The sequence below is a fragment of the Glaciecola sp. HA4-3 genome (assembly GCF_055693685.1).
The window spans coordinates 2,742,844-2,800,514 of record NZ_CM146340.1; the positions used below are offsets into that span (position 1 = coordinate 2,742,844).

Sequence of the window (57,671 nt, forward strand, 5' to 3'; positions counted from 1 at the left end):
GGGATATCAACAGCCATAGATGTGCTTTTATTGTCATCATCAATATTTGCACTGACACGGGGAATCAATACGGCACATAGTAATACTAAGATTAAAGACTGATACTTCATATAAACTCCTTTTTCATAAGACTACCACTTGATGTGATACGGTTTGTTTACTAATTACTTATTTTCGGCACCCGTGTCAGACGATTCTGTCGTATGCTCAGCAGCCTCTTCTTGCGACTTTTTCTCGTATAATCCACCAATTAACACACCAATTTCGAACAAAATCAACATTGGAACAGCAAGAAGTGTCTGCGAAATAATATCAGGTGGTGTTAATAGCATCCCAATAACGAATGCTCCTACAATTACATACGGGCGTTTTTTACTGAGTTTTTTTGCACTGGTGATGCCTGTCCAACACATTAGTATTACCGCGATGGGAATTTCAAATGCAACACCAAATGCAAAGAATAACTTTAAAACAAAATTAAGATAACTAGAAATATCAGTGCTGACCAAGACGCCTTCAGGCGCGACACTGTTAAAAAACAAAAAAGCTAAAGGAAACACCACATAGTAGGCAAACGCCATCCCAGCATAAAAAAGCAAGGTACTACTAATCAATAAAGGAGCTACTAGCTTTTTTTCTTTTTTATATAATGCAGGTGCAATAAATGCCCAAGCTTGATAAAGCACAAACGGAATGGCAACAAAAAAAGACAATACTAAGGTGAGCTTAAACGGCGCCAAAAAAGGTGAAGCGACATCAGTTGCTATCATGCTTGCGCCTTCAGGTAAGCTGGCAACTAAAGGCATTGCAATATACTTATAAAGATCTTGTGCAAAATATACTAAACAAACAAAGACAATTAACACTGAGGACAAAGCACGCAAGATCCTAGAGCGCAGTTCAATTAGGTGGCTTATTATTCCGCTAGGTTCACTCATTTTTTTCTGATATTGATGTCGTATTGGGCGACGATTGATTTTCGATTAAAGCATCTGGTTTATCGTACTCAGAAACCCAAGTATCGCCATGATTGTCATTAGGCAAAAGTGCTTCATCAGGATCTATATGCCCAATGGAATTTTCATTTGAATCGGGACAATGCGTATTATTTGATTGCTCAGAAGACTCACTGCGTTTTTCGATGGTTTTATCTGCATATGGTCGCTGAACACTTTCAGCCGCTGCTTTTAGCTCATCAACTGAGGCCTGAATATCTTTAGATATGTTCTGCATACCAAGTTCTTCGGCTTTTTTTAGATGGCTATGTAGCTCGTGGGCATCTAATTGAGCGGCCACCTCTTGTTTAAAACCATTCGCGGCTCGCTTTACGCTTTGGATAGTATTCATCATTGAGCGCAACGCACTGGGCAAGCGTTCTGGTCCTAAGACAATGAGTGCAAGGACGCTGACAAATAATATTTCCCAAAAGCCTATATCAAACATGGCTAGTCTTTGTTAGTTGTTTTTTCGTTAACTGATGTCTTTTCAGTCGCTGGTGATTCGGGCTTTTCAAGTGACTCAAAATCCGCGTCTTCACCATTTTTAGTTGAGCTTGGTTCGTCATCTTCTTTCACCGCTTTTTTAAATCCTTTAAGCGCTGCACCTAAATCTGTACCAACGTTTCTCAGTTTAGACGTCCCAAAAAGCAAAACGACCAAAACCAAAACAATTAAAATTTGCCAAACACTAATACCACCCATAAAAACTCCTTATTTTGTATTGGTGTATTGAACAAAAACACCGCAACGTATATCTTAATATTATCATTATACGCATAAAAAGATGAATATCACTGCGTTTCCTTATACTTAAGAAAAAGTATTTATACTTGTACGGACACATTGTGAATGCGCCTATTGCAAAGGCTTAAAACAAATAGCGTCAAAATTGCTCATGTTATAGCGATATCTTTCCTTTTCTTTGGGCAGATTTCACAAGTGTGGGCCAGCGAAAAAGAACCTTTAACAGACCCTCTTATCCAAGCTCCGCCTTACGAGTTCTGCGGACAATTAGGCTGGTTAGATGATACTCACTGCTATATCAGTAATGGGGTCGACTATGGTTTAGAGCATATTAATAGCTGGTTTGAACACGATGCAGGGAAAATGGCCGAAGCTCCCAGTAGCAAAGGGAGAGTTCGTTTTGGTTGGGAACCACGCTCTGGTGATTTTTCTGAACTTGACTTTAGATTTCGTATACGAGCCAAACTACCTGATCTTGAGAATCGCGTCGAGCTACTTTTATCTGATGAAGAAGACGATGCAAATAATGAAGCGGTTAAAGCAGCCCGTCGAGAAGATTTGGGTAATAGCGACCGAACCGTTATCGCACTTCAATTTATACCTACTGAAAACAAAAAGATTTCGTATAGGCTTGGTTTTGGACGAGGCAGCCAACTATATACACGAGCAAGATATAAAGACCGAATATTGCTTGGCGACGATACCGCATTCAATTATTTTACTGAGCTTAATTATTATTCTAGTGATCAACTTGGTACTGAAATAAACGGTTCTGTAGTGCATAACCTCAGTACGAGTTCTGCATATTCATTTAATAATAGTTTTAGATATCGAAGTGTAGATCACCTATGGTTGTGGCGACATGAAGCACAATATTTATTGTTAGGCGATAACAACACTAGCTACTTGCTGTCAGCTTCAATTAATGGACGCTCGGAGCCTTCGTACCGCAAAGAACAAATGCTGCTTAGCTTTCGTTATAAACAAAAAGTATTGCGTGAGTGGCTGTTTGTAGAAGTCGAACCTTTTGTTTTATGGCTCAGAAAAGAAGATTTCAGAGCATCGTTTGGTATTGCACTGCGTGCCGAAATCCACTTCTCTACTTAAATATTATTGTTGCCGAGGATTAGTCTTATGACTAATAGCTAACTGATCCCATTGCTGGTGCAACGATAACAAGGTGGTGTATGAACTCAAATCATGTAAATTGCGGAACATTACCCAATCAAGTAGGCAAAATAAGCTGATGGATAAGTAGTTCCATGAATCAAACACGCCTTGCTGCGCCTTTTGATCTAAATGCGTAAACACAACATCCATTCTTTCGCGCTGGATTCTGAAGAACATTTTGTCAGCACTAGTGTCTATTTCTGAACGAGACAATATAAGAAACTGTACTAAAGATTCATTCGCAGCATCAATGCTGGTCAGTAGATTCTGTTGATCCCATGTCAACGATTGAATATCGTGTTTTTGAGATAAATATTGATAAATCATCCTAGAATCTAAAACGACTTGCTCGCCATCTTTTAGCATAGGAATTTTTAAAGTAGGGTTAAAAGAAGCAATAGCAGCTCTGTCTCGGCTATTAAAGATGTCTATTTGTTCGAAATCATAAGGAATATCCTGCATAAACATACGCAGACGACGAACATAAGGGGACGTTACAGAGCCATAAAGTTGCATAGTGTTCCTTAGCCTTAAATGCTAAAACTGGCACCACAACCACAGGTTGTTGATGCATTAGGGTTATTAACAAAAAATCTAGAGCCTTCTAACCCTTCAGTGTAGTCTACCACACCGCCCACTAAATATTGGAGACTCATAGGATCAATAACAAGTGTCACAGTTTGATTTTCGATAGTCATATCACCTTCATTGACCTTTTCATCAAACGTGAAACCATATTGAAAACCAGAACAGCCACCGCCCGTAACATAGACTCGTAGCTTCAATTCAGGATTTTCTTCTTCTGCAATCAATGTTTTGACTTTATTTGCTGCCGCATCCGAAAATTCTATTGGCAAAGCCGCTTCTGTAGACATTGTTTACTCCATAAATGTGACAATGCAGTTTCTATTCAGTGCATTGTATATCTGGCTTTTCACCAAAATATCAAGGCGCGCAATTATCCAATACCCGAGTTTTTTAGTCAAGTATTCAAATGTTAGTCAACTAAGGCATCATTCCAAGTTACTGACGTACTATAATCACCGCGCTTACGATTAAATTTATAAATTTCTGTATCCATTACAAAACTTTCAGGGACAAAGCCTTCAGGTAAAATAAAGCTAACTTCAATTACTTGAAAATATCTAAACGCATATTTAAATACACTTTGAGTATCCTCGTCTTCCTTGTGTGACATTAAATAACTAAGATCAAGCTGAGAAGGCTCACCGCTTTGCATACCAGTAAGAATCACCTGTAATTCACCTTTGAGAATATCGCGCACGCGCTCTTGCTGTATCAAGACCAGCTCCAAAGTATATTTGTTAGGTGAGTTTGCATTTCTTAACTCTACCGAGTCAACTAAGAACCCTGACTCGGCAAGCTCTGGTGCAACTACTCGTTGATAAAATAATATTTGTTCTTTTAACTCTTGTTCACTTGTTAAAGCCTGCGCCAAAGTCTCTTGCAAGCTTTCGCTCGCCAAACTATTTATTTCATGTTCAACTTTAAGCATATTAAGTTCGGACTTTGTTAATTCATGGCTATGCGTAAGGTTTGCAAGACTCTTTTGCATCGCTCTATTTTCATTTATCAGCGCTTTGTTTTCGTTTTCAGCAAATATCATCCCCAAATAAAACGCAGTTGCAATGACAATGCCCGCAATTGCGTAATACCTGATAAACCCAATATCACTTCTTAATTGTCGCAAGCCCAAAATTTCTCCCAAGCAATTGTTTGATGATGGTATTATACCGAATCAATTGTTAATAATACTGTTAGTAATAACATGCAATCGCCAAAAGAAGCGCACACAACAGATCATAGTCGCACCAAAAGTACATCCAAATGGCGTGGCTATCTCCAAAGGCTACGAGTCTCTTTATCATTCCCGTCAACCTCATTGCAATTATGCCTTGTAGGTCTAACTGGTGGGATCATTTCTGCTTTTGTTATCGTTCTTTTTCGCTTTAGCATTGAATTAATACATATAAGCTTACTCGGCGATGTTGGTAATTATACTTCATTAGCTCCGTATCAACTATTGCTAATGCCAATTCTAGCTATGTTAGTTGTGATTATTATTGCAAAACGAACTGGCTACAAACACTATCGAATGGGGATACCGTTTGTAATTCATCGTTTTAAGCTGTTTTATGGCCACATCCCTTTCAAAACCAGTATTAATCAATTCTTTGGAGGTATTTTAGCCTTAGCTAGTGGTTTTGTAGTAGGAAAAGAAGGTCCCACTGTACATCTTGCCGCAGCGGCAAGTCACTACATTGGTCAGTGGTTCAAACTACCTTTTAATAGTTTGCGTGTCTTAGCCGGTTGCGGCATTGCTGCTGGTATTGCCGCAGCCTTTAATACACCTTTTGCTGCCGTCATTTTTGTGATGGAAGTTGTTATGCGTGAATATAAACTTCACATATTCGTGCCCGTTATGTTGGCGGCAGCGGCAGGTTCAGTTATAACACGCTGGGTATTTGGTGATGTAACTGGCCTCTCATTCTTACAATTTGATGCCATTGAAACACAACAATTACCCATTCTCATATTACTGGGGATATTTTTAGGTGTATTAGGAAGTGTATTTAATCGCCAACTAATGTCCTTAATGAAGATTGCTCGACCATTGAGTATGGGCACGCGATTAATTATTGCTGCATTGATCACAGGTGTCGTGGCCTTTTTCTTGCCTAACACAATCGGTTCAGAATTTTCTAACCTTGAAAGCTTTTTACAAAGCAAACCAGAGTTAACCGCCATTGGCCTTATGTTCGCTATAAAGTTTTTACTTGCCATCACTGCGATTTCGCTTGGTGTGCCCGGCGGAATAGTCGGTGCTGTTATGGTTATTGGGATTTTAGCTGGCGCATTGTTTCTTCAAGTCCTAAATATCATGTTTTTTGAAACTACCGTCACAATGGAAAGCTATGCATTGCTAGGCTTGGCGGGATTATTAACGGCGGTGCTGCATGCCCCTATGGCTGCCCTTTCAGCGGCGATGGAACTTAGCTCAACTCAGCAAGTCATTTTACCTGCTATTATTACTATCGTTAGCGCTTATGTCACTTCAAAACAATTTGGCAAGAATCGTTCAATATTTGTCCAGCAACTTGATTATCAAGGGCTTGAATATACAACTACGTCGATAAGAGATATGTTGCAAGATACTGGCGTATTAGCGCTAATGAAACAAGAGATAACGATATTTGAGCAAGGTCATGATGCGCAAATGTATGCTCACCTTAAAGAATTGCCACATGACATTATCATCAATCATTGTGTGTTAGCTGACAAGACTGCTCGTTGGCAATTAGTAAGTTTAGATCTTAGCTTACAGCTCAATGCATATCCTATAACAATTCAAGATATGCATGCTTTGTCAGATCAAAACACCTTAGCTGAAGTCTATGAATTGTTACACAAAAAAAGGCAAGGAGGTGTAGTGATTTATAGACAAGATACAGCGTTTGAACATATATCGCGTACTACGCTTGGCGAGGTTAACCTGAACCTTAATAAGTTACCTCAAGATATCTGTGGGGTGATAACATGGGATATGTTACATACCTATCTGTTGAGGCAAAAACATTAATTTCATCTGACACAAAGGAGAAAGTACACTCGTGTTATTGTTATGGTTTAAGGCACTTCACATCTTTTTCATGATTGCATGGATGGCTGGTATTTTTTACCTACCAAGGCTATTTGTGTATAACGCTGAATCGAATATTGCTGAAGTAAAAAGTCAATTAAATGTCATGCAAAGGCGCTTGTGGTTTTTTGTTACACCATTTGCCATTTTGACCTTGGTGTTTGGCGTCTTGATCATATATCAATACGGATGGCATTGGTTCACGCATAGTTACTGGTTGCATCTAAAACTAGCACTAGTTGCGTTATTCTATGTCTACCATGTGTATCTATTTATTTTGCTTAGGCGCTTTATCGCTGGAAGCAACACTCATAGCCCCAAATTTTATCGTTTTTTAAATGAAGTACCTGTTTTGGCGCTACTGGCAATTGTTGTCTTAGTCGTTCTAAAGCCGATTTAGTGTTTCGGGGCTTGGACGAAGGTTTCAAATTGATTGGGTAAGTATTGGGCAAGATGACCAGAAATCTCAACATATTTTTTAAGTGTTTGAGTCATGTTTTGGCTAATTAACGCTAATTTATGTGGCATCTGCTCATCGCCTTGAGAAGCCGCTTGTTTGATAGTTAAACTGGCTTGTGCAAAACATGAAAACACATGTAACACATGCTTTAAGTCTTTGCCTAAACCTGGCGCACGCTCTGGCGCGGCATCTTGCATTTTATCCCATGCGCCTTGCCATATCTTTTCACGCGCCCCATGTGCCATTAATAAGCCTTCACACCATTGCTGAATCGCTTGGTTATTTTTACTTAAGGGCGATTGTTTTTCATCATAAACTGCGTAATGCGGCGCATGTATAGTTTCATTGTGCATGCTCTTTAGACAATCCTTGACGTATCCAAAAAGCTTATCGGTGATCTGATCAGCTTGATCAATTCCACTAATCTGATTATGTTGTTTGATAACCCATGGCAACCACACATCAGGTAAGGGTATCTCCGGACAAGCACATGCACCAACAAGGCAACCTTCAACGTAATGTTGTGAATGCAAAAATGAAACAGATTCGTCACCGGCGTATAAGTCGTGTAAAGTCATGTATCTACAAGGGCTTGTAGTAGTAAATTAGACTTAATCATACTCTTTAGAGTAAAGGATTCAAGCAAAGTCTACATTAACAATAATAAAAAAAGATAGGCGAATATAGTTATGAGAACTGGCATAAAAGGACTAATAATAACCGCTGCCTTCATCGGTCCAGGCACTGTTACTACTGCTACCTTAGTTGGTGCTCAAACGGGCTATGCATTCATTTGGCTCTTGGGGTTTGCGGTAATAGCCACCTATATTTTGCAAGAACATGCTTCAAGAGTAGGCAGTGCCGCAAAAATGGGGCTATCAGAAGCAATTATGGTATGTATCAAGCACCCCTTTGCAAAGATTATTATCGGACTTCTTATTGTCTTAGCTATCGGTATTGGAAACGCCGCATATGAGGGCGGTAACATAACAGGCGCTGCACTTGGCTTATCGGCAAGCTTTGGCGGAACGATTACTCATTGGGCTTTGGGTCTTGGGGCAACGGCCTTTATATTATTGGCAAGTGGACACTATAAAATAGTCGAAAAGTGTTTAGTCGCTTTGGTTGTATTAATGAGTATTGTTTTCATTAGTTTGATGCTAATGGTGGGGATTAACGTTAACCTTCTTAGCCAAGGACTCTTATTTGACGGTGAATTTGTTTCTAGCATGTTAAGTAACAACATGGGCTTAGCGCTAGCCATAATTGGCACCACCATTGTGCCTTATAATTTGTTTTTGCATGCAGGCTTAAGTGCAGCTGATGCAAAAAAGAGCAGTGGGTTTGAAGAACCTAATCAACGACGGCATTTAATGCTTACAATCGGGCTAGGAGGTTTAGTTACTCTTGCCATTTTATCGAGCTCAGTGACTACTTTTTTTGTGTCTCAAACACCCGTAGAAACAGCCAATATTGCTAATCAATTACAGCCTATTTTCGGCGATAGCGCGACTTTGTTCTTTGGGATTGGCTTATTTGCTGCTGGTTTAACTAGTGCTATCACCGCGCCGCTTGCAGCTTCATATGCCATTAGTGGATTATTTGGATGGCGTCAAACACTCAGCGACTTGCGTTTTAAATTAGCAGCTTTGCTTGTCGTGATCGCCGGCACTGCAACTGCAAGTCTTGGCATCAAACCTTTAAACCTTATTTTGTTAGCACAAACAGCAAATGCATTGCTATTACCAATATCCGCAGTGTTGTTAGTTTGGGTGTGTAACAATAAAATGCTGATGAAATATCATGTGAATGGATGGGCTAATAACCTTGCGGCATCGATAGTGGTGTTATTAGTCATCGTTTTGGCGTTTTATAAACTGATATAGTTTACCGCATAAGCCATTGGCTAGGATTAAGGGCTTTACCTTTGTGACGAATTTCAAAATAAAGCCCAGAACGACTTTGCCCGCCACTAGTGCCGGCAAGACTGATACTTTGACCAGCTAAAACGGGCTCTCCAACATTCTTTAATAGTGCTTGATTTCGACCATACACCGACATATAACCATCTCCATGGTCAATAATGGTTACTAAGCCAAACCCTTTTAGCCAATCTGCATATAAGATGACTCCATCGGCAACAGCAGTGACAGGAGAACCCGCTCTTGCATCTATAATAATGCCATTCCATCTTACTTGACCTTGACGCCGCTTTCCAAACAAACGCTGCACTCTTCCCGATGCTGGTACTGTCAATTTCCCTTTTAGCCCACTAAGTCCCGCTAATTCAACACTCTCAATTTGTGCAGTCTCTCGGGCCGCTTGTGCAGTAATTTCTGCTCGTTCAATCGCTTCGCTAAGATTCAACTCTTGCTGTTCAAGTTGTTCGACTCTAGCTTGATCCGTTTTTATTTGTTGTTCAATTTTTTGTAATGCAGCAAACCGACTTTGTTGCTGCTGACCAAGTTGCCTAGCTTGAGTTGCTTGCTTATCAATGAGTACCGTTAATTCCGCTTCTTTATTACTCAACTCATTTTTCACATTCGTTAACGCTGTGATTAAGCTTCGAAATGATTCAATTTGTGCCTGTCTTGCTTTATTTAGGTAATAATAATAGGTAACTACTCGTTCAAATTTATTGGCTTCGTTTTGGTTAAAAATCATTTTTGCAAAATCGTAGTCACCTGCCATGTAAGCGCTTTTAACTTGACTAGCAAGTGCCGATTGCTGATCTTCAATAGCCCCTTCTAAACGGACCCTGTCTTTGTTCAGATTTTCTAAGCCCACTCTAGTTTCAGCAAGCTCATTGTCAGTATTGTTTAGCTTGGTAGCTGTTTCGGCAATCTCCAACTCTGCAAGTTTCAATTCTTGTTGCAAGCGTTCAGAATCTGCTAAGTTTTGATCAAGCTGCTGTTTGGTCTGAATGATCAGCGCTTGAATCGTTTCTAACTCTTTGGTTTGGGATTGTGAAAAGGCATCATTAGCGTATAAGACACACCAAGCTATGCACACAAAGGTGAAGCTTAGCAATCCTTGGCTCTTTTGTAGTCTCTTAGTAGTCAATGCATTTCACTTAGTTAGTCTGTCGCTTTTAGGCTTTAGAGCAAACGCAGAATTGATTTTCCAGTCATTTCACTTGGCTGCTCCATTCCCATTAAATATAACATAGTTGGCGCAACATCACTTAACGTACCGTCTGTTCTGGCTTGTGCTTGACGCCCATAATAAATAAAAGGCACCGGTTCACAGGTGTGTGCGGTATGTGCGGCGCCTGTGTTCGGGTCGAGCATTTGCTCAGCGTTACCGTGATCAGCGGTAATAAGACACTCGCCATTGTTGCGCTCCAAAGCATCCACCAGTCGTCCAATGCAATGATCTACCGCTTCACATGCTTTTACTGCTGCATCAAACTTACCAGTATGACCGACCATATCGCCATTTGGGAAATTACAAATAATCACATCATATTCACCTGAATCAATCGACTCAATCAACGCATCGGTTAATTGTTCTGAGTTCATTTCAGGTTGTAAATCATAGGTCGCTACATCTGGTGAAGGAATCAAAATGCGTTTTTCACCATCATACTCATCTTCTTTGCCACCACTAAAGAAAAAGGTAACATGGGCGAACTTCTCTGTTTCACTGATTCTAAGTTGCGTTTTATTGTGTTTTGCCAACCACTCGCCCATCACGTTCACCAAATTCTCAGTGGGATAGGCAACTGGTGCATCAATATTGGACTCAAATTCAGTTAACATCACAAAATTTGTTTTAGGTCTGGCATTTCGCGTAAAACCAGTAAAGGTATCAGTGACAAATGCATGAGACAGCTCGCGCGCTCTATCTGCTCTGAAATTCATAAACAGCACAGTGTCTGAATCTTTTATCCCTGTAAATTCACCTACTACAGTAGCTTTTACAAACTCATCCGTTATGTCATTTTGATATGAGCTTTCAATTGCGTCACCCGCAGTGGCAGCATTCACTTCACCTTTACCTTGGGTGAGCAAGTTGTAAGCAAGTTCTACTCTTTCCCAACGATTGTCCCTATCCATTGCGTAGTAGCGTCCAATAAGTGAGCTTATGCTCGCATTGCCTAACTTGTCACATTCTTGTTGTGCTTGGCTAATATATCTTGCTGCACTTTGTGGTGGAGTATCTCGGCCATCTAAAAACCCATGAAGATGGATGTGCTTAACTCCTCGTTTGTGCGCGAGTTTCATTGCTGCAAACAGATGGCTTTGATGAGAGTGGACGCCTCCGTCTGACAACAAGCCCATAATGTGAACATCACCATCATCTGCAATCGCTTTATCAATGGCCTCTAATAGCGCAGGGTTACTCTGAAACTCACCATCATCGATGGCTTTGGTAATTTTTGTAAAATCTTGGTAAACCACTCGCCCGGCACCTAAATTAACATGTCCAACCTCAGAATTGCCCATTTGCCCATCCGGTAAACCAACATCCAAACCCGAACCTGAAATGAGCGTACTGGCATAATTATGCGAGAGTCTATCTAAATTAGGTGTATTAGCAGCAGCAATGGCATTGTTGGTTGGGTCTTCACGATATCCCCAACCGTCTAAAATAAATAAAGCAAGAGTGTGTTTTTTAGGATTTGCTACTGTGACAGACATTGACCTTCCATTTGCTGATGAAAATTTGAGTAGGTGTGTAATTTACCAGTTATTTCAACAAGCTCAAATAAAAGTGATAGATAATATATGGTTCTTAACGACTATTACTGTTTTTTGTTGTACGTTTCGCTATAATCGCGCATCAAATTTATAAACTATTATCAAACGAGAGCAATACACATGGACCAATTGATAGAATTTGCCGGCGATAACTTTATTCTATCCGGAATTTGGGCAGCACTTATGCTCATGCTGATATATTCATTTATATCACCTTTACTATCCAAGTCTTCGCGTGTCGACAACCATCAAGCAACATTGTTAATGAATAAAGAAGACGCGATTGTCTTAGATATTCGTCCAGCGAAAGATTTCAAAACAGGCCATATCATAGGCTCACGTCAGCTGAAGCCTGAGGAAATTAGAGAAGGTAACTTCAGCAAACTTGAAAAACACAAAGATCACCCCATTATTGTAGTATGCGCCATGGGTAACCTTGCGGCAGGAACCGCTGATAAAATGGTTAAACAAGGCTTTACTAAAGTGAATGTATTAGCGGGTGGAATCAATGCATGGCAAGGTGCAAGCCTCCCCTTAAGCAAATAAAAAATCGAGATTACAATGCAAAAAGTTGAATTATATACAAAAGGTTATTGCCCGTATTGCAAAAGAGCAAAGTCGCTTTTAGCGTCCAAAGGGGTTGAATTTACCGATTTTGAAATAGATAAAAATCCAGAATTGCGTGACCCAATGATTGAGCGCGCTGGCGGCCGCACAACGGTACCTCAAATCTTTGTGGGTGATACGCATGTAGGTGGTTGCGACGACTTGTTTGCACTAGAATCTGCAGGCAAATTAGACACACTTTTACAAGGGTAACTAGTTTACCCCATATATTTATATTAACACTCTTAAAGAAAGTAGAAATAATAGGAAACACTAATGGCTGAAGAAGCACAAGGCGCACAACAAGGCAAAGAAGTACAATTTAATATGCAACGTATTTATACAAAAGACATCTCTTTTGAATCTCCAAATACACCTGCTGTGTTCCAAAATGAATGGAAACCTGAAATTAAATTAGACATTGATACACGTACAACGGAAGTTGAGCCGAATATTTACGAAGTTGTGTTGACCGTCACAGTCACTGCAACTAATGCAGGTGATACCGCGTTTTTATGTGAAGTGCAGCAGGCTGGTATTTTTGCAATTGGTGATGTTCCAGATCAAAATAAAGCGCACATGCTGGGTTCTTATTGCCCTAACTTGCTATTCCCGTATGCGCGTGAAGCAGTTTCTAACTTAGTTAATCGTGGTACATTCCCTGCTTTAAACTTAGCGCCAGTGAACTTTGATGCCATTTTTAACGCATATGTTGAAAAACAAAGAGCAGCCAAAGCAGGCGGCGCGACTGCACCGGTTGATGCACCAAAGCTAGACGCCTAAACAGCAATGGGTACTAGTGAGCATATCACTGTAATAGGCGCAGGGTCTTATGGCACTGCGCTTGCTTTTTGTTTATCTCGCAATGAACACTACACCTATCTGTGGGGCCGAGACAAACAAGCAATTGATCAGATGAACACTACACGCTCTAACGAGCGTTATTTAGATGGTTTTACATTCCCAGAGCATTTAATTCCGACTAGTGATTTGCAAAACAGCATCGACAAAAGTCGCTATGTATTAATTGTAGTACCTAGCCATGCCTTTGCCGATATTGTAAAGCTTATTACGCCTATGCTACAAACGCATCACCAAGTAATTTGGGCTAGCAAAGGCTTAGAGCCGAAAACAGGTAGATTGCTAGAGCAAGTTTTAGCCGATCATTTACCTGAAAACATACCAAGAGCGGTTTTATCGGGGCCGACTTTTGCTAGTGAAATGGCAGCAGGATTGCCCACAGCAATCACATTATCAAGCGATAATACGAAGCTTGCTGAAACGTTTTCCCGCCTATTACACAATCCCAAAAGCTTCAGAGTATATGTAAATAATGATTTAATTGGCGTGCAACTTGGGGGCGCCGTGAAAAATGTTATCGCTATTGGTGCCGGCTTAGCTGATGGCCTTGGTTTTGGCGCAAATGCACGCACCGCTTTAATTACTCGTGGTTTGACGGAAATGCAACGATTAGGTTTAGCACTTGGTGCTCGGCCTGAAACCTTTATGGGGATGGCGTGTTTAGGTGATTTGGTATTGACCTGTACAGACAATCAATCACGTAACCGACGATTCGGCTTAGCCTTAGGCCAAGGTTTAGGAGTACAAGATGCGATTGATAGTATAGGGCAAGTTGTCGAAGGTTTTCGTAACACTGAAGAAGTGCATATTTTAGCGCAACAAAAAGGCATCGAAATGCCCATATGTGAGCAAATTTATAAAGTACTTTACCAAGGTAAAACGGCCAAAGAAGCCGCGATTGATTTACTCAACAGAGAACAAAAAGCTGAGTAAACCCCCTTAATTCTCTGCTTGCGTTTTGTATTTATCAAACCATGCAATGATATTTTCAATCTTCCCAATCATTCGGGAAGGCTTACCAGCAATACCATGTGAAGCCCCTGGTACTTTAACTAAAACAGTATCTACTTTGAGTAACTTCAAGGCTTGATAATATTGTTCAGTTTCAGACATTGGCGTTCGCTTATCGTTAACACCCGTTAGCAGCATAGTAGGAGTTTTCACGTTAGCGACAAGTGACAAAGGTGAGCGTTCCCAATAGTGCTCAAGATGGTCCCAAGGCATACCAGGAAATTGATACGGAATTTGATACAAGCCGCTATCAGCAGTAAGTACTTTTGAAATCCAATTAATCACCGGTTTTGCAACAACTGCTGCATTGAAACGATCAGTCAAGCCAATTGCATAAGCGGTTGCAATGCCGCCGGCTGAACCACCAGTGATAAACAAGTTGTTTTCATCGATAATACCTTTAGCAATTAAGGCATCAATCCCTGACATATGATCGGCAAAATCGTACTTAGAAGAATATTTATTCTGCAGCAACAAAGCAAAGCGTTCCCCGTATCCAGTACTTCCACGATGGTTATTAAAAAATACGATATAGCCCTGTGCGGCCATTCTTAAAACTTCAGCTGAAAAGTGAGGGCCATACGCTAAATGTGGCCCGCCATGGATCTCGATAATTAATGGATATTTTTTTGCCGCGTCATAATCAGGCGGTAATACATACCAGCCATGTATTTGCTCTCCATCGATTGATGAGGTGTAAGTGATCTCCTTTATCGCTCCTAGGTCTTTATGTCCAAAAAGGTCTTCATTTAATTGCGTTAATTGACGCTCTTTACTGCCCTTTTTAACAAATATATCTGCCGGCCTGTCAAAACGACCTTTTGTATAAGCAATTGTATTGTCATTATATGAAAAATCTCCGCTTGTATAAGGTCTACCCAGAGATCCCCCACCTAAGCCCTTTACTACGTTTTTCACATTACCCGATAGACTGACATAGTCGACTTGAGTGACGCCGCGCACCATTTGCTGAAAGTACAAACCCTTGCTTTGTTTCCATTGAAAATTCGACACCGAATTATCAATATCTACACTCAAATTTTTATCATTCTCACCCGTAATATCCATCACATGTAAATAACGATTACGATACGCTAATTTCTTGTCATCTCGTCTTGAATAAGCGATGTATTTACCATTTGGCGATACACTTGGATTTGATGCACCGCCTGGATAATCTGTTATTTGAACAAGATTACCCGCTAAATCCACTGAATAAATATTCGATTGCCCAGGTTCATATTCCCAATTAATACTTCGGTTTGCTGAGAACACAATGCTTTGATTGTCGGGCGTCCAACTCAAGCTTCCGCGATGATGAAAAGCGCCTGATGTTAATTGACGAGCACTGCCACCTTCAGCCGGAACAATAAAAATATGAGTATAAGCTGGATCCAAAATACCTCTACCATCAGCTTGATAGCGCGCTTTTGTAATGTATTGAAAAGGCTCTGCCCAGCTCGCCCCTTTGGGTTTTTCTGGCATTTTCACACTAAATGGCTTTTCCTTTACCGATACACTCATGGTAAACGCTAAGGTGCTGCCATCTGGTGACCATGTTAACGACGAAGGAGATGATGGTACGTTGCTAACAAGTGCCGTTTGCCCCGTGTCCATCCATCGAACATATAGCTGAGGCTTACCGTCTTGATTAGAGATATACGCTAAGCGATCGCCATTTGGTGACCATCGAGGTGAATAATAATTATGCCTTGATGACATAACCGGCCGATGTTGCTTGCCATCAGCAGAGGCAATCCAAAGGCTTGAGCGTGTGCTATCACTCATAATATCGTTTGAGCGCCTTACATAAACTACCTGCGTTCCATCTGGAGAGACTTGTGGATCGCCTGCGACCTCGAGTTGGAAAATATCTTCAGCTTCAAATATCGCGCCACTTGGTGCAGCGCTGGCCATTTGCCATGTGCTAGATAATATAAAAATACAGATAAACAAACTGAAGAATCGTTTCATCGATAACGCACTATACTGATACACCACAACCTCACTTATTTTAATTTGCCTACTTACTACTCTTGATTAAACGATTTAGCTTAATACAAATCTTCACTTACCAATTAAAATTTTTGCGTACGAAAAATCTCAACATCACTTAAGCTGACAATTCCCGGCTGCTGCGCAAAGTTCTCATTCATTAGTCGCTCTGCTATTTTTTCTGCAATATCTTTTGATAATACAATTACTTCTACTTTTACAATTCTGAACTCATCGACTAAGGAAAGGTGTTGAGATTGATGTAAATGAAACGAGCCATTTCCACCACCTTCAAAAATCGTGTAGCCTTTTGCACCTTCTTCTTCTAAGACTGCCAGTATTTCTTTTTCAAACACTTTTTCAGTCATTATCGCAATAAGTGTGGCTTTATGTTTCATGTAGCCTCCGGTAGAAATTTAGTGAAAACAGATAATCGCAAGTTCGGTAAACAGTGGGATTCCAATTGCAATACAGATTGGCGTCCCAATACTTGTTGAAGAACCAATAAATGCAGACGGGTTTGCAGAGGGAATACCTGCTCTTAATGTTGGCGGACCCGAAATATCCGAACTTGATGCTGCTAATATTGACAATAAAACAACACCACCAGGGCTAAAACCCGTTGTGTAATGCGCGATTGCGCCAAATCCAAATGCTATACCACCATGGAGTAATGGTGCGATGGCAGCATATACTGCATACCAATGAGCAACCCGACGAAGCTCACTTAACCTTTGCCATGCTTCAATACCCATTATGATCATCAAGATAGATAAAAAACCACGAAAAACTGGATTATAGAAACTTTCATATACTGGTTCTGGCCGAGTAAGCAACCCTAGCAGTAAACCTAATATTAAGGCGGATAGGGCTGAGCCTTGCAAACTGTCTTTTACTATTTCTTTTATACTAAGGGTTTTGCGTTTGGACCTTGTTTTGCCGTCTTGCGCTGTCAAGGCTTCTTCTTTCTCGGTCGCTAATCGACCAAGAACAATCGCCAATACAAGTGCAGGAATATCCATAAATGGATATAGTGCCGAAACCCATGCCTCATATTCCATTCCCACATCTTCAAGATGCAGCATAGCGGCGGCAAATGTTGATGCAGAAACAGCACCAAAAAGTCCAGCTGTCGCAATTGCATCCACGGGTTTGATGCCTAGGAAGCTTAGACAACACAAGTTTACCTAAGTATACAATAATGACGCCTATCAATACCGTAAATATAGCGGGAAGCAACAGCTCTGCAAGGTTAGCGTTACGGATTTCCATCCCACCACGCAACCCTATTTTCATTAATAAAACAAAGACAATAAATTTGTAGACTTGGTCAGGGATTGTTAAGCGACTACCCATTGCAGCGATAAACATACCGCCTAACAAGAAACCTAAAGTAGGCGTTTGAAAGCCAGAGATAAATAAATCAAAAAAGCTAAATAGTGTATCCATAGACGTGTCATTTTTCTTATTGTTGAGCAACAAAATCTAACGTTGCTAAATATGAGCGCTTAAGCTTTTATTACCAAACAGTATAAGTATAAAAATCAAATATTGCCGAACAATTTATCACTGCACAATTGCTGGTTGAAAAGCTAGCCTAAACATAAAACTGCTAATCAATTACGTCCTCAAGAATGGGAAACACATATACATAGCTGCTGTCCATCTCAATTTCATCTTTTAGTAAAACTGGCGTGTCTTGGATGTCAATGGGAATGAAACACTGACTACAATAGTTTTCTCGATTTTCAATCAAACAAACTAGCTCTAAATTTTCATAATCGGGATAAATAATTGCACACGCGACAAAACATGCATCTTCCTCGACTTTCTCGACTAATTGAGCTTGCAAGTCATTTACCGCTGCCTGTAAATCGCTTGGATTGATATCCTGATTGGCCGTAGGTGCAAAAGCATTCACTTTATTGTCACTGTTTAGGCTAAACGCAAACGGGACTAACGAACCGTTGGCATCCATAGTTGTGCTGGCGTGATCTAAAATAGAGGGAATTAATATCGAGATCTGGGGCTCTAAGGGCATATCATTCATATCAAATCATCGTTACATAGCGCGGACTTTTACGCTCATCCATGTGAGATTGGCTACGCTTTGATGTCAATTGAAGGTTTATCTTTATCATAGCGCCTATCCTTACCAGAGCGTGTGTCTAGCAAAGGTTTTGTTTTGCGTTTACGTCTATCTTCGCCTTCACGCTTATCGTACATTGGCACATTAATCTGCGTGTGTTGCTTTGTAGAATCCGCTTGAGTTTCTGCTCGCTCAAGGCTGACCTGACCCTTTTTCACTGGTTTTGTTCGCGTAGTATTGATGGGTAAAAATGTCGTAGGGATAACCATAACTATACTCCTTTCTTATTCTAATATTGGCAGTGATTTCATGCGAGTTACACTTTGCCAATATCTGTATCGGCTCATTATAAGAATAATTGAGCTTTTTTTAAAGAATACTCAAAAATTCTTAACAATTGCCTATATTGCATTATCAAATCCCAATTGGCGCCATGATTCATATACAAAAACGGCCACCGCATTTGACAAATTCATACTGCGACTGTTTTGTGTCATCGGTATGCGAACCCTGCATTTTGGTGGCAGCGACTCTATGACTGATGCAGGCAAGCCTCTTGTTTCAGGCCCAAATAGCAGCGTGTCGCCTGCCTTATATTTAGCTTCATGATGATAAACCTTACCTTTAGTTGTACATGCATAAATTGTTTGTGGATTTTCACTTTCAATAAATGCCGATAAACTCGCGTGTCGCTTGGTATTCACAAATTCATGATAATCCAAACCAGCCCTGCGTACCTTTTTCTCATCCCAATCAAAACCAAGGGGTTCAATTAAATGCAATTGAAAACCAGTATTTGCGCAAAGGCGGATAATATTTCCCGTATTAGGCGGGATCTCAGGTTCAAAAAGAACAACATTTAGCATCTTAACTTCCTAAATCGATATTTAACTAATTGGAAAAGAAGTCATAAAGCGCGGTTAACGCGATTTGGCGAATATGATCTTTTTCGAAAATAATCTCGTGTTGCGCATCAGGTATTTCAAGCAAACGAGCATGCTTAGAACGTTGGCAGTAATGTTCAATTACATCATTATCGACAATTTGATCATCCTTAGCCTTAAACACTATACAATCAGTCTCGAGTTTATCTAAGTTCTCTTCGACTTTGTCCATTGCCGCCATAGAAGCAAGCAACCAAGTAAAAGAAATTCCACCTAATTGATTAACTGGGTAGTCGCTCATGACTTTACGAAACATCTGGTAACGAGGCTCACAACTTGTTAAATCATTACCAACAAAAGGTAAGCTTTGATAAACACTTTGCCCCCATACATATGTTTCGGGTAACTTGAGGATATTTCTTAGTCCCATGGTGGTTCGTGCAAGCGCTTTGATGATAGGTTTGGGCATAGGTAGCTTTATCCCAAACATCGGAGAAAACAAAGCCGCTTTTGAGAACGTCTGAGGGTAGGTTTGTAAATATAATGCGCCGATTGCGCCGCCCATACTATGGCACATTAGATACTTAGGCAATTCGCTTTGCTTATTTTGCACTAACAATGGTTCAAGTACAGTTTCAATCACAGTATGTAAATCGTCTACGTACTCTTCAAAACTATTTACAAAACCAATATGAGGGTCGCTTAATGCTCGGCTCGAACGCCCCTAGCCTCGATGGTCAATGGCAAAGACTGAATAGCCATTTAACACTAGCTCATGAAACAGCTCTGCATATTTGTCACTCGCTTCGGTACGTCCTTGAATAAAACAAATAGTTGCTTTTGCATCAGGATTAAATGCATAAAAGTGAGCGATTGAGGTACCATCTTTCATCAAACTATGTGATTTTTTCACATCGCTTTGATAGAACTCATTATATTGAGTATTAGGATAGTGTCCGACGTCTTGTTCACTATAAAAAAATATGTCATTGTTCTCTACTAACCAGCCAATCAGCATCAGGCTCAAGCTGGCAAGGCGCTTAAAACCAAAAACTAAACGCATACGTAATCCACCAAGCTCTGATTTTTCAACATCAATGTGTCCATTGTGTAACTCAACAGCAGCCTTAGTAATCGCTAAACCAAGTCCTGTGCCTTGGGATAACTGGGTTTCACCCACGCGTACAAAAGGCTCAAATATACGTTGAAGCGCCTCTTTTGGCAATCCTTCTCCATCATCATCAACTATTACTTCAAGGTATCTACCTTTATCTGACTTTCCGTTTGACACATTTAGCTGACTTTTCTTATTTGAAAACTTCATTGCATTTCGACAGACATTTTCAATTGCACTAACAAAACTCGCTGTGTTAACTACTATTTGAACATCCTCATAAGGACTAACTAAAAAGTCTTTTTGTTTTGCGGTAGCTTCAAATCTCAAATCATCCACGACCGGACTTAATAAAGATTTAAGACTAATGGTCTGTTTAACATCAAGGCTAATAGCATGCTCAGCATTAGCTGCTTTATCGTTATCTATTTTCGCAAGTTGCAAGGCTTGTGAAATTAATCCATCAATGATTTGTACTTCTCGCTCGATGCGTTGACCATGTTTTATTTGGGTATCACCTTTAGGCTCCAATAACGCCAGCGCTAATTGTAAGCGGGTTAATGGCGTTCGTAACTCATGCGACACATTCGCCATTAATGCTCGCTGTTTATGTAAGCTTGAGGACAAACTTGAGGCCATTGCATACATGTCATTATGCAATTGCCCTAATTCATCTTTACGTTTTGCCAAAGACTCATCGATTTGTGCTTGCTCACCTGATGCAAAACGATTCGACAAATCCCTCAGCCGTTTAAGGGGTTTAGAGATATTTACGGCAATTGGAATACAGGCGAGTGTCCCAAGACTGATAAAAACAAAAATAGCGAGCCCAATACTTAAAGTTGGACGTTCTGAAAAAGGTAATAGGCGACCTATAAACATTAAATATTGAGTATCACTGGCATTGACGATAAATGGACCAATGAACTCAAGGGAGTTTGCCCTGATAAGAACCGGACTTTCCAACTCCGCCAGATCAACAAATCGTTGTGGGTGATTCATCAAAGGCCTAGGAAAGTTCATGTGTAATTGACTAGTGTTTTGATCAATTGCAAGCAATTGCCACTTACCTCGTGCAGACATGGTACGTAACACTCGTTGAATAGGCGCACCTCTTTGTAGCATTATTTGAGAACGCTCGATAAGCATATTTGAACGATCAATTTGCATAGGATCTGCGGCATTAACTTGCCATGTATTCATGGTGGCTCGAATCACAAAAAAAGTCACAATAGCCATCGTAAAAATTGCGAGCCAAAACCATAAAAAAATGCGACTAAAAAGTGTATTGCTTAAGGTACTAGTTTTTGTAGAAACGACATTTTACGAACACTCGACTTGCATCAAATAACCTAACGAACGTCTAGTTTTAATGATATCTACTACTCCGACATTTGATAATTTTTTACGCAGGTTGCTAACGTGCATATCAAGGCTGCGGTCAAACGCACTGAGTTTTCGACCTAAAATTTCCTCACTCAACAATTCTTTACTTTGTAAATTACCTGCGTTTTTCATTAAATGGCTTAATATCAAAAATTCAGTCGCAGTCATTTCTACTTTCTGTTGAGCAACTTCAACTTGCTGGTTTGCTTCATTTACCTTTATACCGTGTAGTTCAATTACTTGGACTTGTTGACTCTCGTTTAGTATTTTCAACCTTCTAACAAGCGCTTTTATTCTTGCCACAAGTTCACGTTGGTTGAACGGCTTGGGTAAATAGTCATCAGCGCCCAACTCTAGCCCCAGAATTCGATCAAAGTCATCCCCTTTTGCAGTGAGCATAATGACGGGAATAGTAGAGAATGCCCTCAAACGTTTGAGTGTTTCAAAGCCATCAATCTTTGGCATCATGACATCCAATAGCAATACATGATATTGACTTCGCTTAAGTTGCATTAATCCCTCAATGGGATCATTCTCTACGTCGACTTCAAAGCCTTGTTGCTGAAGATACTCAGATAATAAATTCGTCAGTTCAGTATCATCATCAATAATCAAAAGTTTAGGCATATTCACATCCGTTAAATAGATACCGCTGCATGGTAAAAAGCATTTTGGAAAAATCAAACCATCTTTACAAAAGCTTTACACTGACTTTGCACTACTTTGCGTTGGTTTGGCTATTATAATGACATACAAACTTAACACATAAATCTAGTTTGTATTTGTCTGTTGACCAACTCTAGTGAATATTCACTTTTAGGATGAAATTATGAAAAGATCTTTATCGTTACTACTTTTTACCAGCTTAAGCTTGAGTACCGCTTTTGGTATACATGCGGCACAAACTTCAAATGAACTAAGTGTGCAAGCTGTTCATCATCAAAAAGCATTTGGTTTTAAAGGCTTAGATTTGAGCCGAGCACAAAAACAAGACCTCAAAATGATTATGAAACAGCTTAGACAAGATTTAAGTGTATATGCCTCACAGCGAGATGAGATGCGCATGCAGCATCAAGCACTCATGCAAGAGGCATCATGGAACGAAGACAATGCAGCTGATTTAGCAAAAATGCGTGTTGAGCAAGGCACTGAAGTTTCCTTGTTACGAGCCAAAGCACTCAATGCTGCTTACAACATCCTTACCGATAAACAAAAAGCAGCACTAGTTGAAAAACAAGCAACTAGGAAAGAACGACGAGCAAATAGAGAGCCAAACGAAAAGAGGCAACAGCGAATAGCAAATGCGCTGGCGCTAAGTGAGCAACAACAAACTGAACTAGCGCTTATTCGAGAAGAAGCGAAGCAAGATAGACAGTCACTTAAAATTGAACTGAGCGCCTACGCGGATGCTAAGCGAGAGCTTATTCAGTCACCAACCTTTGATGAAGCTGCATTTTTGCAGTTAGAAACTCAATACCAGCCAGTATTAATTGAAATGTCTGTTGCAAAATTATCGACACGATATCAGTCGGCATCGGTATTAAATGAGCAGCAGCAAAATAAAATGAAGAAAATACGAAATAAAATGAAAGAAAAACGCCGCTCGTCCGGTTCTATATAGGGAATCAAGTAAACAAGCTGAGTAACTTTATTCATTTTCGTCATGGTAATTGAAAAGACTTATCTTGGATTAATTTGTTTCAAAGGTTTCCCTAACCTTTCCCATATGTTGTGTGTTTGCCCGAATAGTTTTATTCGGGCTTTTTTTATTCATCTATATTGAGCTTTTGTAGATCGGCTTCAAACACATCAGGAAACAAGGTCATCGCTTCCTCATCTGGATTAGGAAAAACAGCGACCGTAATATCATCTTCTAACAAACCTGGGGTCCACCTAGCAATCCAATCTTTGAGTAAAATCGACTTTGCCTGACAATGCTGCCATTCACCCGAAACCCAATACTGAGCAAAGGTTTTGCTAGGCCAAATAGGCACATAGTCTTCTTGGTCATCGTTCAACATCATGCAACCATGCTCATCACTTAATATCCATATTTCTTTTGATTGACTAATTTGTTCTAGGAGATATTGATATCGTTTAGCCGGGCTAAGCATCAGTATTTTAGTGTGTTCTGGTGACATTTTTAATCCATATTTGGCGATTGACTAGCGAGACACGCCAGCATTTGCTATTTTGGCAATTAATATCATTTTGTAAAGACTAATTTATGCACCTTGTTACTAAAAATGTACTTTTCACTATATGTTTAATGATGACGGCGTTTTTGTCAGCCTGTGCCAGTCATCATGCCCAAAGTCCCTCGGTATACAAACCAACTGAGTCGGCAATGTTTGACGTCGATAGTGCAATCGAATTAGCCAAACAAAACAATAAACTACTATTACTCGTACTTGGCGCACAGTGGTGTCACGATAGTAGAGGTCTTGCTGCTAATTTTGCGAAACCAGAGATGTCTAGCATTCTTGAGGAACATTATGAGGTCTTGTATGTCGACGTCGGTTATTTTAATGACTTACGTGATATTACAAATCGTTTTGGACAAGCTCACTATTTTGCCACTCCGACTGTAATGGTCATTGAACCACATTCTCAAGCTCTACTTAACCGTAATAGCATGCACATTTGGGGGGCTGCAGATAGTATTGAATATACTAAATATACTCGTTATTTTGAGGAATATGCAAAACTTGATGCAAGCAAATACATTGATGATCAAAACGTGTCACAAGCGCATAAAGAATCAATTGATTTGTTCGCGCGAAAACAAGCTCAACGCTTAATGATTGCTTATCAACAACTCATTCCACAGATGAAACAAGGCAGTAATAGCGAAGAGTTTTATCAAAAATGGACACAAGTCAGAGATTTCAGATTTGCCTTACAAAAAGATATTCAAGCTCTCTACCAACAAGCACATGATAATGAATCAGCGAAACTCGCCTTTCCAGAATATCCGATGTTTGATTGGGAGTAGTTTTGCTTGTGACAAACGCATTTTAAGTCTAGGCTAAAGTCAATAACTAACAAGGACTATATACTGATGATAAAAATCCATCGTTTCACCGCACTTATTATGATTATACTGAGTGTATCTATCAGCCAACTTAGCTATGCTGATAGCCACGCAAATGGAACCAAGGAAAAACAAAAGTCAGTCTTAGTAACGGGAGCAAGTACAGGCATCGGTCGGCATCTTGCTGAAACACTGGCAAGTGCTGGATACCATGTATATGCCGGCGCTAGAAAAGATAGTGACCTTGCGCAACTTAATGCCATCGACAATATCACCTCAGTACGTTTAGATGTCACCAAACAAGATCAAATAGACGCTGTGTTAGCACTTATCCAAGAAAGTGGCACTGGTTTATATGCCTTGGTTAATAATGCGGGTATTGGTGATGGTGGGACGGTTATAGATACCCCAATCGATAATCAATCATTTGTTTATGAAGTAAATGTCGAAGGCGTCTATCGAATAACTCAAGCATTTGCACCGCTAGTAATTGAATCAAAAGGGCGTATCGCTACGACCGGCTCAATCGCGGGCACACTAGCATGGGCTGGTGGCAGTGCTTATAGCGGCAGCAAACATTGGATTGAAGCATTTACTGACTCTCTTGCTGCTGAAATGTCACCCTTAGGTGTTTCGGTCAGTGTTATTCAACCTGGTAATTTCCAATCCTTTATTAGACGAAGTGCTGTATTGCGTAATCATGCTCGAATCGAAGATGCTGGTGGTGAAATAACACCTGAAATGATTGCACAATATAAAGCAACCGAAGAAAGAGAGTTATCCTATAAACTACCAGAGGCTGTGTCTGAAGCTTTCATGCATGCCCTATTTAGTGAAAAACCTTTATTGAGATATATGGTAGTGCCCAACGCTGATGAGCAAGCCATGACAATAAACACTAAAGTACAACAGTTGATTCAGTTAAATCAATGGGGTGAATACAGCTTCACTGAAGAAGAGCTAATTGACATGATAAAAGCAGCGATGAAAGAGTAAAAAACGCAGTCATAATCGTTATGCAAAAACCTTCATCCACAGTCGAATTTACGCGCCGCGGTGGCGCGAGTGAATCCAATCCAAGTAGATTGAGGCGTTGGGTGCTGTCAAAAGCGATGACCTATTTATTTAGTCAAACCCGAACAAATCGACGACATCGTAAAGCTGAAGCAAAACGACAGAAAGCTGGTGAAAAGCACTGTATTGAATATTTTCATCAAGTTGATGATGCATACAGTCATCTGGTCGCACAAGTGTTGCAATCATTAGCTCAGCGATATCAAATAACACTCATTTGTTATCTTGTCGAAGGAAGCTCAGATGATAACACACCAGAACCCGAGCTATTATTTAGATTGTCTCATGACGACGCGAGCAACATAGCCTCAGAATATGGCCTTGAGTTTCCTAAAGTCAAAGAAACTCTACCGCCTGAACTAATAAAACTAGCGACACGTATTTTGGCTGCGCAAGATTCAGATTCTTTTATCAAATGTGCAGCATCCGTCGGGAAGGCAATGTGGACAAGCAACAAGGAAGCTCTTCAAGCACTCGCTTTACAGTATGGTGTCGCTGGTGATGACGCAGCAGCAGACGTCATTAACAAAGGCATGACGCGTAGAGATAGCTTAAAGCATTACTGGGGCGCAATGTTGTATTATGCTAATGAGTGGTACTGGGGCCTTGACCGTTTGTATCATTTAGAGAAAAGACTTGCACGTTTAGGTCTGGATACTGCCGAACACCAAGATCTTTTAATCGACCGACCTTCTTTATATTCTGGCAATTTAAAAGACACCGGTACAATCACCCTAGAAATATATGCATCATTACGCAGTCCATACAGCGCTATATGTTTTGACCGGACTGTCGCACTGGCCAATCATACGGGCGTTAAATTAGTCCTTAAACCGGTTTTGCCAATGGTAATGCGTGGCGTCCCTGCGACTCTTGAGAAAGGCTTATACATTTTTATGGATACCGCCAGAGAGGCCCACGCTGCAGGGGTTGAATATGGTAATTTTTACGATCCGATAGGCGAGCCTGTACGCAAGGCCTACTCACTTTATCCATGGATCAAAGCACAGGGTAAAGAGATAGCATTCTTCTCAAGCTTTTTTAATTGCGTTTTTGCAAAAGGGATTAATACCAATAGTGCGGCAGGCTTAAAAACGGTTGTTGAGCAAGCAGGTCTTGATTGGCAAGAAGCTAAATTACACCTTAATGAACCGGGTTGGGAAAGCATGCTAGAAGAAAACAGATTAATCATGTATCAGCAAGGAATTTGGGGGGTACCCAGTTTTCGCATTTTAGATGAGCATGGCGAACAAATATTTGCTACATGGGGCCAAGACCGACTTTGGCTTATCGAAAGACAAATACAGCAATTATTGAGCGACAGGACCTAAACGATATAACAAAAAAAGCCCTCAATATGAGGGCTTTTTTAATTCTAACACACGCTAGCTTCTGCGTCTAAACACAGATACGGCTAGCAAGCCTAAGCCCATCATTGCAATTGTGCTTGGTGCAGAAACCTTGGCAACGGTAATGTTGTCGATTCCCCAACCATCATTAGTTGTCTTTGAAGTGTCCCCATTATTATCGAACACTAAAGATGCACCTAAAATTGCGACATCTGAAAACAAGCTTACATAAGCAATGTTTCCATTTGATAATGGACGATCCAACGCAATAGATTGCGTAGTATTATCGGTAAAGCGAAGTACTAAATGAGCACGGTTGTCATTAGCATCAACAATTTGGAAGCCTAAGCTATCAAAGCTGCTATCGAAGTTAACGAAATCCCAAGTAACTACTTGACCATCATTACTATCAAGCCAAAAATCACCTGTGCTTTTTGGAATATTACGACCGAATTCACCCGTTGCACTGCTTTCAATCATGAGATTGCCTGGTAATACTTCACCACGATCTTGTGCACTAAGGTGTTGTCATTGTAAATCTGCCAACAGCAGTATTGTAGACACTGTTAGTATCAACATATTTTTCTTGCTGAGACCCAGTGTAAACGCCGTTACCTGCGTCAAATCCGTTAAAGTCTTCAGTTACGTAACTAAATGAACCTGCAACAAAAGCCGCTTCTGCGCTGGCAGCATCTGCAGCACCGTATGCAACATTAACGTTAATAAGCGCAGCTTGCGCACTTGTAATTACAAAACTTGATGCAATCAACGCACCTGCTAATTTCTTAAACATGAGGAAATTTCTCCTTAAATACTACAAATTCCACTTATCTCAACTTTTGAATGCACAAATCGAGCCAACACTGCAAACCACTGTTCTTAATAGTATTTTTAAGACCATGGGCGACGTTAAAAACGGCGGATGTAAAAAAATCTGACACTTAATCTTGCAGAAGCTAATCCATAGTTATCACATGCGATGCAAACCTATCTTTAATAGATAGGCTAACATCACATGTTTGTTAGTAAGGACCGTTTATTTTTAGTAAGGACCGTTTATTTTGAAGGGTTAATAAAGTATTTTTCGCCGGTTTTCTTGGCATTATATTTTGCAATGACCTCAGGCTGCATTGCATCTAAAAGGCTAAGTTCTTCGGTAAATTCAAGAGCAAAGGTAGTATTAATCTCATCTGCGACTTTTTTGTGCATCGCTAGCACTTGCTTAACATCTAGTTTAGCTAAGAAACGCATTAGCAACCATCCACCAATCCCCCAAGTCATGCCGTATGCACGATTTAAAATAGTAGGTGAAAAGTCTAGACCGCCGTATATATAAACTTGTTTATTCTCGGCCGAGCCGTAAGTATTAAAACCTAGCGCCTCTTTACTTCCAACCGCTTCCATCGCACTAAGAATATCACTAACCAACGAACCTCCACCAATTGCATCAAATGCAAGCGTTGCTCCCGTTTCTTCTATTGCCAAATACAACTGTTTTTTAAAGTCCTCATCAGATGAATTAAGCACATGTTTTGCGCCTATAGACTTTAATAATTCAACTTGCTCTGGTTTTCTAACAATATTAACTAAATCAATACCCTCTTCTAGACAAATCTTATTTAACATTAAACCTAAACTCGACGCTGCGGCAGTGTGCACCAATGCGCTATGTCCTTCAAGACGCATGGTTTCCACCATGCTTAAGGCGGTCAAGGGGTTAACAAAAGAAGAAGCGGCTTGACGAGCTGTTGTTCCTTCGTTATGAACAATACATGCCTGTATAGGAACGCAACAATATTGATTATACGTAGCGCCAGACAATACGCCCACCATTTTGCCCATCAACGCTTGAGCCTGCGGGCTATCACCAGCAGCAACAACAACACCTGCTCCTTCATTGCCAATTGGCAACTTTTGATCCAAACGAGGTTTTATCCTAGCAGCCATTCCAGGAAATAGAGGTGCCGTAAGGCTTTGTGTACTAGCATCAAATTTAGCTTGATTCAAATCTGCAGGACCAAACATTGGCCACATGTCAGAAGGATTAATTGGCGCAGCTTCAATTTTTACTATAATTTCGTGGGCCTTAGGATTTGGTACGTCAAGTTGGTCTAATGTAAGCGTTAATTGTCCCTGCGAAGAAATGTGGGTAAAAAGTTGTTTACTTGTATTCATGGTATCACCTCGTTAGTCATTTTATGAATACAATCTAACACGCAAGTCCAAGGTGTAACACTCAAGTCTAGTTTTAAACGACTATCATCAAAATCCATATTGATTTTAGTCGATACATATTACATGTCAGTGCGCGTTAGTCCTCAATCACGCAGCTTTTAGCATATTCGGTAGCATCATTTAGGCTCCAATCTGATTTAGGTTTCTCTTCCATATATTTACACCATAGCTTAGTCCCACTTAGCGCAGAGCAAGCATTAATGGTAAAAATAGCGAACAATATAATAATTACTTTCGATAAATGAGATTTTGATGTGTCTTTCATAATTTTACTTCCTTTATTGAGTTAGTTTATGTTGGACAGTAACAACCTTTTGCGTCGGTATCTATCACACTATTGATGCCTTTGCTTGAGTCTAACTTGCCCCATGCTTTCAATTGCTCGTCAATTTTACCTGAACTACCAAAGCAACCCATTCCCCTTGAATAAGGCCCAAGATAGATAATATTGCCAGCGCTATCTAACGCTAATACTGCTGGAGTGGCAGGAATAAACGTTAATAGCTCTGCGCTATCTGTCGCATCGATGCGAAGGCTAGTAAAGTAATTTTCTTGCGCCCAATTATCCAGCTTTTCGATATGTTTTTGTGCCAAGTACTCGCAAAAACATCCGCCTTGAGTGATATGCAAAAGCGTACCGGCATATGCATCATTATTTTGATTTTGTGTTGCGTTTAAAAAAGGAGAAATTATTTGAAGTAAATCATCTTCAAAACTCAATCCCTGCAATTTAGATGATAAGGATAGCTTAGGGTCAAAGGCTCTACTCAAAGTAGTATTCGAGTAAAAAATGACCCCCGACGCTATTACAAACCATATGCACAATGTAGCCAACCATAACTTTGTATTCACATGTGTCCTACGCTATTTTGAATTGCCTAAGCTGTGTATCTAGTTCATCAGCAAGGCTTGAAAGCTCTTTAACGTCAGCTTTCAAATATTCAACTTGTGTACGTTCATTCTCAAAAAGCACCGTTAAATTCTGAGTTGATTCATTTACCGTGTCTGAAACCTTGGCTTGTTCGGTTGCTGCACCAGCCATATTGGTCACATTATCATTAACGCTTTGAATATTGGTAAACACGCTCACCATATTAGACGTTGCCGTTTCAGAAGACTCGACGGCCCTTTCCACTACATCAACACACTTATCCATATTACGCACCGAGTCATTTGCGCTTTGTGTTAACATGGCAGTAATGTGTTCGATTTCTTCTGCACTTTCTTTTGATTTTATCGCTAAATTTCTAACTTCATCAGCAACAACAGCAAATCCTCTGCCATGCTCACCCGCGCGAGCTGATTCGATAGCGGCGTTTAATGCCAACAGATTTGTTTGTTCTGCAACTGACTTTATTGATTGCATTACCGAGGAAATATTTTCACATTTTGTGCTTAAATCACCAATGGCCTAGGAGGTAGTTTGCAAGGTAGATTTTAATTCTCCAATATTTTCGCTACTACTTTCAATCGCAAGTTTTGTATCTTGAGTATTTTGCTTCGCCCCGTCAGCCATGCTGTTTGCATGTTGTGACAACTCTGCCACATCATGGATGCTTTGGGTAATATTCTGCATTGATTGGGATATTGCACTAACTTGCTGATTTTGATCAATCACAGTGCGGTCTAACTCACTTGAAGAATGACTGACCTTTTCGGCGATGCCTAACAAGGCATTGCCCACTGCACTTGATTGCGCTGCTAAGGATTTGACAGCTCTGAGCATCTTGGATAATGCTAGTAACTCCTGGTCATTAGGAATATTAGACTCTTTCAGATCTAAGGTGCCGTCATCCTTTACTATTTGACTAATATAGGTATTAACTTTTACCGCTATATTATGTGACCTAGCAGCGCCATGTGCCATTACAGATAAAACAGCACATACTAAAATGGCGAAAGCGGCATGAATAAGTAAAATAATAAACGATGGCGTTTGCGCTTCAAACACAACAACTCCTGCGCCCATATGTTGTGAGATAAAGCCTCCAATATGATGAACAGCAATCACCACAGTGCCTGTGACAATCACCTTCCAATCTCTAAAAAATGACAAAAAGGCCAACAAGACAAAGACTTGGAAGTGCATTTCGGTCATACCCATAGTCTGTTGAATGTGCAGCGCAGCCATCAACTGCGTACCAATGGCAATCGCATGATGGCTAATTACTGCACTAGGCTGACTAATCGCTAAAAATATTGGGAGTGAAATAATAAAAAGCCCAGCCACTATTCCCAACAACAAGGTCCCTGTGATATAGCCAATCACAATAGACATCATTAATTGAGCAATCAAAACCCACACAAATAGTTTCGATGATTCAGTGCTTAGATTGACCTGTTTTATTGAAGCTTGCATAACAAAACCTTTTAACATGAAAATATGATTTCTGTGTTAAAAGTATCGGCTTGCGCCTTATATTCTGTATATAAACCCATAGAAAAAACCCCTCACAATAAAAAATGGCGCCTAAACGCTTAATTTTCCTTTTATTATTTTTATCTAACACGCTGTCATGCATGTCCATGGCTAACGGGAATAACACAATATACAAAATGAATTTTTATATATTTTAATTGCATAAATATACATAAATAGCTAATATCTATTTCCACTAAGAGTTAGGTGTAAGTGTTAATTAATATCCGTATTTTATATTATATTTAATATGTTAGTAGCTTGTTAACAAAAATATCATCAGAGCCACGTGTGATATAAAAATTCATTATTGACTCAAAGGTTTTTTATGTGGCTAAAGTATCAACATTAAGTGATGAAATTGTGAAAAATGAAAGACTAAAAACATGTGTAATTGGTGCAAGTGGATACACCGGTGCAGAGCTCATTAAAATAATAATGCGCCACCCTAAACTTGATTTGAAAAGTTGCTACGTATCTGAAAATAGTGTCTATGCTAAACAACAAATTGACCATATCCACTCGCAGTTGCAAGCTATCTGTTCATTGACAGTGTTATCACTATCAAAAACACAATTGAGTAAACTTCAACACAATTACGATCTCATTTTTTTGGCAACGCCACACGAATTTAGTCATGACTCATTGCACCTAATGGCAAACGGCAACGCAAAAGTCGTAGATCTGTCTGGCGCTTTTCGTCTTTCTAATAGTGCTGTCTTTCACGAAAACTATGGGTTTGAACACCAATACACATCACTGCAAAAATCAATGGCTTATGGTCTAGCAGAGCATAATGAAGCCGCTATTAAATCATCACGGCATATTAGTGTGCCGGGCTGTTACCCAACCGCATCAATACTTGCCCTAAAACCACTTGTTCAAGCTAGTCTTTTAGTACCGCAAAGCTTGCCTGTCATTAACGCTGTTTCAGGCGTGAGTGGTGCGGGTAAAAAAGCATCTCAAACGACTAGCTTTTGTGAAGTCAGTCTTCAAGCATATGGCGTATTAAACCATAGGCATATGCCAGAAATAGAAGAGCATGCAAATACACCTGTAATTTTTACGCCTCACCTTGGGCCATTTAAACGAGGGATATTAGCCACAATCACAGCATTCACCTTACCTGGAATAGGCGCCGAAGATATCGAAAAGGTCTATGACAATGCTTATACCGATAAACCACTTGTGCGAATTAAACAAAACATGCCAAAACTTGATGACGTGGTATATACGCCGTTTTGTGATATCGGTTTTGCGTTTGATTCAGCCAAGCAATGCATAGTGATCACAAGTGCCATTGATAATCTTTTGAAAGGTGCATCATCACAAGCCGTACAATGCGCAAATATACAATTTGGTTTTGATGAAACTATGGGACTTTTGTAAATGAATCATGCACCAATTGTAATTAAAGTCGGCGGATCATTTTTTGATGTACTCGACCAACATACATCGCCTCTTACCGGGCCGGCTGCGCTGCTAAAAAGTATCGCCGCTTTGCACGCTATGAATAAGCCGGTGGTTTTAGTTCATGGCGGTGGCGCGCAAGTAATAGCGCAATTAGAACAATTAAACATAAATAGCACAAAACAAGACGGACTGAGGGTCACGCCTGACTCGCACATGCCCATTGTGACAGGTGTACTGGCGGGTCAACTTAATAAAAGACTTGTGGGCGAATGCACAAAGCATGGCATTAACGCCGCAGGTATTAGCCTGGCGGACGGCAATATGGCGATATGCACACAGCACCCACTAAACATAGGTGCTGTCGGCATACCAACAGCAAAAGATGCTGGAATTTTACAGGCGCTTATTGGCGCCAATATAGTGCCCTTGGTTTGCTCTATAGGCAAAGATCAACAAGGACGACTGTATAATGTAAATGCCGATCATGCTGCTATTTGTATTGCTGAATTATTAGATACTCAATTGTACTTTTTTGCAGATGTACCATAGGTGTACTTGATGCTAATCAGCAACTTATCCCAGAGCTATGTATCGACGATATTACACGTCTTATTGATGAGACTATCATCAGCGATGGCATGGCCGTAAAAGTAAACGCCGCCTATAAAGCTGCTTGCGCAATCAACAAAGGGGTCACAATTGCCAGTTGGGATGATGCGTGGCAACTACTGATAGACCAAAACGAGTGTGGCACACAAGTGCTACCTTACTAAGACTCTTAAGCAAAGGATATTTTATGCACCTTGATTTACTAAGCTTTGCTGATTGGCAAGCCAACGATGCCAGACAATTATTGGCATTTGCACTTGCTTTAAAATCAGACCCAAAGAAATTCGGAAAGCCTTTACAAGGGAAATCCATTGTAGCCTTATTTGAAAAACCATCTTTGCGAACCCGAGTCAGTTTTGATATTGGTATTCATAAATTAGGTGGTCATATGGTATATGTTGATAGCCAAGGAGAACCCTTAGTAAAGCGTGAAGATCCTGTAGATGTTGGCGCCAATATCAGTCAATGGGCCGATGGTATTGTCGCTAGAGTGTACTCACATCAAACACTAGTCCAGCTTGCAAAAGGAGCCGATGTACCGGTAATTAATGCCTTGTGTGACTTATATCATCCGTGCCAAGCATTGGCAGACTACATCACAATAAATGAAGCGTTAGGTGATATAAAAGGTAAAACGCTTGCTTATATAGGAGATGGAAACAATGTAACGCATTCATTGTTAATTTTAGGGGCCCTGCTAGGATGCAATCAAATTGTAGTCACGCCAAAAGGGCATGAGATTTCCGCAGACATTGCAAAGTTAGCTGCCCAACTTGCGCATACAAATAACACATCACTTACATTGACACATGATATTTTACAGATTGAGCGATGTGATATCGTTTATACCGATACTTGGCTTTCAATGGGTGACGACACACCACTTAGCCAAATACAAGATACGTTTGCACCTTACAAAGTTGACGAGCAATTAATGCAAGCAGTACAAGCCAAATATGTGATGCATTGCCAACCTGCTCATCGAGACTTAGAAATTAGCGGTACTTTAATGGATTCTGCGCAATCTTTATTAATGCAACAAGCAAATAACCGATTGCATGCACAAAATGCCATCATGTGCCATTTGCTTAGCGATATTGACATTTTTGAGTGAGCAATCATGCATTGCTTAACTACATTATATTTTTTATTAGGAAACAATTATGACTGACATCAACAAAGTCGTTTTGGCATACTCAGGCGGTTTAGACACAAGTGCCATCGTGCCATGGCTAAAAGAAAACTATCACTGTGAAGTAGTCGCATTTGCTGCAGATGTGGGTCAAGGCGCTGAAGAGCTTGATGGACTGGAAGAAAAAGCCATTGCATCTGGCGCAAGTGAATGCCATATAGTCGATTTAAAAAACGAATTTGTGAGTGATTTCATTTACCCAACGATTACCACCGGAGCGGTTTATGAAGACGATTATTTATTAGGTACCTCGATGGCAAGGCCAATTATCGCCAAAGCGCAGGTTGAGGTGGCTAGAAAAGTAGGTGCCGATGCATTAAGCCATGGCTGTACAGGTAAAGGCAATGATCAAGTTCGTTTTGAAGGCGCATTTTCTGCACTCGCGCCTGACCTTCGTGTCATCGCGCCATGGCGTGAGTGGGACATGGTCTCACGAGAAGATCTATTAGATTACCTAGCTAAACGTGATATTAAAACAAGTGCATCGGCCACAAAAATTTATAGTCGTGATGCAAATGCATGGCATATATCTCACGAAGGCGGTGAACTTGAAGATCCTTGGAATGCGCCAAGTAAGCATGTTTGGACAATGACCGTTGACCCAAAAGATGCGCCAGAGTTGGCTGAAAATGTATCTGTTCATTTTGATAAAGGTCGTTTAACACATGTTAACGGTCAATCGCTTAGTCCATATGATGCCTTAGTCAAGTTAAACGAAATTGCCAGTCGCCATGGTGTTGGCCGTATTGATATTGTAGAAAATAGACTTGTTGGTATGAAGTCACGAGGATGCTATGAGACACCTTGGTGGCACTCTAATGATGAAGGCCTATAAAGCGTTAGAATGCTTAGTGCTTGACAAGTCAGCTCTTAAATTTAGGGAACAAATTGGCCTTGAATACGCGCACGTTATGTATGATGGCCGCTATTTTACAGCGCTCAATGATGCATTACTTGCCAGTGCACAAAGCTTTGCACAATTGGTTACCGGTGAAATTGTGATTGAATTATACAAAGGGAACGCTAACGTCATTCAGCGCCAATCTCCCAACAGCCTATATAGTGAAGATTTTGCTACCTTTGGTGAGGATGATGTTTATGACCAATCTCATGCCGAGGGCTTTATTCGTTTATTTAGCTTATCTAGCCGTATTGCATATTTAAATAAACAACAAAATCGTTAAAGGGAACAGAGTTATGGCGTTATGGGGCGGTAGGTTTTCATCCGGTAGTAGTGATATGTTCAAACAAGTCAATGATTCACTCCCCTTTGATCATGTTATGGCAAGTGAAGATATTTTCGGTTCAATTGTGTGGTCAAAAGCTTTGGTTAGAGCCGGTGTTTTGAAAAAAAGTGAACAAATTGATATTGAGGCTTCACTCAATGCTTTACTTGCCAATATAGAAGCAGGAAACATCAATTTTAGCCAATCACAAGAAGAAGATATTCATAGTTTTGTAGAAGCGCACCTGACGGCCGACTTGGGCGATTTAGGTCGCAAATTACATACCGGCAGAAGTAGAAATGATCAAGTCGCCACCGATTTTAGGCTATGGGTCAAACACCATTTGCACGGCTTAAAACAAGACTGTATCAATTTTATTGAAGCATTGCTCAAAGCTGCAAACCTTAATCAAGAAGTCGTTATTCCAGGCTATACACATTTGCAACGTGCTCAACCTGTCTATTTTAGTCATTGGTGCTTAGCATATGTTGAAATGCTAAAAAGAGATATCAGTCGTATTGATGACTTACAAAAACGTCTCAATCAAAGTCCTTTGGGCTGCGGTGCGCTTGCAGGGACAACATTTGAGGTAGATAGAGATGCAATTGCTAAAGACTTAGGATTTGATAGACCTTGTTTAAACTCACTTGATGCAGTGTCTGATAGAGACTTCGTACTGGAGCTATTGTTTGTTGCCAGTACCAGTATGATGCACCTATCACGCATGGCCGAAGACCTTATTTTTTACAACTCAGGCGAAGCGGGGTTCTTGCAGCTTGGCGATGATGTTACCTCAGGTTCTTCGCTTATGCCGCAAAAGAAAAATCCTGACGCACTAGAATTAATGCGTGGAAAATGTGGCCGCGTTTTTGGTCACTTACAGGGACTTTTAGTTACCATGAAAGGCCTTCCACTGGCATACAATAAAGATATGCAGGAAGACAAAGAAGGCGCTATTGATACTGTCAGTCAATGGCATATTTGCTTATGTATTGGTGTGGAAGTACTCAATAGTTTGGCTCTTAATGAAGACGTTTGCAGGACAGCCGCTCAACAAGGATATGCTAATGCCACCGAATTGGCTGATTACTTAGTCGCAAAACATATTCCATTTAGAACTGCCCATGACATTTCAGGACAAGCGGTGGTTAAAGCAATTGAACTTGGTGTTGCTCTTGAAGATATGAAACTTAGTACATTGCAAAGCCTTCATTCAAGTATCAACGATGATGTATATGAGTGGTTGACACTTGATGCTGTCTTAAATAAGCGCAATCAATTAGGAGGAACGAGTAAAGAAAATGTCACCAAAGCGCTGTATCTTGCACTTGAAGAACTAGACACCCTTAAAATTAGCCATAAGGAATAGGCATGACATTATCCCATGAAGACAGCGTAAGGTTATTTAGAAATTCAGCGCCATACATGAACGCACATCGTGGTAAAACCATGGTGATCATGTTTGGTGGAGAAGCTGTCCAGAGGAATAACTTTGAGCGGCTCATACAAGATATCGCTTTACTTCACAGTCTAGGTATCCGAATTATCATTGTACATGGTGCTAGGCCGCAGATTGATGAGCGAATGACGATACGTGATATTCATGGACGGTTTGTTGATGGTGTACGAATTACAAGTAAAGACACGCTTGAATGTGTGAAAGATGCATCAGGCTCTTTACGCAGTCAAATCGAAGCGCTTTTAACACTTGGCTTGCCTAACTCACCTATGCATGGCGCTCGTATAAGGGTATGTTCGGGAAACTTAGTGATTGCTAAACCAATAGGCGTTAGAAACGGCATAGACTATGAACATACCGGCACCGTTCGTCGAATTGACGTAAGTGGCATTCAAAACCAGCTTAACGATGGTTCAATCGTATTATTGTCGCCAATGGGCTACTCCCCAACTGGCGAGGTATTTAACTTATCTCATGAAGATGTTGCTACTCAAGCTGCAATTGCATTACAAGCTGATAAGTTAATTACTTTATCTGAGCATGAAGGCTTATTTACGCTTAAAGACAATCACCATGAGTTACTTCGTACTATTGAATTAGACAAACTACAAATGTTAGTGAGCGAACAATTATTACACGCAGAAGCTACCTGTCTAAGTGCTATGATAGACACTGTTTCGGCAGGCATAGAACGTGCTCATTGCGTTAGCTATCATCACAACGGTGCAATTTTAAAAGAGCTCTTCACCCGAGATGGGCATGGCAGTTTGGTGATGCAGACACATTATGAACAATTACGTAGCGCTACTATTGACGATGTGGGCGGAATATTAAAATTAATTAAGCCCCTAGAAGAAAGTGGCGCATTATTAGCACGCTCACGTGAAAACCTAGAAAACGAGATTGATCAATATACTGTAATAGAACGGGACGGTATGATCATCGCTTGCGCTGCCCTGTTCATCTATGACGATGACGATAGCGCAGAAGTAGCGTGTGTAGCGACGCATCGAGACTACCGAGGCAAAAATAGAGGGGAAAGATTATTAGAAGCCTTAAGCAACAGAGCAAGACTATATCAAATAAGTCGCCTATTTGTTTTAACAACAGTAACTAGTCACTGGTTTTTAGAACAAGGCTTTGTTGAAAAGTCTATCGACTCCCTGCCAAAAGCTAAACAAAAAGGATACAACTTCACGCGCAACTCCAAAGTATTTGTGCTAACACTAGACTAGCGTTATCTTGGACATGTAAACATTTATAAAGCAAGGCACACAGCAAGAGGAGTTAATATCGATATGCATCATTTATTTTCGTTAGAAGGCAAGGTTGCCCTTGTTACTGGGGGCTCTCGCAATTTAGGTAAAACGATTGCTAATGCCTTTATTGCACAAGGTGCCAAGGTGTATATAAGTTCTCGCAAAGTGCATGATTGTGAAGCTACAGCCAAAGAGCTTGGACCTAATTGTTATGCAATTGCTCAAGACATATCAAGCGTTGCAGGGGCCCAAGAGCTTGCACGCGCATTTTCAGCGAAAGAAAACACTTTAGATATTTTAGTGAACAATGCAGGTGCAGCATGGGGAGCAGAGTTTGAAGAATTTCCTGAGTCTGGGTGGGATAAGGTCATGGATTTAAATCTCAAATCCCCCTTCTTTTTGACCCAAGCTCTATACCCTTTGTTAAAAGCGGCAGGGACAAATGGCACTCCTTCAAAAGTTATCAATATAAGTTCAATAGACGGACAGCGCTTAAATCCATGGGAAACCTATAGTTATCATGCATCGAAATCTGGACTCATTTATCTTACAAAACGTTTAGCTGCTCGATTGGTTAAAGACAACATTGTTGTCAGCTCTATTGCTCTACAAGCGCATTTGCATCAGATATGAATACTCAGGCTCGTGATAATGCTCAAGAACTTGGGAAACACATTCCAATGGGCAGAATTGGCTGTGATGATGATCTTGCAGGTACTGCTATTTATCTTGCCAGTAAAGCAGGCGATTATGTGGTTGGAGACACCATCACATTAGATGGAGGCATTGTCCACGCATCACTTGGTCGATAAGCAGTTTGCTAGCAAGTCACACTTAGTCGTGACTTGCTAAAATTCGGATTCCTTACCAACTAACACGTTTATAAGTACGATACTCTGCGTGCCAAAAATGGCTTTCGATGCGCTCTAGAAGCACCTCATCAGACAGTTCCAAAGCAAGTCCTTGTTCCATCGCAACTTTGGCTACTGCAAACGCAATTTTTCGCGATAACTCAGTGATCTGAGTAAGCCTTGGTAACAAATAATCTGACTCTCCATTTGCTAACGGAGAAGCGTCAGCAAGCGCATTACTTGATGCCATCAACATCTCATCACTGATTAGGCGAGCTTTACTTGCAATCACACCTAAACCAATCCCGGGAAATATATAGCTGTTATTGCACTGAGCCACGGGGTATGACTTATCTTTATATGTGACCGCATCAAAGGGCGAGCCTGTTGCAATGACAACATTTCCATCCGTCCATTCAATGACTTGTTCTGGACGTGCTTCTACTTGCCTAGAAGGATTGCTCAGTGGAAATATAATAGGTGTAGTGCAATATTCTGTCATGGTGCGAATGACTTGTTCTGTAAACAAACCTGGTTGACCAGAGACACCTATAAGAATATCTGGCTTAGCATTTGTTACGACATCCATAAGTGATGGATATTCGGTGGAAAACTCCCATTGACTAATATTTGTGCTTGGCTGAGACAAGCGTTGTTGGAAATCCCTTAAATCTGGCATCTCTTGCGTTAATAAACCATAACGGTCAATCATAAATACGCGAGCTCTCGATTCTTCCTCAGTTAAGCCTTCAAACATCATTTGTTGTATCAACATTTCAGCAATTCCACAGCCTGCTGAGCCAGCACCAACAAAAGCAACTTTCATTTGCGAGAGCTTATCGCCTCTTGCCTTACAAGCCGCTAATATGGTACCTAGAGTAACGGCGGCCGTGCCTTGAATATCATCATTAAAACAACACACTTGATCCCTGTAACGATTTAATAGCGGCATCGCATTTGGCTGAGCAAAGTCTTCAAATTGAATCATCGCTTCAGGCCATCTTGCAGAAATCTCCTTAATAAACATGTCTAAAAATTCATCATATTGCTGCTGATCAATTCTAGGATGACGAGAGCCCATATACATAGGGTCGTCCAAGAGACTTTGGTTGTTAGTACCTACATCCAACATTACCGGCAGGGTATATGCAGGACTAATACCGCCACATGCGGTGTACAAGGAAAGCTTTCCTATTGGAATGCCCATGCCACCAATACCTTGGTCACCCAAGCCCAAAATTCTCTCACCATCTGTAACGACAACAACTCGTACTTTACGTTTGGTCGCATTACGCAAGATATCTCGCATCATGTGACGTTCTTCATAGCTAATAAACAACCCACGTGATGAGCGATATATATCTGAGAAACGTTCGCACGCTTCCCCAACGGTGGGTGTGTAGATAATAGGCATCATTTCTTCGATGTGTTTTTGTAGCAATCGATAAAACAAAGTTTCATTGTTATCCTGAATCGCCCGAAGAAAGATATGCTTATTCAGTGGGCTTACAAAACTTGAATATTGTAAGTAGGCGCGTTCGACTTGCTCATCAATAGATTCGTAACGTGGCGGTACCAAACCTAACAGGTTAAAAGATTTGCGCTCTCTTTCAGTAAAAGCGCTTCCTTTATTTAACAAAGGTGTTTCAAGTAATGCAGGGCCAGCATAATGGGTATAGAGGTAGCGCTGATTATCATTGGCAGACATATAAAGCCTTAACAATTAATAGTAAGTTATAGGGTAGTTTAGAATAGATCTTCTAATTCATCTTTTTCTTTTGTTTGTTCTTCTATCGGCAAAGCAAGCGAGTTTTCAAGCGCATAACTTGTTGGCTCAGTCCCTTTAATAAAATATTCAAACATTGACGAGTCATCGGTCTTTCGAGTCAGCAGACCGGTTTTTCGGTCAATTCGCACCCGAACAATATCATCAGGAATATCTTTTATGCCCTCAGGTTCTCCCTCAAGAACATCTTTCATAAAATAAATCCATGCTGGCTGGGCTGCCTTTGCGCCATCTTCACCACCAATCAATGCGTTTCCAATCCAATTAAATCGACTGGTGTTTTTTGCCACTAAATTTTGGTTTCGAGTCGCGCGCCCTAATTGACGGACGTTGTCATCAAAACCTACCCAGGAGGTTGCAACTAAACCAGGAGCAAAGCCACTAAACCAAGTGTCCCTTGAGTCATTGGTTGTGCCCGTTTTACCCCCTATATCAGTTCTTTGCAGAATATTACGGGCTCGCCAACCTGTTCCAATCCAATAGTAATCATTACGACCGTTTGCTCTAACAGCGCTTCTCATCATTTCAGACACCAAAAATGCTGTTTGTTCAGACATTACTCTTGGTGCCGATTTCATAATTTTAGGTGTGTCTGATTCAGATTGAAGCTCTGCACTTAGATCACCATTTTGAAACAAGGCTGCCAACAACGCCTCGCTATCTTCATTTTGTTGGCCTTGTTGCCCATTAGCAACTGTAGTGTCGTTATTGTCGTCTTTTGTGACTATGTTGCCATGAATGTCGTATCCGTCGCAGGGCTGACAAGCGTAAATTGGGTCCGCTTCCCATAATAGTTCGCCGTCATTATTTTCAATACGTTGAATAAAGTAAGGGCGTACTGCAAATCCACCATTAGCAATTACTGCTAACGCATTTGCTACTTGTAATGGTGTGTGGGCACCAGAACCTAACGACATCGTTTCATCTAAGGGAATATCGTCTCTCTCAAAGCCAAGGTTCGACAAATATTCTTTTGCATTAGACAAACCCACTGCACGCAAAAGTCTTACCGATACGACGTTTTTCGACTTACCCAGCGCAGTTCTCATGCGAATTGGGCCATCATATTCTGGTGGTGAATTTTGTGGTCGCCATGCAACACCAGAGCTTGCGTCCCACTGGTTAATTGGCGCATCATTTATAATGCTGGCAATGGTGTAGCCGTTGTCTAATGCTGCAGCATATATAAATGGCTTGATATTAGATCCGACCTGCCGCTTTGCTTGTGTAGCACGGTTAAATTGACTGTTGTAGAAACTATAACCCCCAACAACGGCTTCGACTGCACCGTCAAAGGGGTTTACAGAAACAAAGGCGCTTGATGCTAATGGAAACTGGGACAACTGCCACACATTATCTTGAGGACGCTGGCGGACATAAACTACCATGCCTTCTTGCACTATATCTGATGCCACTTGTGGATCAGGCCCTTGCCTAAAGTCATTAATATAAGTACGCGCCCAATCCAATCCATCCCATGAAATCTCTAAACGCTCACCTGATTGCTTTTGCACCTCAATTGTTTGTTCATGCACCGTTGTAATGGCAACTGGGATTAATGCATCTATTTTTTTGTACTCTTTTAAAGCTTCTGATATCTGCTGCGAGTCTAGAGGGGTCAATGGGCCATGTTTTTGTTCAAGTTTTGTTATTTGTTCTGGTGTAACAGGAAGTGACAACGATGATTCTTGCAACAAGGCTTCCGTAATAGGCGTCCAAAGTCTTGCAAGTTCGCCTCTAAAACCATGTCGCTCATCGTAATCATGCAGGTTTTGTACTACTGCTTTTTGTGCGGCTGCCTGATTCTTAGAATGAGCCGCTGTAAATACATTAAAACCGCTTGTCTCGGCAATCTCTTTCCCGTAGATACTGACCATTTCGTTATACACAATATCCGCCAAATATGGTGCATCAAGATCTACTTCAGACCCATGTCGATTTGCGGTAACAGGCGCTGAAGCAGCCTCATCAAATTGCTGGCGAGTAATATAACCTTCATCAAGCATACGTAACAAGACGATTCGACGGCGCTCTTTTGATAGTTCTGGGTTACTGATTGGATTAAGCACTGAGGGTCTTTGTGGCAATCCAGCAAGTGTAGCCAATTGCGCCAGATTTAATTCTTGTAAAGGTTTACCATAATATACCTGAGCAGCTGCTCCTACTCCGAACGAACGATGACCAAGTTCAACCTTATTTAGGTATAATTCTAGAATTTGATCTTTGCTTAATTCTCTTTCCATCTTCAAAGCGATGAATACTTCTTTGATTTTTCTAGAATATTCTTTTTTTCTTGTTAATCCAAAAAAACCTCTCGCAAGTTGCATGGTTAGTGTACTTGCCCCTTGACCTTTCTCACCAGTTACTAGTAAATTAAGGACTGCGCGACCAACGCCTATTGGATCTACGCCAATATGATCGTAGAATCTACTATCTTCGGTGGCAATTAGTGCCTGCACTAATGTCTCGGGGACGTCGTCGAGCGTAACGGGTATTCTTCTTTTTACACCGTATTGAGAGATTAAAACGCCATCTTGCGTATATATTCTCATAGGTGTTTGAAGCTGAACATCACGAAGAACATCGACACTAGGTAGTTCGTCCTGATAGTATAAGTAAAGGCCAACAATAGAAGTGACGCCTAATATGAGACTAATGAGTCCGACAATTAAAATGGATTTTATAACTTTCACAGAAAATACTAATCTCGAATATTTGAAGAAATTACTTAAATTTTATACGTATGTGTCGTTAACAGATACACACTTAATAACAATCGAAGTACTATATACTGCATATAATACTGTAATCCAACGTAGGCTACCAACATATGAAGTCGCTTTTTTCAAAAAAGCTAAAACCGTCGTCGGTTTAGACATTGGCACTAAGTTTGTAAAAGCTATAAGCTTAGAAGTCGGTGCTGGCAGTACAAAAGTCTTAGGCTACGCGTGCGAACCTATTTCCGGCAACGCGTTTGTTGAGCGTGAAATTAAAGATTTCGACGCAGTGAGCAAAGCTTTGCAAAAAGTTCGCTTGGCACTTAAAAATAACAGCAAAGAATGTGCATTGGCGGTGTCAGGCCCTTCTGCATTTAGCAAAGTTATTTATATGGAACCGGGTCAAACCGATTTTGAAATGGAAAATTCTATCGAATTAGAAGGCGAAAGCCTTATTCCGGTCCCTATTGATACTGTTTATTTTGATTTTGAAGAATTAGATTCAGTTGATACCGGGTCTGGCAAAATTGAAGTCTTGCTAAGTGGTGCGCCCAAATCTATGGTCGACAGTCGCATTACGATTGTTCGCGAAGCAATGTTTGAGCCAAAGCTAGTCGAAATTGAAACAAACGTACTAGGTGAGTGTTTCTTACACTATAACCAACAAGATGAAACAAGCGACCAGCCATTGTGCTGTTTTAATGTTGGTGAATCACTTATGCAATTAACCGTCATCCATGATGGTAAGATAATTTATACCAAAGAACACACTTTTGGGATGAGCAAGCTACATAAAGACTTATCGCTAATTCATGGTATTGATGTACAAGAAGTCGAAAACCAAATCGTGAGTGGCAATGCGCCTGAACAATGGTTTGCTGAATCTGCTACGACCTTTTTTGCCAGCTTGCAGCAACAGATACAGCGTTCCTTACAAATGTTTACATCCAGCACGCACAAGCCAATGCCCAGTAAAATATTCTTTTCCGGTGGCTTGGCGAACATCCCCGACTTTGTAGAACTCATGCGCCGTGACTTAGGTCTGCCTTTAGATATATTTAACCCTTGTGATCAAATGAGCTTAGACTCAAAAGTTAACAAGGAACGGTTTTATAAGGTTGCGCCGCAACTCGCGATAGCCGTCGGTCTTGCAACAAGGGAGCTTAAATAATGGCACATGTCAATCTATTGCCATGGCGTGAGAACCTCAGGCAGCAACAAAAAACTAATTATTTAGCGTCACTATTTGGTGTCGCATTAGTCGCGTTTGGGGTGTTTTGGTTCATTGGTCAATTTGTTGATCAACGAATTGATAACCAAAATAGCCGAAACCAGTATTTAGAAAATCAGATTACGCTGCTCGATGGTCGTATTGCTGAAATAAAAGAAATTACCACGGCCCGAGACGCAATCAGCTTGCGCATGGCCTTGATAAAGCAATTACAGATTAGTCGAAACCTTACTCCTTTGGTATTTGATGAGCTTGCTCGCCTGGTACCGACAGGTGTGTCATTTGAGACAATGACACGTACTGGCGACGAAATTCGCATCGTAGGAATCAGCGAGTCAAACAACAGACTATCTGCATTCATGCGTTCATTGGAAGACTCTGATTTGTTTGTAGACCCTGTTTTATCTCGTATCGTTGCAGATCGCTCGGGTATTAGCGCAGTCAGCAATTACGAACTAAGATTTACAATATCCAATGACTTTGGCCAAACAAGTCCTTCACAAGACAATAGTGGGGAATAGGTAAAAGACATGAAAATAGATTTTGATGTAAATAAATTAAAAGAACTCAATGAGTTAGATTTCGAGCAGGTTGCTATTTGGCCAAAAGAAATTAAAATTGTAGTAGCGCTGATGTGTGCGGTTATTGTTTCTGCTGCAAGTTACTACTTTATTGTGTCTGATAAGCTCCCTAGACTTGAGAGCGTTCAACAAACAGAGTTGCAATTAAGACAGACATTTGAGACAAAGAGTCGTATTGCGATCAATTTAGACGCATACAAAAAGCAATTTGCCGAGATACAGGAAGATTTTTCTTCAATGTTAAAATCGCTTCCAACCAGTAATGAAACACCTGGTTTATTAGATGACATAACATTTGTTGGAACGGATGCAGGACTGTCGTTTAGGCTAATAAATTGGCAGCAAGACATTCCAAAAGAGTTTTACACCGAGCTACCAATACAAATAGAAGTGCAAGGCAGTTATCATGAATTTGGCATGTTTACGTCAAATGTGGCAAACCTGCCTCGAATAGTCACCTTGCATGATTTTACTATTTCAAGACAAAATGATGAGTTACGATTACAGATGCAAGCGAAGACCTATCGTGCAGAGAATACGGAGCAATAGTATGAAAAAAGGTATTTTAATTACAATAATCGCCTTATTAACTACTGGTTGTGGAGCACAGATCGACGACCTAGTCGCTTATACAGAGGAAGTGAAAGGGCGTGCTCAAGAGAATATAGAGTCTTATCCAAGATTTGAGGCACAAGAACGTGTCGTATATGACGCATCTGAACTTCGCAGCCCCTTTAGAATAAATGGTAATGGAATTGATGAAATTGCCGAAACAGAAGTAGCAGACGACGACCTTACGTGCGAACAGCCTGATTTAAGAAGGGCTCGCCAAGCGCTAGAAGGTTATGGTATTGACGCTTTGCAAATGTCTGGCGTATTTTCTACCAATGGCACACGATATGCCTTAGTCAAAGCGTCTGATGGAAGCTTACACAGAGTTACATATGGTAGTTACATGGGATTGTTTCACGGCCGAGTAACTGGAATACAAGATACACAAATCGCAATTACTGAAATGCTACCCGACGGCGCAGGTTGCTGGAAGAGCAAAAATGCAACACTCAATATGTCGTCACCGGTAGGGGAAAATGATAATGTCTAGAAAGTATATATTTAATCGCCGTTTAAATCGCCCAAAACCTATATGGTATGCGGCGCTTATATTCTTAATTGGATTTTTCACATTCAGTGTTGTCGCGCAAGAGACGCCAGAACCAAACGGTGATATGCAAGACGTCCCTGTTGATAATGCGCAAGTGTCACAAGAAGCAGTCAAACCCGTTGCGCTTATTGACCCTGCAGGCGATATTGAAGAAGCGAGTTTTGCTAGAGTATCTGGCTTAGATTTTAACCGCCGTGGTGAAGAAGCGTTGGTGACCGTTAAGTTCGAAGGGCGAGTACCAGAGCTTTCATATATAGAAGCCTTAGGTAAGATTGAAATTACATTTGAACAGACAAAATTAAACGACGACCAATATGTCGAAATTAACGTTCAACAATTTGGTACCTCTGTTACACGCTTAGAAACCTTCCAAGACGATTTAGCGTCACGTTTAGAAATTCGATATGAAGGTAATGTTGAATTATTACGAAACGAATCAATTGGACAAATTGAGTTTGTTATCAGCCCATTGACCGAAGAAGAAGTTGCAGAGAAACAAGGTAAAACTTATACAGGCTCTCCTATTAGCTTAGATTTCCAAGATGTGCCAGTTAGGCAGGTCTTACAAATCATTGCACAAGTAAACGGCTTTAACTTGGTCACCACTGACACAGTTAATGGTAACGTTACGATCAGTTTAAGTGGTGTTCCTTGGGATCAAGCACTTGACATGATCCTTAAAATCAGAGGACTTGATCAACGTCTTGAAGGGAATATTCTGCTCATCGCGCCAAGCGAAGAATTGACCGCAAGAGAAACCCAAGCGCTTCAGGTCGCTCAGCAAGTCCAAACTTTAGCTGAACTGAAATCCGCGAACATCACAATAAATTACGCAAATGCTGCAAATTTAGCCACCATACTTGATTCAACTGAAGAAGGCGGAATTTTATCCGATCGAGGTAGTGTAAGTGTTGATGATAGAACTAATACAATCCTAATACGTGACACACAAGAATCAATTGATAGTGCAAGAGAGATCATTGAGGCCTTGGATATTCCCGTAAGACAAGTACTTATCGAATCTAGAATGGTTACCGTTAGAGATAATGTTGATGAACAACTTGGCGTGCGTTGGGGATTTACGTCTAACTCTAGTGATATTGGTGTATCAGGCTCATTAGAAGGTGCAGATTTGGCCAATGCTGGTTCTGTTCCTGACGACATAACTGACAGATTAAATGTTAACTTGCCCGTTGCTAACGCTGCTGGACGCATTGGCTTTCAAATTGCCAGCTTGGTAGATGGTAACATCCTTGATTTAGAATTAAGTGCGCTTGAATCTGAAAACAAAGGTGAAATTATTGCAAGCCCGCGTATTACCGTAGCAAATCAACAAGAAGCGTATATAGAGCAAGGTACCGAAATTCCGTTTGTTCAATCTACGTCAAGTGGTGCAACTGCGGTTGAATTCAAAAAGGCAGTATTAAGCTTACGTGTAACACCGCAAATTACACCTGATAATCGCATTATTTTAAACTTAGTTGTCACTCAGGATTCTCGTGGTGAGACTGTATCCACGTCTACCGGCCCTGCGGTCGCTATTGATACGCAAGAGATTAGTACACAAGTACTTGTTGAGAATGGTGAAACAATCGTGTTAGGTGGAATCTTCCAGCAAATAAGTACAGATAACGTGAGTAAAGTACCAGTGCTAGGTGACATACCGTATCTAGGTAAAATCTTTAGCACTACTGGGAAACTTGAAGAAAAACGCGAACTACTTATTTTTGTGACGCCAAAAATCATCACACAAGAATAGCTATCGCTTATATTTTCATCAAAAAGGCACTTTTGTGCCTTTTTTTATGCTTAAGCATCGGCTATTTTGCGGGAAAGCTTGCAAACACCATCACTTAATTGAGATAATCACTTTCTCGAATTTATAACGAGGATTTATATAGTTCATAACAACCCTCATTTGTTATGGTTACTACGGGCCTTATCAAACAACTCAATGGCCTCGTTCACTTTTAAATGATGCGAATAAACCAATATGGCAGAAAAACGTAACGTATTTTTAGTAGGTCCAATGGGTGCGGGTAAAAGCACTATTGGGCGACATCTCGCAGACGAATTACATCTAGAATTCTTCGATTCAGACCAAGAAATAGAGAAACGCACTGGCGCTGACATTGCGTGGATTTTTGATCTTGAAGGAGAAGAGGGCTTTAGAAAACGCGAAGAGACCGTTATTCATGATCTTAGTGATAATCAAGGTATTGTTTTAGCCACTGGCGGCGGTTCTATCGTCTCTAAAGCAGTTCGTAATCGCTTATCTGCAAGAGGTATCGTTGTATATCTTCAAACCACTATAGACAAACAAGTGGCGCGTACTCAGCGTGACAAACGTCGTCCATTGTTACAAAACAAAGATCCAGAAGCGGTATTAGTCGCGTTATCTGAAGAACGTAATCCTTTGTATGAAGAAGTGGCCGATTATGTAATTGAAACTGATGACCAAAGCGCACGCGCTGTTGCGAATCAAATCATCAACAAAATAGGTTTGTAACAAAGGAGTATCGGTATGCCAAGTATTCAAGTTGACCTTGGTGAACGAAGCTACCCTATTTCAATTGAAACCGGTAATCTTAATGATACCGGTTTTTTATTGTCTTATATTCGTGGTCAACAAGTTATCATCATTAGTAATGAGACCATCGCGCCTCTTTACATTGATTCGTTAAAATCCTGTTTATCGAATAGCTCTTTAGATGTTTCTAGCATAATTATCAAAGATGGCGAAGCGTATAAAACGCTAGCTAGTTTTGAGACTGTTATGGGCCAATTATTAGAAAACCGCATCTCAAGAGATGCATGCATTATTGCTTTAGGTGGAGGCGTAATTGGTGATTTAAGTGGCTTTGTCGCCGCTTGCTATCAGCGAGGTATAGACTTCATACAAGTGCCCACAAGCTTATTGTCACAAGTAGACTCCTCTGTTGGAGGTAAAACCGCAGTTAATCACCCTTTAGGTAAAAATATGATTGGGGCGTTTTACCAACCTAAAGCGGTTTTGATTGATCCCCAAACGCTTGGTACGTTGCCTAACAATGAGTTTTCAGCTGGCATGGCTGAAGTTATCAAATACGGCGTTATTTATGATCATGCATTTTTTGCTTGGATAGAAAATAATAAAAAGCTCATCATAAACAAAGACCCAAACGCCATAGAATCGATGATAGCACGGTGTTGTGAAATAAAAGCAGAGATTGTAAAACAAGATGAAAAAGAGAATGGAATCCGCGCTCTTTTAAACTTAGGTCATACCTTTGGTCATGCTATCGAAGCGCAAATGGGCTTTGGGAATTGGTTACATGGCGAAGCTGTTGCAGCAGGCACAGTAATTGCTAGCAAGTTATCACATATGCGCAATCAAATGAATTTGTCAGAATTACGGCGAATTGAAGAGTTATTTGACTTCTTTTCATTGCCCATTGCAGGTCCTAGCGATATGAATAGCGCAACTTATATTAATCACATGCAAAGAGACAAAAAAGCAATAAGTGGTAACATGAGATTTATTTTACCTATCGGTATTGGTAAAGCTGAATTAGTCGCTGATGTTACTGAGCAAGAACTTAAAGTACTGCTAGATAAATAGTTAGCTTATAGTGAAGTAAATAGCTGGCTAGAGAGTTAGATGAGTAAATAAACATCAACAAACCAGTTTGTTAAGAGGTCACCGCTTCTAGTGTCAGAGCTTCATGATAGATTATCGCATTTAGTCAATTACTCTTCTCAACTAATATTTGTGAGTGGTGATACCGTTGCCGATCAGCAACGAGTGCTTAGCGACTTTCTAAGCAAACAAAATGAACACACTGAAATATCATTTTTTGATGCTAAACCTAAGATGGCACTAACAGAGTATCGTGGTGCTATCTGCAGGCAGCTCGCTGGACATACCGTTGGGAGTTTTATCAGGCCAGTCCATCAACTCCTTCACGATTTAACACCAAGTTCATCTGAGGCATCATATCTTGTTTGTATCACTCAGGCAGACTTTATGCCCAACGACTTGCTTAAAGAATTATGGGAATGGGCAATGCTCATTCAACAACAAGCATCAGGAATTCATTTAAATGTAATCTTATTTGGTAGTGCCGCATGGACGCAAGAAGCACAAGAGCTATTACCGACACTAAATAGTAACCGCCCTGTCCTTTTGAGCTCCTCCGTTGTTTCTCCCGATGGCTTTGATGTCAATGCACTAGAGTCTTTAATGGCTGAAAAACGTAGTTGGCTATTTGATTCAGATATGCCCCTTGTCACTAATAAATGGTTTATAGGCCTCATTTTAAGTGTATTTTTAGTTGTTTTTATTGGCTTGATGTATTGGCAGTATTCAACACAGATATTGGCTTACCTAAGCGGTGACATTGAGCCTGAACAATCATTAAGTGCCTTTGACATTGACGAACAAAAACTTAATGAGTCAGCAATCGTAAGGGACTCTATTTTAGTAACGAGGCCACAAGATAACGAAATAAAACGGGTTGAAATTGTCGACGCTCAAGACCTTGGTGAAACCGACAATGACTCAAGTAGTATAACAGAGCAAATTTTAGTTAGCTCATGGGAAGATGCGATACAAACTACGCAAACAACAATACCTCAAACTCAAGAACTATCTCCGGTTAACGAGAATGACGTAGTGGTTGAGCCAACACCTGCTTTACCCTTAACTGGAGACTTTAGAGTCCCTGATATTACAAGCGTTGAGCAGCTAAACGAACTTAGACAAAGTGAAATAAGCGAAGATAAAACCCAAAATACGACTATCGAAACATTAGACACCGTTCAAGATAATCTTGTTGATACTATTGACTATCGCTTTGATGAAACTACACTACTTGCATTGCCAACAAACAATGTAGTGTTGCAATTATCCGGGATTCAGAATGAATCGGTACTAAACGAGTATTTAGATGCCAATCAACTGCGCGAACTTACTTGGGTTTATCAAACTCAACGATATGGTGGCCCGTGGTTTGTCGTATTGCACAAAGGTTCATTTCCCGACATCAATAATGCTTTACAAACACTAGAAACGTTGCCTGATTCATTGAAAAGCGCACAACCGTTTGCCAAAAGCGTCGCGCAAATACAACAAGAAATTATTCGCTAATAAGAATAACAACACGCGTTAGGAGTCATCGCTTAAAGTGGATAATCACTCATCACTACATAAGTCGCCGTTAAAGTGGGCGGGTGGAAAACGTAAATTAGTCAATAACATCGTCTCTTTATTACCTGCTAAGTCATCACGTTTGATAGAGCCATTTGTTGGTGGAGGTTCAGTCTTTCTCAATACTAATTATGAACACTACTTATTAGTTGACACCAATAAAGATCTTATTGATTTATTTAATACCGTCACTCATTCTCTAGATAGCTTTCTTGAATTTTCTACTGGGCTTTTTATACCCAAATTAAATGATGAAGCTCAATACTATAAATTGCGTGATCGATTTAATAAACTCTCACTATGGTCTTGAACGTGCTGCTAGTTTTTTATATTTAAACCGTCATGGCTATAATGGATTATGCAGATACAATAGTAAGGGCGGATATAATGTCCCATTTGGGCGATATAAAAAGCCATATTTTCCTGAAAAAGAACTAATTTACTTTAGCGAAAAAGCAAAACACGCAACATTTGTTTTAGGTGACTTTTCGCTTGCTTTTGACCAAGCGCTTCCCGGTGATGTGATATATTGTGACCCGCCCTATTGGCCAATTAATCAATCTTCTAGTTTTACCGCATACTCAGCACAAGGGTTTGGAAATAGCGAGCATGTTCGTCTTGAAGAGCTTGCCCACAATGCGAGCCAAAAAGGCGTCACCACCATTATTTCAAATAATGATATAAAAGCGACTAGAGAACTATACCGAAGAGCCGATAAAAAGGTTAAGTTGACCGTTGCAAGAAATATCAACTGTAAAGGTTCATTAAGAAAGCCCTGTAATGAAGTCATGGCTGTATACAAAGCGAAGTAAGCAATTGATGAAAAAGATGGCCAGTGATAGTGGTACACTAGTGACCTGATGATTCAATATCATACTTAGCTTTGGTTACCAACACCAAATAATTTAACGTTTAGATGTACGTCCAAGATAGGAAGTTCATGAAAATACATGGCCTACTCGCTAAGATTCTAATGCTTGTCATTGTGGTTGCAGTGGTATCTTTAGGTGCATCGTACACTTTCGTAAGCATCCAACAACAACAAACACTTGATAAAAACATCACACAAATTAAACGCGCTAATTATGCCTCGTCAATTGCTATTTTAGAACAACAACTCCAGCAACATACTAAGACTGTTGACGAAATTATTCTATTTGGTGATTTACAAAATAAAACTATTAGTCAGATTGCTGCTTTTTTTGAGCAAGTGTGGCCTGAAATCAAAACAAATTATGGTTTAAGCTCGATTCGCTTAAGTAACGGTAGTAGGCAGCTAGAATACGGGCAACTCCCTCCAACTCGCGCTTTGTCATCAACTGCGAAACCTAGCAATAAACAAACGATGATTATTTGTCATCAATTGTGCGAATTTTTATCAAGTACTGAACTTGATATTGACCAAACAGCATGGACCCTTGAAATCACAATAGACATCGCACCTGCAATCATCTTACTTAGCGATGTTATCGGTAGCGATATCGCCATCATTTCATCCAGCATAGACACAATTGATAACAAATCAGATTTGGGGCAGTTGTCATTTGAGCTGCTGACAAATCCATCCCTTGAAAGCGCCTTGTTTTCACAATCACTTTCTGCAAAAAAGGTCAACGCATTACATGATAAAGGCATTAATCTTCGGGTAAATGAAATTGATTATTTTGTTTGGTTTGAAAACCTTCAAGGTCTCGGCGATAAACTGACGATTTTATTTGTTCGTGATATTTCATTAATGCTAGAACAGCAATCATCACAAAAGCAACAAGTCATTGTCATTTTTGTAACCTTAACATTTGGTATTTTACTATTTTTGATTCTTTTTTCGATTTTGCCCATTACCCGCATAAACCAACTAAAAAGGGCAATTAAACTAATCGGCACCAAAGAATACAACACCGCAAAGTTTAGACTAGGCAAACCATTAGACCTTGTTTTTAAAGACGAACTACATGAATTAGAGGATGAATTTAGACATACCATTAGTCTACTAGAAACCTACGAACAGCAGCTAAATGCCTCACAAAAGAAACTTTTACGTCAAGCTACTATTGACCCTATCACAGGCCTATTTACGCGTAATGTTCTCATAGATGATCTCGATTCTATGAATACAGACGCCAGTACTCATCAAGTCGCCATTTTCTTCTTAGATCTTGACGGCTTCAAACCCGTTAATGATAACTTAGGTCACGAAGCCGGTGACATTATGCTCAAAAAGATTGGTTATCGATTAAAAGGCGTAGTCAACAAATATACGAAAGTGTATAGAATTGGTGGGGATGAGTTTGTCATCTGTTACTCAAACTATGAAAAACTAGATGCACTAGAACACATGGCAAAATCAGTGGTCGAGCTGTTCAATGCGCCATTTAATGTTTGTGATAACAATATTAAAATAAGTGCTAGCATTGGTATTGCTATGCAAGAAGCAATTGATGTCAATTCAGACAAATTATTACGATATGCTGATATCGCTATGTATCAGGCCAAGGAAGATGGCAAAAACCGATATAAATTTTTCGACAAGTCTATGCGAAAAGACGCCAAAACACGATTCGCTATCAAAAATGACTTTGCTAACGCCTTAAATGAAAAACAGTTATACGTTGTTTTTCAACCTATTGTTGCTAGTCAAAACAAAACCATTTGCAAACTTGAAGTCCTATGCCGCTGGAACCACCCAAGCTTAGGATATATTCCTCCCCCAACCTTCATAGATGTTCTTGAAGAAACTGAAAACATGAATACCTTATTTGAATGGATTGTCGAAAATGTGATGAGTGAAATCATTTTCCTAGATAGTCTTGGACTAAAAGATATTGGTGTGTCGATTAATGTAAGCCCATCTCAATTGGTTGATGATACGGCACTTAATATTCTGACTAAGTTCGCACAAATTCATAATGTCAGTCATTCAAGGTTAGAGTTAGAAATTACCGAGACTTCTGTTATCACCAACTTTGAGCAAGCCAAACAGTGGATTGAAAACGCGAGTGAGCTTGGCTTCAAAATCTCTATAGATGATTTCGGCGCTGGTTACTCTTCTTTATCGTATCTAACCGCCTTTCCATATCATACTGTTAAACTAGATCGTTCTTTGTTAAATAACGTTGATCAAGATGCCAGACAACAACGAATAGTGAGCTCATTGACGCAAATGTTACATGGTTTATCTGTGCCAATTGTGGCTGAAGGAGCAGAAACGGAAGCTCAGTTTGCAGAACTACGAAAACTGGGTTGCGATTACATTCAAGGATTCTTAATATCCAAGCCCATTCCCCATAGCGAACTTGCGGTATTTTTGCCTAACTATATAAAAAACTATGTAAAAAAACATAATTGTCTAATAATTGCCTAGCGAGCCATAATTAGAAAATTCACTAGCGCCCAAACGCCTAACACAAATGCAAGCAACATTATCAAACCAACAACGATAAAAGGAATAAATGAGGTATGCTTAGCGTCTTCTTCATATGCTTGCTGAGACTGGACACCAAAGAAACTTGCACTCACACTTTTAAATACGGCAAACCAACGAGAAACAATAGAAGCTTTATTCATATGATTTTACGATTTATGTCGGTTAATGAGCTCTAATAAATCTAAGTAATGAAACTCAACAGCATCAGAACGCTTAAAAACCCATCCGAACCAACTTACTTGCTGATTATTTCTATTGCAGATAACAGGGTGTTCATTAGAGTGGGCACTGTGTGATTTTGAATGTGTGTCTACGACAATGGAGTCGTTAGTAGACACTAATACACTTGCGCAGGGTGCATGAACTTCGCTTAGGGTGACACTGATAACAAACACCATAGCAATGCTCACCGCACTACCAAAAACAAGCATGTTCTTAAAGGTTTTAGAAGAATGGCCTTGTGCGTTTGTCAAAATAATCTCCATATCAGCGGTATTGCGCTAAGCTTACTTATAGTTTACACCAATACAAAAAAAACACCAAAAAGTCAGCCTTATTGGTGTTTTTATGTATTGGTTTAGGGTCACTTTTTCCTAGAAACTAGTAGACCAACTTGCGACAAATTTCAGATCGCCATCTGCGAACCCTTCTTCTTGTGCTTTTGATATTGAAAATACAAAGTCACCTTTTGCGATATCTGCTTGAAAATGAGCATAATCAAGGTCACTGCTTACATCAAATGTATATAAACCCGCAGTTAAACCAAGCTCAAATTCGTTTCCTAAGTCTATGCCGCCGTAACTTGCATTGAAATATATATCACCTGTATCAAACGGCGCTGGGCCTTCAGCTTGGCTGTTTACGGTATAGGCGAAACCTACCCCAAAATTACCAAAACCAGCATTTGCATATATTTCGCCAAAATCAGCATCTTCTAAATCAGTGTACGCATAATAAATATAACCAACATCGTAGGTAAAGGTGTCTGTTTCACCAGTAAGGCCTAAATAGAAGTCTGTCTCCGCTCCATTTCCGTCACCCAATGAACCAACCCAAGTACCAGCGTAAAAACCACCGTCGTTACTATAATCGATGCCGCCTGATACTGATGCTGAATCAGAGCTTTGGCTAACGCCTCTCCATAGATAGTTTGAGGTGATACCTGCATTCGCACTTACCTCGGCTACGGCCACTTGGCTAGCCAATAAACTTGATGATACGGCAGCGCTAATTAAAGCTATTTTTGTTATGTGTTTCATGTGTTCTCCAGACTGAGTCGTATAGTTTAGTGTAAAATGTGCTGTCGTTATTTTTATTATTTTATAGTGCAAGCCCAAGCAAGCCCAATGCCATAAAATTAATATCGTTATTTATCATAAGCTTACATGAATTAAAATCTAGTTAAAACGATTTAACTGATTGATATAGTGCATTTTTACACGCTTACTTTCTCCTTTTGCACCAAAAAGTGGCATTTTTTTGACAAGTGTAATTTCTTACTTTACCGCCATCATTGTCTTGTCTTTGCACAACATGAATGTGAAAAATTCGGTTATTCTTTGAGGTGATTTGCGGTAAACTATCGCGAAAATTCAGCTAAGGGATTCATTTATGCACAAGCCAATAATTGCACCATCAATTTTATCTGCCGATTTTGCCAAATTAGGTCAAGAGGTTGAGGATGTGCTTAATGCAGGCGCGGATATTATCCACTTTGATGTAATGGATAATCATTATGTGCCTAATTTAACGTTTGGTCCGAATATATGTAAAGCGCTGC

60 protein-coding genes and 4 pseudogenes (2 of these 64 only partly in view) are annotated in these 57,671 nt (G+C 40.3%); 32 read left to right on the forward strand and 32 right to left on the reverse strand.

The features are described 5' to 3' along the window. The 4 genes and pseudogenes from ACZ1G6_RS13165 to tatA all read right to left on the reverse strand — a co-directional run. Positions 1 to 110 carry the start of a hypothetical protein gene (locus ACZ1G6_RS13165; protein WP_472616699.1) on the reverse strand. 550 nt of this gene lie to the left of the window's left edge, so 110 of the gene's 660 nt are visible here — the first part of the coding sequence; its start codon is at positions 108 to 110; its stop codon lies beyond the left edge, outside the window. A gap of 54 nt (positions 111 to 164) precedes the next feature. Then, positions 165 to 938: a twin-arginine translocase subunit TatC gene (gene tatC / locus ACZ1G6_RS13170; protein ID WP_472616700.1), complete on the reverse strand. Its 774-nt coding sequence runs from the start codon at positions 936 to 938 to the stop codon at positions 165 to 167. 217 nt (positions 939 to 1,155) lie between these two features. Beyond that, positions 1,156 to 1,443: pseudogene (gene tatB / locus ACZ1G6_RS13175) on the reverse strand (Sec-independent protein translocase protein TatB); the annotation flags it as partial. A gap of 2 nt (positions 1,444 to 1,445) precedes the next feature. After that, positions 1,446 to 1,700, reverse strand: a complete 255-nt coding sequence (gene tatA / locus ACZ1G6_RS13180) for a Sec-independent protein translocase subunit TatA (RefSeq protein ID WP_472616701.1) — start codon at positions 1,698 to 1,700, stop codon at positions 1,446 to 1,448. A 147-nt stretch (positions 1,701 to 1,847) separates the two neighbouring features. Here tatA and ACZ1G6_RS13185 point away from each other — a divergent pair, with 147 nt between their 5' ends. Further along, positions 1,848 to 2,849 (forward strand): hypothetical protein, encoded by a 1,002-nt coding sequence (locus ACZ1G6_RS13185; RefSeq protein ID WP_472616702.1) that lies wholly within the window; start codon positions 1,848 to 1,850, stop codon positions 2,847 to 2,849. Positions 2,850 to 2,852: 3 nt separating this feature from the next. Here the strand turns inward: ACZ1G6_RS13185 and ACZ1G6_RS13190 are convergent, their stop codons facing one another. The 3 genes from ACZ1G6_RS13190 to ACZ1G6_RS13200 all read right to left on the reverse strand — a co-directional run bounded on the left by ACZ1G6_RS13190 (position 2,853) and on the right by ACZ1G6_RS13200 (position 4,629). Next, positions 2,853 to 3,428 carry a glutathione S-transferase family protein gene (locus tag ACZ1G6_RS13190; RefSeq protein WP_472616703.1) on the reverse strand — a complete coding sequence of 192 codons (576 nt, stop codon included), beginning with the start codon at positions 3,426 to 3,428 and terminating at the stop codon, positions 2,853 to 2,855. Between the two features lie 14 nt (positions 3,429 to 3,442). Beyond that, on the reverse strand, positions 3,443 to 3,787 hold the full coding sequence (gene erpA, locus ACZ1G6_RS13195) for an iron-sulfur cluster insertion protein ErpA (protein WP_472616704.1): 345 nt from the start codon (positions 3,785 to 3,787) through the stop codon (positions 3,443 to 3,445). Positions 3,788 to 3,909: 122 nt separating this feature from the next. Then, the gene (locus ACZ1G6_RS13200) at positions 3,910 to 4,629 is read right to left on the reverse strand and encodes a DUF6776 family protein (RefSeq protein WP_472616705.1); all 720 of its coding nucleotides are present in this window, start codon (positions 4,627 to 4,629) and stop codon (positions 3,910 to 3,912) included. Positions 4,630 to 4,701: 72 nt separating this feature from the next. Between ACZ1G6_RS13200 and ACZ1G6_RS13205 the strand changes: the two genes are divergently transcribed. Further along, positions 4,702 to 6,513, forward strand: a complete 1,812-nt coding sequence (locus ACZ1G6_RS13205) for a chloride channel protein (protein WP_472616706.1) — start codon at positions 4,702 to 4,704, stop codon at positions 6,511 to 6,513. A 31-nt stretch (positions 6,514 to 6,544) separates the two neighbouring features. Further along, positions 6,545 to 6,973 carry a CopD family protein gene (locus ACZ1G6_RS13210; protein ID WP_472616707.1) on the forward strand — a complete coding sequence of 143 codons (429 nt, stop codon included), beginning with the start codon at positions 6,545 to 6,547 and terminating at the stop codon, positions 6,971 to 6,973. Here ACZ1G6_RS13210 and ACZ1G6_RS13215 read toward each other — a convergent pair. Further along, entirely contained in the window at positions 6,970 to 7,611 is a 642-nt protein-coding gene (locus ACZ1G6_RS13215) for a UPF0149 family protein (protein ID WP_472616708.1), read from the reverse strand. The two genes, ACZ1G6_RS13210 and ACZ1G6_RS13215, sit on opposite strands and share 4 nt — an antisense overlap. Positions 7,612 to 7,722: 111 nt before the next feature. On the opposite strand from ACZ1G6_RS13215, the gene ACZ1G6_RS13220 reads away from it, so the two are divergent. Continuing rightward, a complete protein-coding gene (locus ACZ1G6_RS13220) occupies positions 7,723 to 8,919 on the forward strand; it encodes an NRAMP family divalent metal transporter (protein WP_472616709.1) in 1,197 nt (398 codons plus the stop codon). Position 8,920: 1 nt separating this feature from the next. Here the strand turns inward: ACZ1G6_RS13220 and ACZ1G6_RS13225 are convergent, their stop codons facing one another. Both ACZ1G6_RS13225 and gpmI read right to left on the reverse strand, forming a co-directional pair. Continuing rightward, a complete protein-coding gene (locus ACZ1G6_RS13225; protein WP_472616710.1) occupies positions 8,921 to 10,096 on the reverse strand; it encodes a murein hydrolase activator EnvC family protein in 1,176 nt (391 codons plus the stop codon). Between the two features lie 35 nt (positions 10,097 to 10,131). Next, positions 10,132 to 11,676: a 2,3-bisphosphoglycerate-independent phosphoglycerate mutase gene (gpmI, locus tag ACZ1G6_RS13230; RefSeq protein WP_472616711.1), complete on the reverse strand. Its 1,545-nt coding sequence runs from the start codon at positions 11,674 to 11,676 to the stop codon at positions 10,132 to 10,134. A gap of 180 nt (positions 11,677 to 11,856) precedes the next feature. On the opposite strand from gpmI, the gene ACZ1G6_RS13235 reads away from it, so the two are divergent. The 4 genes from ACZ1G6_RS13235 to gpsA all read left to right on the forward strand — a co-directional run bounded on the left by ACZ1G6_RS13235 (position 11,857) and on the right by gpsA (position 14,136). Further along, entirely contained in the window at positions 11,857 to 12,282 is a 426-nt protein-coding gene (locus tag ACZ1G6_RS13235; protein WP_472616712.1) for a rhodanese-like domain-containing protein, read from the forward strand. 15 nt (positions 12,283 to 12,297) lie between these two features. Beyond that, on the forward strand, positions 12,298 to 12,555 hold the full coding sequence (grxC, locus tag ACZ1G6_RS13240; protein ID WP_472616713.1) for a glutaredoxin 3: 258 nt from the start codon (positions 12,298 to 12,300) through the stop codon (positions 12,553 to 12,555). A gap of 63 nt (positions 12,556 to 12,618) precedes the next feature. Next, positions 12,619 to 13,125, forward strand: a complete 507-nt coding sequence (gene secB, locus ACZ1G6_RS13245) for a protein-export chaperone SecB (protein WP_472616714.1) — start codon at positions 12,619 to 12,621, stop codon at positions 13,123 to 13,125. A gap of 6 nt (positions 13,126 to 13,131) precedes the next feature. After that, entirely contained in the window at positions 13,132 to 14,136 is a 1,005-nt protein-coding gene (gene gpsA, locus ACZ1G6_RS13250; RefSeq protein ID WP_472616715.1) for an NAD(P)H-dependent glycerol-3-phosphate dehydrogenase, read from the forward strand. Positions 14,137 to 14,142: 6 nt separating this feature from the next. Here gpsA and ACZ1G6_RS13255 read toward each other — a convergent pair whose 3' ends face one another. From ACZ1G6_RS13255 to ACZ1G6_RS13295, 9 genes and pseudogenes are all read right to left on the reverse strand, one after another. Continuing rightward, on the reverse strand, positions 14,143 to 16,131 hold the full coding sequence (locus tag ACZ1G6_RS13255; protein WP_472618988.1) for a S9 family peptidase: 1,989 nt from the start codon (positions 16,129 to 16,131) through the stop codon (positions 14,143 to 14,145). Between the two features lie 161 nt (positions 16,132 to 16,292). After that, complete coding sequence (locus ACZ1G6_RS13260; protein ID WP_472616716.1) at positions 16,293 to 16,607, reverse strand: P-II family nitrogen regulator; 315 nt, start codon at positions 16,605 to 16,607, stop codon at positions 16,293 to 16,295. An 18-nt stretch (positions 16,608 to 16,625) separates the two neighbouring features. Then, the gene (locus tag ACZ1G6_RS13265) at positions 16,626 to 17,357 is read right to left on the reverse strand and encodes a sodium-dependent bicarbonate transport family permease (RefSeq protein ID WP_472616717.1); all 732 of its coding nucleotides are present in this window, start codon (positions 17,355 to 17,357) and stop codon (positions 16,626 to 16,628) included. After that, positions 17,281 to 17,658, reverse strand: coding sequence for a sodium-dependent bicarbonate transport family permease (locus ACZ1G6_RS13270; RefSeq protein ID WP_472616718.1), 378 nt, complete (start codon positions 17,656 to 17,658; stop codon positions 17,281 to 17,283). The genes ACZ1G6_RS13265 and ACZ1G6_RS13270 overlap by 77 nt, the downstream gene beginning before the upstream one ends. 163 nt (positions 17,659 to 17,821) lie before the next feature. Next, entirely contained in the window at positions 17,822 to 18,259 is a 438-nt protein-coding gene (locus ACZ1G6_RS13275) for a hypothetical protein (protein ID WP_472616719.1), read from the reverse strand. 53 nt (positions 18,260 to 18,312) lie between these two features. Continuing rightward, positions 18,313 to 18,567 carry a hypothetical protein gene (locus ACZ1G6_RS13280; RefSeq protein WP_472616720.1) on the reverse strand — a complete coding sequence of 85 codons (255 nt, stop codon included), beginning with the start codon at positions 18,565 to 18,567 and terminating at the stop codon, positions 18,313 to 18,315. A gap of 132 nt (positions 18,568 to 18,699) precedes the next feature. After that, entirely contained in the window at positions 18,700 to 19,164 is a 465-nt protein-coding gene (gene trmL, locus ACZ1G6_RS13285) for a tRNA (uridine(34)/cytosine(34)/5-carboxymethylaminomethyluridine(34)-2'-O)-methyltransferase TrmL (protein ID WP_472616721.1), read from the reverse strand. Positions 19,165 to 19,189: 25 nt separating this feature from the next. Then, positions 19,190 to 21,535, reverse strand: a pseudogene (locus ACZ1G6_RS13290) (alpha/beta fold hydrolase). An 84-nt stretch (positions 21,536 to 21,619) separates the two neighbouring features. Then, positions 21,620 to 22,309 (reverse strand): response regulator, encoded by a 690-nt coding sequence (locus ACZ1G6_RS13295; protein WP_472616722.1) that lies wholly within the window; start codon positions 22,307 to 22,309, stop codon positions 21,620 to 21,622. A gap of 202 nt (positions 22,310 to 22,511) precedes the next feature. Between ACZ1G6_RS13295 and ACZ1G6_RS13300 the strand changes: the two genes are divergently transcribed. Continuing rightward, the gene (locus ACZ1G6_RS13300) at positions 22,512 to 23,303 is read left to right on the forward strand and encodes a Spy/CpxP family protein refolding chaperone (RefSeq protein ID WP_472616723.1); all 792 of its coding nucleotides are present in this window, start codon (positions 22,512 to 22,514) and stop codon (positions 23,301 to 23,303) included. A 145-nt stretch (positions 23,304 to 23,448) separates the two neighbouring features. On the opposite strand, the gene ACZ1G6_RS13305 is transcribed toward ACZ1G6_RS13300, so the two are convergent. Beyond that, positions 23,449 to 23,823: a DUF2750 domain-containing protein gene (locus ACZ1G6_RS13305; protein WP_472616724.1), complete on the reverse strand. Its 375-nt coding sequence runs from the start codon at positions 23,821 to 23,823 to the stop codon at positions 23,449 to 23,451. Positions 23,824 to 23,909: 86 nt separating this feature from the next. Between ACZ1G6_RS13305 and ACZ1G6_RS13310 the strand changes: the two genes are divergently transcribed. The 3 genes from ACZ1G6_RS13310 (at position 23,910) to ACZ1G6_RS13320 (ending at position 27,121) form a co-directional block, all read left to right on the forward strand. Further along, entirely contained in the window at positions 23,910 to 24,677 is a 768-nt protein-coding gene (locus ACZ1G6_RS13310; RefSeq protein ID WP_472616725.1) for a thioredoxin family protein, read from the forward strand. A gap of 66 nt (positions 24,678 to 24,743) precedes the next feature. Then, the gene (locus ACZ1G6_RS13315) at positions 24,744 to 25,712 is read left to right on the forward strand and encodes an SDR family NAD(P)-dependent oxidoreductase (protein ID WP_472616726.1); all 969 of its coding nucleotides are present in this window, start codon (positions 24,744 to 24,746) and stop codon (positions 25,710 to 25,712) included. Positions 25,713 to 25,732: 20 nt separating this feature from the next. After that, on the forward strand, positions 25,733 to 27,121 hold the full coding sequence (locus tag ACZ1G6_RS13320; protein ID WP_472616727.1) for a DsbA family protein: 1,389 nt from the start codon (positions 25,733 to 25,735) through the stop codon (positions 27,119 to 27,121). Between the two features lie 54 nt (positions 27,122 to 27,175). Here ACZ1G6_RS13320 and ACZ1G6_RS13325 read toward each other — a convergent pair whose 3' ends face one another. The 7 genes from ACZ1G6_RS13325 to ACZ1G6_RS13355 all read right to left on the reverse strand — a co-directional run bounded on the left by ACZ1G6_RS13325 (position 27,176) and on the right by ACZ1G6_RS13355 (position 31,733). Further along, a complete protein-coding gene (locus tag ACZ1G6_RS13325; RefSeq protein ID WP_472616728.1) occupies positions 27,176 to 27,619 on the reverse strand; it encodes a PEP-CTERM sorting domain-containing protein in 444 nt (147 codons plus the stop codon). A 37-nt stretch (positions 27,620 to 27,656) separates the two neighbouring features. Continuing rightward, positions 27,657 to 27,932: a hypothetical protein gene (locus tag ACZ1G6_RS13330; protein WP_472616729.1), complete on the reverse strand. Its 276-nt coding sequence runs from the start codon at positions 27,930 to 27,932 to the stop codon at positions 27,657 to 27,659. A gap of 263 nt (positions 27,933 to 28,195) precedes the next feature. After that, a complete protein-coding gene (locus tag ACZ1G6_RS13335; RefSeq protein ID WP_472616730.1) occupies positions 28,196 to 29,314 on the reverse strand; it encodes a zinc-binding dehydrogenase in 1,119 nt (372 codons plus the stop codon). 136 nt (positions 29,315 to 29,450) lie between these two features. Continuing rightward, positions 29,451 to 29,639 (reverse strand): DUF3012 domain-containing protein, encoded by a 189-nt coding sequence (locus ACZ1G6_RS13340; protein WP_472616731.1) that lies wholly within the window; start codon positions 29,637 to 29,639, stop codon positions 29,451 to 29,453. Between the two features lie 26 nt (positions 29,640 to 29,665). Next, positions 29,666 to 30,145, reverse strand: a complete 480-nt coding sequence (locus tag ACZ1G6_RS13345) for a DUF6436 domain-containing protein (RefSeq protein ID WP_472616732.1) — start codon at positions 30,143 to 30,145, stop codon at positions 29,666 to 29,668. A gap of 88 nt (positions 30,146 to 30,233) precedes the next feature. Then, the gene (locus ACZ1G6_RS13350; RefSeq protein ID WP_472618989.1) at positions 30,234 to 30,782 is read right to left on the reverse strand and encodes a methyl-accepting chemotaxis protein; all 549 of its coding nucleotides are present in this window, start codon (positions 30,780 to 30,782) and stop codon (positions 30,234 to 30,236) included. Between the two features lie 3 nt (positions 30,783 to 30,785). Beyond that, entirely contained in the window at positions 30,786 to 31,733 is a 948-nt protein-coding gene (locus ACZ1G6_RS13355) for a methyl-accepting chemotaxis protein (protein WP_472616733.1), read from the reverse strand. 390 nt (positions 31,734 to 32,123) lie between these two features. On the opposite strand from ACZ1G6_RS13355, the gene argC reads away from it, so the two are divergent. From argC to ACZ1G6_RS13400, 9 genes and pseudogenes are all read left to right on the forward strand, one after another. Beyond that, positions 32,124 to 33,182, forward strand: coding sequence for an N-acetyl-gamma-glutamyl-phosphate reductase (argC, locus tag ACZ1G6_RS13360; protein ID WP_472616734.1), 1,059 nt, complete (start codon positions 32,124 to 32,126; stop codon positions 33,180 to 33,182). After that, positions 33,183 to 33,755 carry an acetylglutamate kinase gene (argB, locus tag ACZ1G6_RS13365; protein WP_472616735.1) on the forward strand — a complete coding sequence of 191 codons (573 nt, stop codon included), beginning with the start codon at positions 33,183 to 33,185 and terminating at the stop codon, positions 33,753 to 33,755. Between the two features lie 89 nt (positions 33,756 to 33,844). Then, positions 33,845 to 33,979 (forward strand): hypothetical protein, encoded by a 135-nt coding sequence (locus ACZ1G6_RS13370; RefSeq protein WP_472616736.1) that lies wholly within the window; start codon positions 33,845 to 33,847, stop codon positions 33,977 to 33,979. Positions 33,980 to 34,002: 23 nt separating this feature from the next. Then, positions 34,003 to 34,929 (forward strand): ornithine carbamoyltransferase, encoded by a 927-nt coding sequence (locus ACZ1G6_RS13375; RefSeq protein ID WP_472616737.1) that lies wholly within the window; start codon positions 34,003 to 34,005, stop codon positions 34,927 to 34,929. A 49-nt stretch (positions 34,930 to 34,978) separates the two neighbouring features. Next, a pseudogene (locus ACZ1G6_RS13380) lies at positions 34,979 to 36,191 on the forward strand (argininosuccinate synthase). A gap of 13 nt (positions 36,192 to 36,204) precedes the next feature. Then, positions 36,205 to 37,602 carry an argininosuccinate lyase gene (argH, locus tag ACZ1G6_RS13385; RefSeq protein WP_472616738.1) on the forward strand — a complete coding sequence of 466 codons (1,398 nt, stop codon included), beginning with the start codon at positions 36,205 to 36,207 and terminating at the stop codon, positions 37,600 to 37,602. A 2-nt stretch (positions 37,603 to 37,604) separates the two neighbouring features. After that, entirely contained in the window at positions 37,605 to 38,927 is a 1,323-nt protein-coding gene (gene argA / locus ACZ1G6_RS13390; protein WP_472616739.1) for an amino-acid N-acetyltransferase, read from the forward strand. A 63-nt stretch (positions 38,928 to 38,990) separates the two neighbouring features. Continuing rightward, positions 38,991 to 39,584: an SDR family NAD(P)-dependent oxidoreductase gene (locus tag ACZ1G6_RS13395; protein WP_472616740.1), complete on the forward strand. Its 594-nt coding sequence runs from the start codon at positions 38,991 to 38,993 to the stop codon at positions 39,582 to 39,584. Next, a complete protein-coding gene (locus ACZ1G6_RS13400; protein WP_472616741.1) occupies positions 39,581 to 39,763 on the forward strand; it encodes an SDR family oxidoreductase in 183 nt (60 codons plus the stop codon). The genes ACZ1G6_RS13395 and ACZ1G6_RS13400 overlap by 4 nt, the downstream gene beginning before the upstream one ends. A gap of 52 nt (positions 39,764 to 39,815) precedes the next feature. Here the strand turns inward: ACZ1G6_RS13400 and ACZ1G6_RS13405 are convergent, their stop codons facing one another. Together ACZ1G6_RS13405 and ACZ1G6_RS13410 are read right to left on the reverse strand one after the other, a co-directional pair. After that, positions 39,816 to 41,510 carry an NAD-dependent malic enzyme gene (locus tag ACZ1G6_RS13405; RefSeq protein WP_472616742.1) on the reverse strand — a complete coding sequence of 565 codons (1,695 nt, stop codon included), beginning with the start codon at positions 41,508 to 41,510 and terminating at the stop codon, positions 39,816 to 39,818. Between the two features lie 38 nt (positions 41,511 to 41,548). Further along, positions 41,549 to 44,281 carry a penicillin-binding protein 1A gene (locus tag ACZ1G6_RS13410; RefSeq protein WP_472616743.1) on the reverse strand — a complete coding sequence of 911 codons (2,733 nt, stop codon included), beginning with the start codon at positions 44,279 to 44,281 and terminating at the stop codon, positions 41,549 to 41,551. Here ACZ1G6_RS13410 and pilM point away from each other — a divergent pair. From pilM to ACZ1G6_RS13460, 10 genes and pseudogenes are all read left to right on the forward strand, one after another. Further along, on the forward strand, positions 44,262 to 45,476 hold the full coding sequence (gene pilM / locus ACZ1G6_RS13415) for a type IV pilus biogenesis protein PilM (protein WP_472616744.1): 1,215 nt from the start codon (positions 44,262 to 44,264) through the stop codon (positions 45,474 to 45,476). The two genes, ACZ1G6_RS13410 and pilM, sit on opposite strands and share 20 nt — an antisense overlap. Next, entirely contained in the window at positions 45,476 to 46,057 is a 582-nt protein-coding gene (locus ACZ1G6_RS13420; protein WP_472616745.1) for a PilN domain-containing protein, read from the forward strand. Before pilM ends, ACZ1G6_RS13420 begins: the two co-directional genes overlap by 1 nt. Before the next feature lie 15 nt (positions 46,058 to 46,072). Then, on the forward strand, positions 46,073 to 46,666 hold the full coding sequence (locus tag ACZ1G6_RS13425; RefSeq protein ID WP_472618990.1) for a type IV pilus inner membrane component PilO: 594 nt from the start codon (positions 46,073 to 46,075) through the stop codon (positions 46,664 to 46,666). 1 nt (position 46,667) lies between these two features. Then, positions 46,668 to 47,219, forward strand: coding sequence for a pilus assembly protein PilP (locus ACZ1G6_RS13430; RefSeq protein WP_472616746.1), 552 nt, complete (start codon positions 46,668 to 46,670; stop codon positions 47,217 to 47,219). Further along, complete coding sequence (locus ACZ1G6_RS13435) at positions 47,212 to 49,038, forward strand: type IV pilus secretin PilQ (RefSeq protein ID WP_472616747.1); 1,827 nt, start codon at positions 47,212 to 47,214, stop codon at positions 49,036 to 49,038. The genes ACZ1G6_RS13430 and ACZ1G6_RS13435 overlap by 8 nt, the downstream gene beginning before the upstream one ends. 234 nt (positions 49,039 to 49,272) lie before the next feature. Then, complete coding sequence (aroK, locus tag ACZ1G6_RS13440; protein ID WP_472616748.1) at positions 49,273 to 49,788, forward strand: shikimate kinase AroK; 516 nt, start codon at positions 49,273 to 49,275, stop codon at positions 49,786 to 49,788. A gap of 15 nt (positions 49,789 to 49,803) precedes the next feature. Further along, the gene (aroB, locus tag ACZ1G6_RS13445; RefSeq protein WP_472616749.1) at positions 49,804 to 50,880 is read left to right on the forward strand and encodes a 3-dehydroquinate synthase; all 1,077 of its coding nucleotides are present in this window, start codon (positions 49,804 to 49,806) and stop codon (positions 50,878 to 50,880) included. 90 nt (positions 50,881 to 50,970) lie between these two features. Continuing rightward, positions 50,971 to 52,407 carry a DamX-like protein gene (locus ACZ1G6_RS13450; RefSeq protein ID WP_472616750.1) on the forward strand — a complete coding sequence of 479 codons (1,437 nt, stop codon included), beginning with the start codon at positions 50,971 to 50,973 and terminating at the stop codon, positions 52,405 to 52,407. Between the two features lie 37 nt (positions 52,408 to 52,444). Then, positions 52,445 to 53,279 (forward strand): annotated as a pseudogene (locus tag ACZ1G6_RS13455) (DNA adenine methylase). A 128-nt stretch (positions 53,280 to 53,407) separates the two neighbouring features. Continuing rightward, entirely contained in the window at positions 53,408 to 55,828 is a 2,421-nt protein-coding gene (locus ACZ1G6_RS13460) for a putative bifunctional diguanylate cyclase/phosphodiesterase (protein ID WP_472616751.1), read from the forward strand. On the opposite strand, the gene ACZ1G6_RS13465 is transcribed toward ACZ1G6_RS13460, so the two are convergent. From ACZ1G6_RS13465 to ACZ1G6_RS13475, 3 genes are all read right to left on the reverse strand, one after another. Then, a complete protein-coding gene (locus ACZ1G6_RS13465; protein WP_472616752.1) occupies positions 55,825 to 56,031 on the reverse strand; it encodes a DUF2970 domain-containing protein in 207 nt (68 codons plus the stop codon). The genes ACZ1G6_RS13460 and ACZ1G6_RS13465 overlap by 4 nt on opposite strands. Before the next feature lie 6 nt (positions 56,032 to 56,037). Continuing rightward, on the reverse strand, positions 56,038 to 56,364 hold the full coding sequence (locus ACZ1G6_RS13470) for a hypothetical protein (protein ID WP_472616753.1): 327 nt from the start codon (positions 56,362 to 56,364) through the stop codon (positions 56,038 to 56,040). A gap of 120 nt (positions 56,365 to 56,484) precedes the next feature. After that, positions 56,485 to 57,150, reverse strand: a complete 666-nt coding sequence (locus tag ACZ1G6_RS13475) for a TorF family putative porin (protein WP_472616754.1) — start codon at positions 57,148 to 57,150, stop codon at positions 56,485 to 56,487. A gap of 352 nt (positions 57,151 to 57,502) precedes the next feature. Here ACZ1G6_RS13475 and rpe point away from each other — a divergent pair, with 352 nt between their 5' ends. Beyond that, a protein-coding gene (gene rpe / locus ACZ1G6_RS13480; protein ID WP_472616755.1) for a ribulose-phosphate 3-epimerase crosses the window boundary here: on the forward strand, positions 57,503 to 57,671 show its 5' end (the start). The gene runs 494 nt beyond the window's last position; the window shows 169 of its 663 coding nt (coding positions 1–169); it begins with the start codon at positions 57,503 to 57,505; its stop codon lies beyond the right edge, outside the window.

Bases quoted from the DNA above. Each gene is read 5' to 3' on its own strand.
- tatC (WP_472616700.1), bottom strand. From the start codon at position 938: ATGAGTGAACCTAGCGGAATAATAAGCCACCTAATTGAACTGCGCTCT.
- tatA (WP_472616701.1), bottom strand. From the start codon at position 1,700: ATGGGTGGTATTAGTGTTTGGCAAATTTTAATTGTTTTGGTTTTGGTC.
- ACZ1G6_RS13185 (WP_472616702.1), top strand. From the start codon at position 1,848: ATGCGCCTATTGCAAAGGCTTAAAACAAATAGCGTCAAAATTGCTCAT.
- ACZ1G6_RS13190 (WP_472616703.1), bottom strand. From the start codon at position 3,428: ATGCAACTTTATGGCTCTGTAACGTCCCCTTATGTTCGTCGTCTGCGT.
- erpA (WP_472616704.1), bottom strand. From the start codon at position 3,787: ATGTCTACAGAAGCGGCTTTGCCAATAGAATTTTCGGATGCGGCAGCA.
- ACZ1G6_RS13205 (WP_472616706.1), top strand. From the start codon at position 4,702: ATGCAATCGCCAAAAGAAGCGCACACAACAGATCATAGTCGCACCAAA.
- ACZ1G6_RS13215 (WP_472616708.1), bottom strand. From the start codon at position 7,611: ATGACTTTACACGACTTATACGCCGGTGACGAATCTGTTTCATTTTTG.
- ACZ1G6_RS13220 (WP_472616709.1), top strand. From the start codon at position 7,723: ATGAGAACTGGCATAAAAGGACTAATAATAACCGCTGCCTTCATCGGT.
- gpmI (WP_472616711.1), bottom strand. From the start codon at position 11,676: ATGTCTGTCACAGTAGCAAATCCTAAAAAACACACTCTTGCTTTATTT.
- ACZ1G6_RS13235 (WP_472616712.1), top strand. From the start codon at position 11,857: ATGGACCAATTGATAGAATTTGCCGGCGATAACTTTATTCTATCCGGA.
- grxC (WP_472616713.1), top strand. From the start codon at position 12,298: ATGCAAAAAGTTGAATTATATACAAAAGGTTATTGCCCGTATTGCAAA.
- secB (WP_472616714.1), top strand. From the start codon at position 12,619: ATGGCTGAAGAAGCACAAGGCGCACAACAAGGCAAAGAAGTACAATTT.
- gpsA (WP_472616715.1), top strand. From the start codon at position 13,132: ATGGGTACTAGTGAGCATATCACTGTAATAGGCGCAGGGTCTTATGGC.
- ACZ1G6_RS13255 (WP_472618988.1), bottom strand. From the start codon at position 16,131: ATGGCCAGCGCTGCACCAAGTGGCGCGATATTTGAAGCTGAAGATATT.
- ACZ1G6_RS13260 (WP_472616716.1), bottom strand. From the start codon at position 16,607: ATGAAACATAAAGCCACACTTATTGCGATAATGACTGAAAAAGTGTTT.
- ACZ1G6_RS13270 (WP_472616718.1), bottom strand. From the start codon at position 17,658: ATGGATACACTATTTAGCTTTTTTGATTTATTTATCTCTGGCTTTCAA.
- ACZ1G6_RS13275 (WP_472616719.1), bottom strand. From the start codon at position 18,259: ATGAATGATATGCCCTTAGAGCCCCAGATCTCGATATTAATTCCCTCT.
- ACZ1G6_RS13280 (WP_472616720.1), bottom strand. From the start codon at position 18,567: ATGGTTATCCCTACGACATTTTTACCCATCAATACTACGCGAACAAAA.
- trmL (WP_472616721.1), bottom strand. From the start codon at position 19,164: ATGCTAAATGTTGTTCTTTTTGAACCTGAGATCCCGCCTAATACGGGA.
- ACZ1G6_RS13295 (WP_472616722.1), bottom strand. From the start codon at position 22,309: ATGCCTAAACTTTTGATTATTGATGATGATACTGAACTGACGAATTTA.
- ACZ1G6_RS13300 (WP_472616723.1), top strand. From the start codon at position 22,512: ATGAAAAGATCTTTATCGTTACTACTTTTTACCAGCTTAAGCTTGAGT.
- ACZ1G6_RS13305 (WP_472616724.1), bottom strand. From the start codon at position 23,823: ATGTCACCAGAACACACTAAAATACTGATGCTTAGCCCGGCTAAACGA.
- ACZ1G6_RS13310 (WP_472616725.1), top strand. From the start codon at position 23,910: ATGCACCTTGTTACTAAAAATGTACTTTTCACTATATGTTTAATGATG.
- ACZ1G6_RS13315 (WP_472616726.1), top strand. From the start codon at position 24,744: ATGATAAAAATCCATCGTTTCACCGCACTTATTATGATTATACTGAGT.
- ACZ1G6_RS13320 (WP_472616727.1), top strand. From the start codon at position 25,733: ATGCAAAAACCTTCATCCACAGTCGAATTTACGCGCCGCGGTGGCGCG.
- ACZ1G6_RS13325 (WP_472616728.1), bottom strand. From the start codon at position 27,619: ATGATTGAAAGCAGTGCAACGGGTGAATTCGGTCGTAATATTCCAAAA.
- ACZ1G6_RS13330 (WP_472616729.1), bottom strand. From the start codon at position 27,932: ATGTTTAAGAAATTAGCAGGTGCGTTGATTGCATCAAGTTTTGTAATT.
- ACZ1G6_RS13335 (WP_472616730.1), bottom strand. From the start codon at position 29,314: ATGAATACAAGTAAACAACTTTTTACCCACATTTCTTCGCAGGGACAA.
- ACZ1G6_RS13340 (WP_472616731.1), bottom strand. From the start codon at position 29,639: ATGAAAGACACATCAAAATCTCATTTATCGAAAGTAATTATTATATTG.
- ACZ1G6_RS13355 (WP_472616733.1), bottom strand. From the start codon at position 31,733: ATGCAAGCTTCAATAAAACAGGTCAATCTAAGCACTGAATCATCGAAA.
- argB (WP_472616735.1), top strand. From the start codon at position 33,183: ATGAATCATGCACCAATTGTAATTAAAGTCGGCGGATCATTTTTTGAT.
- ACZ1G6_RS13370 (WP_472616736.1), top strand. From the start codon at position 33,845: ATGGCCGTAAAAGTAAACGCCGCCTATAAAGCTGCTTGCGCAATCAAC.
- ACZ1G6_RS13375 (WP_472616737.1), top strand. From the start codon at position 34,003: ATGCACCTTGATTTACTAAGCTTTGCTGATTGGCAAGCCAACGATGCC.
- argH (WP_472616738.1), top strand. From the start codon at position 36,205: ATGGCGTTATGGGGCGGTAGGTTTTCATCCGGTAGTAGTGATATGTTC.
- argA (WP_472616739.1), top strand. From the start codon at position 37,605: ATGACATTATCCCATGAAGACAGCGTAAGGTTATTTAGAAATTCAGCG.
- ACZ1G6_RS13395 (WP_472616740.1), top strand. From the start codon at position 38,991: ATGCATCATTTATTTTCGTTAGAAGGCAAGGTTGCCCTTGTTACTGGG.
- ACZ1G6_RS13400 (WP_472616741.1), top strand. From the start codon at position 39,581: ATGAATACTCAGGCTCGTGATAATGCTCAAGAACTTGGGAAACACATT.
- ACZ1G6_RS13405 (WP_472616742.1), bottom strand. From the start codon at position 41,510: ATGTCTGCCAATGATAATCAGCGCTACCTCTATACCCATTATGCTGGC.
- pilM (WP_472616744.1), top strand. From the start codon at position 44,262: ATGGATTTTATAACTTTCACAGAAAATACTAATCTCGAATATTTGAAG.
- ACZ1G6_RS13420 (WP_472616745.1), top strand. From the start codon at position 45,476: ATGGCACATGTCAATCTATTGCCATGGCGTGAGAACCTCAGGCAGCAA.
- ACZ1G6_RS13430 (WP_472616746.1), top strand. From the start codon at position 46,668: ATGAAAAAAGGTATTTTAATTACAATAATCGCCTTATTAACTACTGGT.
- ACZ1G6_RS13435 (WP_472616747.1), top strand. From the start codon at position 47,212: ATGTCTAGAAAGTATATATTTAATCGCCGTTTAAATCGCCCAAAACCT.
- aroK (WP_472616748.1), top strand. From the start codon at position 49,273: ATGGCAGAAAAACGTAACGTATTTTTAGTAGGTCCAATGGGTGCGGGT.
- aroB (WP_472616749.1), top strand. From the start codon at position 49,804: ATGCCAAGTATTCAAGTTGACCTTGGTGAACGAAGCTACCCTATTTCA.
- ACZ1G6_RS13460 (WP_472616751.1), top strand. From the start codon at position 53,408: ATGAAAATACATGGCCTACTCGCTAAGATTCTAATGCTTGTCATTGTG.
- ACZ1G6_RS13465 (WP_472616752.1), bottom strand. From the start codon at position 56,031: ATGAATAAAGCTTCTATTGTTTCTCGTTGGTTTGCCGTATTTAAAAGT.
- ACZ1G6_RS13475 (WP_472616754.1), bottom strand. From the start codon at position 57,150: ATGAAACACATAACAAAAATAGCTTTAATTAGCGCTGCCGTATCATCA.